This is a genomic window from Vibrio sp. 1727 (genome assembly GCF_033344415.1).
GTDB classification, from domain to species: domain Bacteria; phylum Pseudomonadota; class Gammaproteobacteria; order Enterobacterales; family Vibrionaceae; genus Vibrio; species Vibrio alginolyticus.
On record NZ_JAWPOT010000007.1, the window covers coordinates 115,343 to 173,013 of the forward strand.

The 57,671-nt window shown below is 42.9% G+C and carries 44 protein-coding genes (2 of these 44 running past the window's edge); 20 read left to right on the forward strand and 24 right to left on the reverse strand.

What is annotated here, in order from left to right:
• Positions 1-356 carry the beginning of a cytochrome-c oxidase, cbb3-type subunit I gene (gene ccoN, locus R8O10_RS09295; protein ID WP_005396488.1) on the reverse strand. Its footprint begins 1,072 nt before the window's first position, so the window shows 356 of its 1,428 coding nt (coding positions 1-356); its start codon is at positions 354-356; its stop codon lies off the left edge, out of view.
• A gap of 257 nt (positions 357-613) precedes the next feature.
• On the opposite strand from ccoN, the gene R8O10_RS09300 reads away from it, so the two are divergent.
• From R8O10_RS09300 to R8O10_RS09310, 3 genes are all read left to right on the forward strand, one after another.
• Positions 614-970: a hypothetical protein gene (locus R8O10_RS09300; RefSeq protein WP_104975322.1), complete on the forward strand. Its 357-nt coding sequence runs from the start codon at positions 614-616 to the stop codon at positions 968-970.
• A 113-nt stretch (positions 971-1,083) separates the two neighbouring features.
• A complete protein-coding gene (locus R8O10_RS09305) occupies positions 1,084-2,265 on the forward strand; it encodes an FIST signal transduction protein (protein ID WP_104975323.1) in 1,182 nt (393 codons plus the stop codon).
• Positions 2,255-3,976, forward strand: coding sequence for an ATP-binding protein (locus R8O10_RS09310; RefSeq protein ID WP_318191326.1), 1,722 nt, complete (start codon positions 2,255-2,257; stop codon positions 3,974-3,976). The genes R8O10_RS09305 and R8O10_RS09310 overlap by 11 nt, the downstream gene beginning before the upstream one ends.
• Positions 3,977-4,596: 620 nt before the next feature.
• Here the strand turns inward: R8O10_RS09310 and R8O10_RS09315 are convergent.
• The 3 genes from R8O10_RS09315 to matP form a co-directional block, all read right to left on the reverse strand.
• Positions 4,597-4,920 carry a hypothetical protein gene (locus tag R8O10_RS09315; RefSeq protein WP_025766620.1) on the reverse strand — a complete coding sequence of 108 codons (324 nt, stop codon included), beginning with the start codon at positions 4,918-4,920 and terminating at the stop codon, positions 4,597-4,599.
• A 114-nt stretch (positions 4,921-5,034) separates the two neighbouring features.
• A complete protein-coding gene (locus tag R8O10_RS09320; protein ID WP_005377468.1) occupies positions 5,035-5,346 on the reverse strand; it encodes a DUF3634 family protein in 312 nt (103 codons plus the stop codon).
• A 15-nt stretch (positions 5,347-5,361) separates the two neighbouring features.
• Positions 5,362-5,811, reverse strand: a complete 450-nt coding sequence (gene matP, locus R8O10_RS09325; RefSeq protein ID WP_005396497.1) for a macrodomain Ter protein MatP — start codon at positions 5,809-5,811, stop codon at positions 5,362-5,364.
• Between the two features lie 210 nt (positions 5,812-6,021).
• Here matP and R8O10_RS09330 point away from each other — a divergent pair, with 210 nt between their 5' ends.
• Positions 6,022-7,662, forward strand: coding sequence for an AAA family ATPase (locus R8O10_RS09330; protein WP_053303052.1), 1,641 nt, complete (start codon positions 6,022-6,024; stop codon positions 7,660-7,662).
• A 70-nt stretch (positions 7,663-7,732) separates the two neighbouring features.
• Positions 7,733-8,251 carry a bifunctional 3-hydroxydecanoyl-ACP dehydratase/trans-2-decenoyl-ACP isomerase gene (fabA, locus tag R8O10_RS09335; RefSeq protein WP_005390081.1) on the forward strand — a complete coding sequence of 173 codons (519 nt, stop codon included), beginning with the start codon at positions 7,733-7,735 and terminating at the stop codon, positions 8,249-8,251.
• A 140-nt stretch (positions 8,252-8,391) separates the two neighbouring features.
• Here fabA and rmf read toward each other — a convergent pair whose 3' ends face one another.
• The 14 genes from rmf to R8O10_RS09405 form a co-directional block, all read right to left on the reverse strand.
• A complete protein-coding gene (gene rmf / locus R8O10_RS09340) occupies positions 8,392-8,565 on the reverse strand; it encodes a ribosome modulation factor (protein ID WP_005377453.1) in 174 nt (57 codons plus the stop codon).
• 181 nt (positions 8,566-8,746) lie between these two features.
• On the reverse strand, positions 8,747-10,480 hold the full coding sequence (locus R8O10_RS09345) for a DUF3466 family protein (protein ID WP_318191327.1): 1,734 nt from the start codon (positions 10,478-10,480) through the stop codon (positions 8,747-8,749).
• A 7-nt stretch (positions 10,481-10,487) separates the two neighbouring features.
• Positions 10,488-12,407, reverse strand: coding sequence for an ABC transporter ATP-binding protein (locus tag R8O10_RS09350; protein ID WP_005377449.1), 1,920 nt, complete (start codon positions 12,405-12,407; stop codon positions 10,488-10,490).
• Positions 12,385-12,627 carry a glutaredoxin family protein gene (locus R8O10_RS09355; protein ID WP_017821808.1) on the reverse strand — a complete coding sequence of 81 codons (243 nt, stop codon included), beginning with the start codon at positions 12,625-12,627 and terminating at the stop codon, positions 12,385-12,387. Before R8O10_RS09355 ends, R8O10_RS09350 begins: the two co-directional genes overlap by 23 nt.
• A gap of 21 nt (positions 12,628-12,648) precedes the next feature.
• Positions 12,649-14,769 (reverse strand): bifunctional 23S rRNA (guanine(2069)-N(7))-methyltransferase RlmK/23S rRNA (guanine(2445)-N(2))-methyltransferase RlmL, encoded by a 2,121-nt coding sequence (gene rlmKL / locus R8O10_RS09360; protein WP_151514802.1) that lies wholly within the window; start codon positions 14,767-14,769, stop codon positions 12,649-12,651.
• A 486-nt stretch (positions 14,770-15,255) separates the two neighbouring features.
• Positions 15,256-15,798 (reverse strand): cell division protein ZapC, encoded by a 543-nt coding sequence (locus R8O10_RS09365; RefSeq protein WP_017634282.1) that lies wholly within the window; start codon positions 15,796-15,798, stop codon positions 15,256-15,258.
• Positions 15,799-15,966: 168 nt separating this feature from the next.
• Positions 15,967-16,977: a quinone-dependent dihydroorotate dehydrogenase gene (gene pyrD / locus R8O10_RS09370; RefSeq protein WP_262583457.1), complete on the reverse strand. Its 1,011-nt coding sequence runs from the start codon at positions 16,975-16,977 to the stop codon at positions 15,967-15,969.
• Positions 16,978-17,288: 311 nt separating this feature from the next.
• Entirely contained in the window at positions 17,289-22,130 is a 4,842-nt protein-coding gene (locus tag R8O10_RS09375; protein WP_318191328.1) for an NAD-glutamate dehydrogenase, read from the reverse strand.
• A 201-nt stretch (positions 22,131-22,331) separates the two neighbouring features.
• Positions 22,332-22,550 carry a DUF2835 domain-containing protein gene (locus tag R8O10_RS09380; protein WP_005377440.1) on the reverse strand — a complete coding sequence of 73 codons (219 nt, stop codon included), beginning with the start codon at positions 22,548-22,550 and terminating at the stop codon, positions 22,332-22,334.
• Between the two features lie 65 nt (positions 22,551-22,615).
• Positions 22,616-25,222, reverse strand: coding sequence for an aminopeptidase N (pepN, locus tag R8O10_RS09385; RefSeq protein WP_025766613.1), 2,607 nt, complete (start codon positions 25,220-25,222; stop codon positions 22,616-22,618).
• A gap of 226 nt (positions 25,223-25,448) precedes the next feature.
• Positions 25,449-26,114: a hypothetical protein gene (locus R8O10_RS09390; protein WP_005377438.1), complete on the reverse strand. Its 666-nt coding sequence runs from the start codon at positions 26,112-26,114 to the stop codon at positions 25,449-25,451.
• 194 nt (positions 26,115-26,308) lie between these two features.
• Positions 26,309-28,315, reverse strand: coding sequence for a carboxy terminal-processing peptidase (prc, locus tag R8O10_RS09395; RefSeq protein ID WP_318191329.1), 2,007 nt, complete (start codon positions 28,313-28,315; stop codon positions 26,309-26,311).
• Positions 28,316-28,332: 17 nt separating this feature from the next.
• Positions 28,333-28,959, reverse strand: a complete 627-nt coding sequence (gene proQ / locus R8O10_RS09400) for an RNA chaperone ProQ (protein ID WP_005377435.1) — start codon at positions 28,957-28,959, stop codon at positions 28,333-28,335.
• Between the two features lie 97 nt (positions 28,960-29,056).
• Positions 29,057-29,530: a GAF domain-containing protein gene (locus R8O10_RS09405; protein WP_017634278.1), complete on the reverse strand. Its 474-nt coding sequence runs from the start codon at positions 29,528-29,530 to the stop codon at positions 29,057-29,059.
• Between the two features lie 92 nt (positions 29,531-29,622).
• Between R8O10_RS09405 and R8O10_RS09410 the strand changes: the two genes are divergently transcribed.
• The 4 genes from R8O10_RS09410 (at position 29,623) to rsmF (ending at position 36,922) form a co-directional block, all read left to right on the forward strand.
• On the forward strand, positions 29,623-31,419 hold the full coding sequence (locus R8O10_RS09410; RefSeq protein ID WP_033905326.1) for an ABC transporter ATP-binding protein: 1,797 nt from the start codon (positions 29,623-29,625) through the stop codon (positions 31,417-31,419).
• A 24-nt stretch (positions 31,420-31,443) separates the two neighbouring features.
• Positions 31,444-32,694, forward strand: coding sequence for a paraquat-inducible protein A (locus R8O10_RS09415; RefSeq protein ID WP_318191330.1), 1,251 nt, complete (start codon positions 31,444-31,446; stop codon positions 32,692-32,694).
• On the forward strand, positions 32,687-35,335 hold the full coding sequence (locus R8O10_RS09420; protein WP_318191331.1) for an MlaD family protein: 2,649 nt from the start codon (positions 32,687-32,689) through the stop codon (positions 35,333-35,335). Before R8O10_RS09415 ends, R8O10_RS09420 begins: the two co-directional genes overlap by 8 nt.
• Positions 35,336-35,485: 150 nt before the next feature.
• Positions 35,486-36,922: a 16S rRNA (cytosine(1407)-C(5))-methyltransferase RsmF gene (gene rsmF / locus R8O10_RS09425; RefSeq protein WP_238967060.1), complete on the forward strand. Its 1,437-nt coding sequence runs from the start codon at positions 35,486-35,488 to the stop codon at positions 36,920-36,922.
• A 285-nt stretch (positions 36,923-37,207) separates the two neighbouring features.
• Here rsmF and R8O10_RS09430 read toward each other — a convergent pair whose 3' ends face one another.
• Positions 37,208-38,041, reverse strand: coding sequence for a S1 RNA-binding domain-containing protein (locus tag R8O10_RS09430; protein WP_054576876.1), 834 nt, complete (start codon positions 38,039-38,041; stop codon positions 37,208-37,210).
• 192 nt (positions 38,042-38,233) lie between these two features.
• On the opposite strand from R8O10_RS09430, the gene R8O10_RS09435 reads away from it, so the two are divergent.
• Positions 38,234-39,586 (forward strand): hypothetical protein, encoded by a 1,353-nt coding sequence (locus R8O10_RS09435; protein WP_005377421.1) that lies wholly within the window; start codon positions 38,234-38,236, stop codon positions 39,584-39,586.
• Positions 39,587-39,619: 33 nt separating this feature from the next.
• Here the strand turns inward: R8O10_RS09435 and R8O10_RS09440 are convergent, their stop codons facing one another.
• Positions 39,620-40,117, reverse strand: a complete 498-nt coding sequence (locus R8O10_RS09440; protein ID WP_005377418.1) for a DUF4442 domain-containing protein — start codon at positions 40,115-40,117, stop codon at positions 39,620-39,622.
• Between the two features lie 372 nt (positions 40,118-40,489).
• Between R8O10_RS09440 and R8O10_RS09445 the strand changes: the two genes are divergently transcribed.
• Both R8O10_RS09445 and R8O10_RS09450 read left to right on the forward strand, forming a co-directional pair.
• A complete protein-coding gene (locus R8O10_RS09445; protein ID WP_005390197.1) occupies positions 40,490-41,548 on the forward strand; it encodes a 3-deoxy-7-phosphoheptulonate synthase in 1,059 nt (352 codons plus the stop codon).
• 21 nt (positions 41,549-41,569) lie between these two features.
• Complete coding sequence (locus R8O10_RS09450) at positions 41,570-42,052, forward strand: YajQ family cyclic di-GMP-binding protein (RefSeq protein WP_005377415.1); 483 nt, start codon at positions 41,570-41,572, stop codon at positions 42,050-42,052.
• A 102-nt stretch (positions 42,053-42,154) separates the two neighbouring features.
• Here R8O10_RS09450 and R8O10_RS09455 read toward each other — a convergent pair whose 3' ends face one another.
• Positions 42,155-43,075: a bifunctional precorrin-2 dehydrogenase/sirohydrochlorin ferrochelatase gene (locus R8O10_RS09455; RefSeq protein ID WP_033905330.1), complete on the reverse strand. Its 921-nt coding sequence runs from the start codon at positions 43,073-43,075 to the stop codon at positions 42,155-42,157.
• A gap of 460 nt (positions 43,076-43,535) precedes the next feature.
• Here R8O10_RS09455 and R8O10_RS09460 point away from each other — a divergent pair, with 460 nt between their 5' ends.
• The 5 genes from R8O10_RS09460 (at position 43,536) to R8O10_RS09480 (ending at position 48,772) form a co-directional block, all read left to right on the forward strand.
• Positions 43,536-44,564 (forward strand): amino acid ABC transporter substrate-binding protein, encoded by a 1,029-nt coding sequence (locus R8O10_RS09460; RefSeq protein WP_005377403.1) that lies wholly within the window; start codon positions 43,536-43,538, stop codon positions 44,562-44,564.
• Positions 44,565-44,782: 218 nt separating this feature from the next.
• Positions 44,783-45,988: an amino acid ABC transporter permease gene (locus R8O10_RS09465; protein WP_170890643.1), complete on the forward strand. Its 1,206-nt coding sequence runs from the start codon at positions 44,783-44,785 to the stop codon at positions 45,986-45,988.
• A gap of 1 nt (position 45,989) precedes the next feature.
• Positions 45,990-47,087, forward strand: coding sequence for an amino acid ABC transporter permease (locus tag R8O10_RS09470; protein WP_005389988.1), 1,098 nt, complete (start codon positions 45,990-45,992; stop codon positions 47,085-47,087).
• A gap of 23 nt (positions 47,088-47,110) precedes the next feature.
• A complete protein-coding gene (locus tag R8O10_RS09475) occupies positions 47,111-47,860 on the forward strand; it encodes an amino acid ABC transporter ATP-binding protein (RefSeq protein ID WP_005377400.1) in 750 nt (249 codons plus the stop codon).
• Positions 47,861-48,109: 249 nt separating this feature from the next.
• Complete coding sequence (locus R8O10_RS09480) at positions 48,110-48,772, forward strand: Bax inhibitor-1/YccA family protein (RefSeq protein ID WP_025766607.1); 663 nt, start codon at positions 48,110-48,112, stop codon at positions 48,770-48,772.
• A 76-nt stretch (positions 48,773-48,848) separates the two neighbouring features.
• On the opposite strand, the gene R8O10_RS09485 is transcribed toward R8O10_RS09480, so the two are convergent.
• Entirely contained in the window at positions 48,849-49,223 is a 375-nt protein-coding gene (locus tag R8O10_RS09485) for a chromosome partitioning protein ParB (RefSeq protein ID WP_042523006.1), read from the reverse strand.
• A 408-nt stretch (positions 49,224-49,631) separates the two neighbouring features.
• Here R8O10_RS09485 and R8O10_RS09490 point away from each other — a divergent pair, with 408 nt between their 5' ends.
• Positions 49,632-49,961, forward strand: a complete 330-nt coding sequence (locus R8O10_RS09490) for a TusE/DsrC/DsvC family sulfur relay protein (protein ID WP_005377396.1) — start codon at positions 49,632-49,634, stop codon at positions 49,959-49,961.
• A gap of 2 nt (positions 49,962-49,963) precedes the next feature.
• Here the strand turns inward: R8O10_RS09490 and yccX are convergent, their stop codons facing one another.
• Complete coding sequence (yccX, locus tag R8O10_RS09495) at positions 49,964-50,236, reverse strand: acylphosphatase (protein ID WP_033905335.1); 273 nt, start codon at positions 50,234-50,236, stop codon at positions 49,964-49,966.
• Between the two features lie 90 nt (positions 50,237-50,326).
• On the opposite strand from yccX, the gene R8O10_RS09500 reads away from it, so the two are divergent.
• Complete coding sequence (locus R8O10_RS09500; RefSeq protein WP_053304484.1) at positions 50,327-51,730, forward strand: methyl-accepting chemotaxis protein; 1,404 nt, start codon at positions 50,327-50,329, stop codon at positions 51,728-51,730.
• Between the two features lie 160 nt (positions 51,731-51,890).
• Positions 51,891-53,084, forward strand: a complete 1,194-nt coding sequence (locus tag R8O10_RS09505; RefSeq protein ID WP_017634613.1) for a class I SAM-dependent methyltransferase — start codon at positions 51,891-51,893, stop codon at positions 53,082-53,084.
• A gap of 53 nt (positions 53,085-53,137) precedes the next feature.
• On the opposite strand, the gene R8O10_RS09510 is transcribed toward R8O10_RS09505, so the two are convergent.
• A protein-coding gene (locus R8O10_RS09510) for a Calx-beta domain-containing protein (protein ID WP_318191332.1) crosses the window boundary here: on the reverse strand, positions 53,138-57,671 show its 3' portion. The gene runs 1,838 nt beyond the window's last position; only the last 4,534 of its 6,372 coding nucleotides appear in the window; the start codon falls outside the window, past its right edge; the stop codon is at positions 53,138-53,140.

Consider the following 57,671-nt stretch of genomic DNA (forward strand, 5'->3'; position numbering starts at 1 on the left):
AAACCGAGAGGCAAAGTAATGGCTGCTGCCAGGATGATTGCTTGCCAACCCCAAAAGGTGAAGGCAACGAGTGGGCCACCAAAAAGACGTGTTTGACATGTGCGCTGTACAACATAATAAGACGTTGCGAACAGAGCACTGGTACCAAACGCAAAAATTACCGCATTAGTATGCAGTGGACGTAAGCGACTGTACGTCAACCACGGCGTATCAAAGTTTAGCTGTGGCCAAACTAATTGAGCGGCAATCAAAACACCAACAGCCATACCAACTATGCCCCATAAAATGGTCACAAGGGTAAATTGGCGAACGACTGTATAGTTGTAGTTTTGTTCAAGCTGCTTTACTTGGCTCATTTGCATGCTTCCAATTTCTAATTAACTACACTTTTACTTCCAACACGACTTGCGTCGTAACACCACCCAAGTAAACTCTAGAATTCAAGTGTTATCATCACCTTATTTCCATTGCTGACTTTAATAAAAAGTGGCATTTTCAGCGTGACACTATACTTGAATTAACAATTCAATGACAGGGTAGTAACCTTACTGGACCTCTGGAAATCATTTTTTATTTAAAAAGTTTGAAGTTTGTAACAAGGATATTAGTAATTATGCCTGCACAAAAGTTAACAAAGGCGCGACTTGCACAAATCTTAATCATGCTCAGTGTTTTAATAGGCGCATTTTTCTGGCGTACCTTTACACACGAGAGTGTTAATAGCGTTGACTGTTCACAAAAAGAACGATGCGATGTAACAATTGAAGGAGAAATAATCACGATTAATCGTGACTCAATGGGAATTTCGCTCGAAACGATAGAAAGTAGCACTCTAAAAATTGATCTAAATCAATCTGGTAATTTTATCAATCTCAACGAGAAGCATAAGTCAGTAGAATGGGACATCATTCCTGAATCGAAAAAAATCACCTTTAAAAAAGGTGAAAACATTGTTGTAGTTCAATTATAAATACGATCTATCACGAGATAATCGTAACTTATTAATGAAATTAACACCTTCTTACCTAGAGAAAATTGGTTGGAATGGTATAACAGCAGAGTGATATCCAATTATAAAATCGTATGCATTGCCAATCAGTTTTTACTCATATTAAAGATGAAGACTCAGCGATAAAAACGCTCAGATCCGAATTGACACAACAGAACTTGTCTTACGTGATGTGTTACTACACGGAAGAATACAATTTCGAGTTGATTCGAGAAGCGTTTCTTGCGCATTTTCCTGGTGTGCCTTTTCATGGCGCCAGTTCATGTCAAGCCGTAATGACAGATCAGGGCTTTCATACAGGCCCAGTAATTGCGGCACTTGCTGTTTATGATACAGGTCCTCATGCTTATGGTACTGGTATTTCTAATCACAACTCAGGTGACAGCGTCACCAAGGCTTTGGATATGGCCCTTGAGAGCGCTAACCGTGTAGGAGAGGTACCAAACTTAATTCTACTTCATGCCACACCAGGGCAAGAGGAATCAATTATTGCGTCTATAGATGAAAGATTTGGAACTCTAATTCCAATTATTGGTGGTTCGGCCGCTGATAATAACATCGCTGGGAAATGGTCTGTGATAACCGCCCAAGGCTCTCAAACTTCAGGTTTAAGCTTAACTCTCTTTTACTCCTCTCAACCTGTTGATATCGCTTTTAGCGCTGGACATACACCAACTAATATCAAAGGTGTTGCAACCAAGACCAACGATAGATGCTTACTTGAAATTGATAACGAACCTGCGCTCAATGTTTATAGAAGGTGGACAAATCACCAGGATAACCAAGTAGGTAAAGATAATATGCTGTTTACAAACTCGAGTGCTTATCCATTAGGGCGGATCGCAGGTCATCTCTATGATCGCCCATATTACAAGTTATCCCATCCGATCCGTGAGACACAAGATGGTGGAATCGAGTTGTTTACACGAATAGAAAAGGGTGACGAGCTCACATTAATGAAAGGAAGTCGTGAGCATCTAGTTGCGCGCGCTGCAAAAGTCGTCAATGCCGCTTTTAACCAAAAATTAGAAGAGTCTCGAAAAATTGGAGTGATAAATATCTTTTGCGCAGGTCCCATGTTGCACTTAATGCAAGACATGAATAGCGTTTGTGAACAAATTAACCAAGAGCTAGAACATTTGCCTTTTATTTGCCCTTTTACTTTCGGCGAGCAAGGTAGATTTATTGGTGGTGAGAATGGACATGGAAACCTGATGATTTCATCGGCTATATTCCATAAACCTTATGAAAGATAAATACTTAGACATATATCAACAGGAAGCGCTTCAAGAAGCGTTAGTTGAGCTAAAGCAGGCTAGACAAAGAGAACGACTACTCGCCGATGAAAACAAGGCCATTCTTTCCGCGATATCTGCGATGAGTGAGGCAAAGAATCGGCATGAGATATTTACGGGATTAAACAATGTCCTCAAAAAGTACATCAACTTCGATGATTTTATTGTACTGACTCGTGATGGCGAACGATATCCCTTCAGGACATTGATATCAACTAATAGCGTATTTGATAATGTATCCTGGTTACACGGTAACACCTATCAAAGAGCTCTCAATGGTGAATGCATTCTACTGTTCGAGCCAGATAAACTCGCTGAGTTTGTTAACTTAAACAGCTTTATAAAAAGCCATGTAAACTCGGTCGTTTTAACTGGTATACGTTCAGAAGTAACGCAAACCGTAATCCTACTTATTGGAGCTCAGAAAGGGCACTTTAGCATAGAGAATAAGGAAACCTTGAGGCGGTTTCGTCCCTTAATTGAAAGGGCGGTCATTGATATCGAGACCAAAGAGAAGTTACAACGTATCGTTGAGGTAAGAACAACTCAGCTCGCTAAAGCAAGAGAAGAAGCAGAGCTTGCGAACCGGTCTAAGTCGGAGTTCTTAGCGATGATGAGCCATGAAATAAGAACCCCTTTAAATTCCGTTCTTGGAATGCTAGATATACTGAAGCAATCAACCTTGTCAGAAGAACAAATTGATGCTTTGAGCCAAATGGAGTGCTCTGCAGAGTTACTTCTCGCGATAATCAGTGACATTCTTGATCTTTCTAAAATCGAGTCAGGTCGCTTTCAGCTCAATGAACAATGGATTAACTTAAGAGACACTGTCACTTTTGTTATTTCTCAGCAAAAACAAATAGCTAAGAAGAAGAATCTTAAATTCAAGCTCAACTGTACTGTCACTAATGACAAACAATTTTGGATTGACTCCACGCGGTTATCTCAAATTCTGTTTAATCTAATAGGGAATGCAATAAAGTTTACAGACGAAGGTGAAGTAAAAGTTTCTGTATCTGAGCAAGATGCTGAACTTGTGATCTCAATATCTGACACTGGAATTGGTATATCTAAAGCAAAGCAAGAGCATTTGTTTACGGCATTTCATCAAGGAGACCGTTCCATCACGAGACGCTTCGGTGGTACAGGACTGGGGCTCGCAATAACCAAGCATTTAGTCGAAATGATGCGTGGCAAGATTGCCGTTAAAAGTGATGAGCATGTTGGTTCAACCTTTACGATTTCGATTCCAGTTTTGACTCGTTGCAATCAAAATCGTCCAGTTAGAATCGAAACCAATCAACCGACAAAAGCAATGGAACTTCTCGTCGTAGAAGATACCGAGTCGAATCAGTTCGTAATAAAGCTTATCTTAAATAAGCTTGGCCATAATGTTCATATCGCAAGCCATGGAGCAGAGGCATTAACATTTTTAGAGGAGAATGAGGATTTAATCGATTTGATTCTCATGGATGTCTCGATGCCAGTGATGGATGGAATTACCGCAACAAGACTTATTCGAGATAAAGGCCTCAAGACTCCAATTATAGCGTTAACTGCACATGCGCTAGAAAGCGATAGAGATAAATGCCTGGATGCCGGGATGAACGGATTCATTTCCAAGCCAGTTAGAAGACAAGATATCTTTGAAGCTATACAGTCATTTCAATAACTAAAAAGGCGTTAATATAGATCTTAACAATCGATAGATTATTAAGATCTATATTAAGTATTTTATGGTAAATAACCATTATGTTTAATACTTACAGTAAGGCCCTTAAATTTAAAATCTGCAGGGGAATAGGAGCATACTCAGACAACATTTAGCGTACGGCTATATGTAATTTAACATAACACATATAATGCGCACCAAGGGGTGGGGTCTCAAAGCAATAATGTCCGGTTTTAGCTACTTTAAAATGTCATCCTAAGATTAACAACATTGTTTGCTTTTGAAGCTTTAACCGAGGTTTCTGTGGACTTGCAATCGCTAGTTTGGTTTGTGGTTATGCTTACGAAGCAAATCAAATCTCTTATTGAAAATTGATGCGCGCTTAGTCCCCGGCTTACTGGCGTGTCCTTCCGTAAGCACCTGAATCAATCTATGTATGGTGATGATGGCCAACTCACTGAATTTGCCATTCAATGGCATCACGATTACTAACTTAAGCGCTACCAAACAAAAAAGCCTTTCATACTCGCCTCGTACAACAGCAAAAATCAGCTAAACGCTCTAATCGCTCCGCAACGAAATCTGCCAAAAATCACGAGCTCAGTTGCGTTCTGAAACATTTATAAGCCTGTGGTTATATGGAGGCGAATGTACTTTTCGGGGTATTTGTAACGATAGCGTTTTCCTTTCTTCAAGTTGGACTTAACGTACCTACACACTTTTTGGTCACCACTGCTGGTTACTCTTTTTATTACTGCGTTTTTACTTTTGTGCTCCATTTCTATCATGACGTCACAATAACCTTGATAGCCATCAAACTTATTGTCTACTTTCTTTTGAAGCTTAGTCTTAATCTTTTTAGCCAACAGGTTCGTTTCTGAATCGTCAGCAAAAACTGAATTACTTGCAAAGATCAATACCATTAAAGTTACAACGTATCTCATCGTTTTGGTCCGTTTATGTTGTTGATTGTTCGATGATAAGTAATTTTTCTGTAGATACGAAAATGGGACGCCACATTGCGTCCCATTTAACATGATGAAGTAACTGATATGTAATTAAGCGCGCTTCTTGCCTTTGTTTGCTTTGAAGCCCTGGTGCGGAAAAACGTTACGAATCCTCTGTTGAACTTTTTTGGGAATGCCTTTGGAAAAGCTTAAGCGCATTCCTGTTCGTTGGCTATACACCTTCATTTCACCAGTAAACGGGTTATGCTCACTAATATCCTGTAAGTTGTGTTTGAAAGAAGGAGGTAGATGCCCTTTTACGTTACTAATATGGCCATTATCGAACTTTACTTTTAACACCGGCCTATCGACTGCGATCAACCAAAAGATCACGATGGCTGCAATTAAGATTACATATAACATTTGGCACTCCCTATCCTAGCTAGATAGCAATTTACTCAAATCCTCTTTAATTGAGGTAACTTTTTGACTCGCTTTTTCACTTCTCGACGCTTCGGAAAGCAAATATTCAATTGCGTCAGATAACGTACAACCAAGTTCATTCGCTCTACTAGAAAGCTTTTCCCAAACTCGGTAATCTAAATCAATGGATTTCTTCTTTGTATGGACTTGCTCTGCATTGAAGTGACGTTTCCGTTTCGCTCGGATAGCCTGCTTGAGTTTATTATCTAACTCTTCTGACATGTGGTTTTCTATCCAAGCTAAGACAAGTGTAGGCTCGTGTTCAAGGCGTTTTAGTTCTGCGACCGCTGCATCTGCTTCGCTTGTATCAATATGTCGGGTAATCGCTTCACCATCTTTCCATTTTTTGATGAGATACTTCCATTTCCACCCACATTCTAGATTCTCAAGCTGCTGATATTTCATTTGTTCCGACCCATAAACATAACCTAGTGACAGCGTAACCCAGATGGTTTACTTGGGCAAATAAAACTCTTAGAAGTATCGATGTTGATCACTCATTTGTCTAAGTATTGTTCATTGAGAGATGAATGCCGAGAGCAAACCAAATTGGTGCTAGGGTGTTATAGTCCGTTTCGTTATAATGTCGGCAAGATTGAATTACGATGAATTTTAATGAACCAACTTAATTGGCAAGACGTAACACCTTCACTTGAGCAGTACGAAGCACTTTTAAAGTCTGCACCTTCGTTACCAAAGAAGTCTTTTACTGAGCTCCAACCGAGAATGTCGGCAACGATATCTCGTTTTTCAAAAATTTCTGGATTGACGCGAGTACTACTCATTAACTGCGTAGATAATTCTGTCTATAGAGAGTTCATCAGTAAAGCTCTTCAGAGCCAGTCTAACGCTGCGATTGTTTTGTCGGAATCACTTGATGCCAAACGCTTATTTGACCGTTACAGTGTCGATTTAAGTGGTGATATTGCCTTCCAACCTGGCTTAATTTCACAGGCAGATAGCGGTTACTTAATTGTACCGGCTAATCTAATTTTGGCTAACCCAGGACTTTGGCCAAATATAAAGTCTGCAATTCAACAAAACCTTATCGAGCCACTGAACCTAAGCCCTACTCGTTTACCTACTTCAGTACCGCAAGCTAAAGCTTATGATGTAAAACTGATTGTAACAGGAGAAAGAAGTCAGTTAGCAGAGCTAGAATACATCGATGAAGACTTCTGTTCTGGCTTTGCCATGTATACGGAAGTTGAAGAAGATATTCATCTGTCAGAGCAGAATTTGACAGATTACTTTGGTTTGGTGAACTGGATATGTTCTCAATATCAGCTGCCTCACTTAACCGAATGTGGTTTTAGAAGATTGTTGCTGGCCGGTATGAGATTTACTGAAGATCAACATTATCTGCCTTTAGGAGTAATGTGGCACTCTCAACTTCTAACGCTTGCCAGCCAGTTCAGTGATGGCCGAGCATTAGATTACAAGTCGTTAGATAAAGCGATTGACGACAAGTATTACCGAGAATCTTACCTTCCTCAGCGTGCCGTGTACGATATTTTAGATGGCCAAGTCATCATTGAGACAACTGGGGAACAAGTTGGTCAAATCAATGGCCTAACCGTTATTGATATGGCTGGGCACCCTGTCAGCTATGGTGAGCCTGCACGAATATCTTGTGTAATTCATTTTGGTGATGGCGATGTTTCCGATGTTGAGCGCAAAGCTGAGCTTGGAGGCAATCTACATGCAAAAGGCATGATGATTATGCAAGCTTTCTTGAGCTCTGCTCTGAAACTGGATGAACCACTGCCTTACTCTGCCTCCATCGTATTTGAACAGTCTTATAGTGAAGTTGATGGTGACAGTGCATCTCTTGCAGAACTTTGTTGCTTGGTGAGTGCTTTATCTGAATCTCCAATTAATCAACAAGTTGCTGTTACAGGAGCTGTTGATCAGTTTGGTCGAGTGCAAGCCGTCGGTGGCTTGAACGAAAAAATTGAAGGCTTTTATCAGGTTTGTAAACATCAAGGTTTTACAGGAAATCAAGGTGTTGTGATGCCAAAATCAAACCTTAAACACCTTGCATTACATAAAGATGTAATAGAAAGCATTAAAAATGGTGAGTTCCATATTTGGTCCGTTTCTACCGTAGATGAAGCTATTCCGATTGTAATGAATAAACCTTTTAGAGGTGAAGACGATAGCATTATTGGCAAAATAGCGGAACGTATTGAAAACTTTGAAAGACATGAGCATCCAGAAGGAATTGTGCAGCGCATCAAAAACTGGTTTGTCTAGTACTGATCGGAGTTGTTTAGCGTACACGTGTTCACTAAGATGCAGCTATCAAAAATTGGAGTAATTGATAATGCAAAACAAACGTGATTCTTATAACCGTGACGATCTACTTGCTTCTAGCCAAGGCGAACTGTTTGGGCCTGGTTACCCTCAGCTTCCTGCGCCAAACATGCTAATGATGGATCGTGTTACTAAAATGTCTGAGACTGAAGGCGATTTTGGTAAAGGTTTGATCTTGGCGGAATTGGATATTACTCCAGATTTGTGGTTCTTTGACTGCCACTTCCCTGGCGACCCAGTAATGCCGGGTTGTCTTGGCCTTGATGCGATGTGGCAACTTGTTGGTTTCTTCCTTGGCTGGGTTGGTGGCAAAGGAAAAGGTCGTGCTCTGGGTGTTGGCGAAGTGAAGTTTACAGGTCAGATCCTGCCAACAGCGAAAAAAGTGACGTACGAAATCCACATGAAACGCGTTGTAAACCGTAAACTTGTGATGGGTTTGGCCGACGGTCGTGTATGTGTGGACGGCAAAGAAATCTACGTAGCAAAAGATTTGAAAGTTGGCTTGTTCCAAGACACTTCAAGCTTCTAATCACGATTTTAATCGATTTATTAAGGCTCCTATTTAGGAGCCTTTTTGTTGTCGAGTGTTAACCTACTTCCCTATGTCCCTATAATGTAGAAAAGGCTCCGTAGAGCCCTTTCGAATCCTTCTTTTTGTATGTGGAGAGTTTATTTGTAGAGACCAGATTGTCTTTCATCTCTGGCATCACGCCAACCACCTAACCAATACGACCGAGCATCAACTTGTTGATATGGGCAAGCCTCTTGAGACCTTCCATTCAACCCAGCTTTGTAGCCTTGAGATTGAGCTCGTTCTAGGCGATCACGCTTTTGTCTCTTCATAGTTAATTCCTCATACAGGTCCATTTACTAACGTACAGCTGTTATTGTGAAACTTTGATGGAGTTTTTATGACTCCACTTATAAGAATCGATCAAAGTAGGCAATTTCTCAAGGCATAAAAAAAGCAGAGACTCAAATGTGTGAGCCTCTGCTTGATTTAAAAATTACTGACGATTTTTAACTATTTTCTACGGAACCCAAACAATCCAAGCATGGTCAAAGCTAACCAACCAAGGCCTGCACCTTGACGCTCTGTCGTCGTTGAGTCAATGCTTCGAGATACGATGTCGTCCTTAGTTGCGTCAGCAATAGGTACTAGTTTGACTGCTACAATTTGCTCTTCAGAGCTACATGTCGCATTGTTTGCTGTTGTGCTATAACCACCTGCACATTTCATAGCAGTACCAGAGATCACACCTGCATCATTGATATCAGTTGCGTCGATAATACGGAACTGATTGTTTTGTTCAGAGTAATCACCGCCATTAGTCAAACTGTCTAGGAACCAAGCTTTTCCATTGAATAATGTTGCAGCACGTTCACTAGTCTCGCCACCTACGCTATATGGATAGATAAAACCGCGCTTACGACGTGGCTTGCCATCGTCTTCACGAGTCGTTTCCGCATCAAGTTGCCCGACGATTTCATTGTAAGAGTTGATACCGCCCATCTTACCGCCCGCACCGCTAAAGAAAATGCCAGTAGTTGGGTAAAAAGCGCTAATAGAATCCTTACGAACATCATCTACGATAAAGAGACGATTCGGAGCAGAGCCCGTTGGCATTAAGTATCCGCCCGAACGTTTCGCTTCACCAATAGCAACAAAATTAGAGTTAACGTCGGTTAAGCGTGAGTTTGTATGAACAGTATCATCACCTTCGCGCTGTCTAGCTCCTACAACAACTTTATTTTTCCAAGTTGCGTTTTCAACGCTACCTTCGGCTTCTAGAGTTCCGACAAAAACAGTCGCATTCAGGTAGTTATCATCACTGTAAGTGTTGTAACCTACGCCATAGACCGTTGTTCCATTAGTGACAAGATCACGCATGCTCCCTTGAGCTAACCTTTCTCCATCTTTAGATGTGCCACTAGGCCAAGCCAATTCACTGACGGTTCCGCTTTGATCCCAAATCGCTGCTTTTGATGTGTGGTGAGATCCATTGGTATTGCTTGCTGTTCGAGAAACACTGCCAACAGTAAAAATGCCGTCTGTGCTCCAAGCATGGCTTTGCACAACACTTGCGTCATTATCGCCAGTAAGAATATTTGGCTCTACTGGTGCAACTACGGTATTTCGTGTTTCTAATGTAGAAGTATTTTCTGTGCTAACTTTACTCTGATTACCGACAGCTGCACCACCCTCGGTAAGCTGGTTGATAACATTGTTATATTCATTTTTATAAGCAGCAGAATCTTCTTCTATGAACGCTAACGCATTAGAAGTAAAGTCTTTACTACGTTCTTTATTCCACGGCGTCCAGTTTACTGAAGCCCATGAGTCACAGGTGGAATAGCGAAGCTGGTTGTAACAGTAACGCTCAAAGTCTTTGAGTTCTTGGATGTAATAAAAGCCAGCGTCTAATCCGAATGGGATTTCTTCACGATAGCTGTTCCCATCCACGGCTTGTGTCGCTGAAATCGGTGTAGTGCGAGTTTCCATTGCAAGTTTAAACTGCTCTGGCGCGCAGTTTGCTGCTGCATCAAAGCAGCCTAGAGCGAAAGGTGAACCTGTTGAAGGATCTGTACCTGCATTGCCCTGTTGAATTGCAACCCCGTAAGCCGTTTGGTAGTCACCGTTTGAACCATGATCCTGAGGTGAAACCTCAACAACTTGATACAATGCCGCCTGTGCGTTCATTGTGGTACCAACCATCATTGCAATGGCGGTCAATTTGAATTTATTACTACAATTCATTGAATTCTTAACTATCCTGTTGCATTGCTTCGAGTTCTTCCCATCTCTCGAATGCGATTTCCAACTCCTGCTCTAATGCAGCAAGCTGTTCCAATACCGGCTGAGTTTGCTCTACAGGTTTAGCAAAGAACTCTGGATCGTTCACTTGCTCCTGAAGGCTCTCGATATCCGACTCTAATTGTTCAAGTTTAGCTGGTAGAGCCTCTAATTCTCTTTGCAGCTTATACGATAACTTCTTCGAATTGTTCTTAGGTTGCGTAGTTTTGGGAGTTTCCTCAACCACTTTCTCTTTCTTCGTTGGTTTTTCAACCTGACTGCGCGAAGCAAGAACTTGGTCACGCTGCTGTTTAGCATCATGATAACCACCAACGAACTCTTCGATTATACCGTTACCCTCAAAAATCCAGCTGGTTGTTACTGTGTTGTCTACGAACTCACGGTCGTGACTCACTAACAATAATGTACCCTGATAATTGGCAAGCATTTCTTCTAAAAGTTCCAACGTTTCGATATCCAAATCGTTAGTTGGCTCATCAAGAATAAGTAAGTTGTTTGGTTTCAACAAGATACGGGCTAGCAATAATCGGTTTTTCTCACCACCAGAAAGTGCCTTAACCGGGGTTCTGGCGCGCTTAGGTGCAAATAAGAAGTCTTGAAGATAACTCAGCGCATGACGCTGACGTCCCCCAACCATTACTTCTTGTTTCCCATCCGCTAAGTTATCGATCACTGTCTTTTCTGGATCCAAAATCTCTCGGTACTGATCAAAGTACGCGACTTCTAATTTTGTTCCGCAGTGTAAACGACCAGACTGCGCTTCCAATTGCCCTAGTAGCAATTTAAGTACCGTACTCTTACCGCAGCCATTTGGTCCGATAAGTGCAATACGGTCACCACGCATGATGTTAAAGCTAAAGTCGTCGACAATTGTCTTGCCTTCGTAAGCAAAAGATACATTTTCTGCTTCAAATACAATCTTACCTGAACGAGAAGCATCATCGATGTTTAGGTTAACTTTACCTTGAACTTCACGACGGTCACGACGCTCTTCACGAAGTTTTTTAAGGGCTCGAACACGGCCTTCATTACGAGTACGACGTGCTTTAATGCCTTGACGAATCCACACTTCTTCCTGCGCTAGTTTCTTATCGAACTCAGCATTTTGCATTTCTTCGACGCGAAGCATTTCTTCTTTGTCATTCAAATACTGTTCGTAATTACCAGGGAAAGAAGCTAATTGACCGCGATCTAAGTCAACGATGCGTGTCGCCATCGACTTGATGAATGCACGGTCGTGAGAAATAAAGATGATCGAGCCTTTGAAGTCTTTTAAGAAGTTCTCTAACCATTCGATCGTTGTCACATCGAGATGGTTTGTTGGTTCATCAAGAAGCAATACATCAGGATCACAAACCAGCGCACGAGCTAAAGCAGCTTTACGTTGCCAGCCACCGGATAGATCGGTCAGTTTGGTTTCTGGGCTTAGTTTTAAAGCGCCAAGTACGTTCTTAACACGGTCATCAAAGCGCCAAGCGTTAGAATGATCAAGTTGCTCTTGAACTTTCGCCAAACGGTTAATGTTCTTCTCACTTGGGTCTTGAGCAACAAGATCGAGAAGATCGTGATAGATCTTCAATTGTTCGCCGATTTCAGCCAAACCGCCAGATACGTATTCGTAAACCGTACCCTCTTGATTGCGCGGTGGATCTTGTTCAAGCCGAGAAACTACTACGTCTTGAGTTATTTGAATCTTGCCATCATCCAACAAAATGTCGCCGGCAAGCACTTTCATTAACGTGGACTTACCTGCTCCGTTACGACCAACTAAACAAACGCGTTCGTTTTCTTGAAGAGCGAACTCCGCTTTATCTAGCAATGGGTGGTCACCAAATGCAAGTTGTGCGTTATGAATGGTAAGTAATGCCATTATTATCCAACCAATGTGTGAGTTGTTCTAAGTCAAACGGCCAGTTCAACTCAGAATCTTGATATTTTAAGACGGGTATTGTGACGCCGTAACGAGAAAATAGTACATCATCGAACGCAATATCGATGATATCTGTTTGCTCGGCCAAACCGACTTGGTCTACTAGAGCAAATGCCATCTCACAAAGATGGCATCCCTCCGTGCTATACAATATCAGCACGTATTAATCCTTTTGTTTATACTACGCGTGCGTTACTAGCCAACAGTTATGAATCTGTTTATTACGCGCAAAATCTAATGGTAACGTTTGAGAAGAAATATTCTGAGCCTTCAAACCCAATTCAGCGAGTGATTCTTCATCCATCTTGAAGTGACGTTTGTTATTTGAAAATACGATTGTGCCTTCACTTCTCAGTAAACGTTTGAGGTTCTTCATTAGCTTAATGTGGTCACGTTGTACATCGAATGATGTTTCCATACGCTTAGAGTTAGAGAACGTAGGTGGGTCAATAAAGATCAAGTCGTACTCACCTTTTGCGTTTTCTAGCCATTGCAAACAGTCCGCTTGTTCATATTTATGTTGGCGCCCTACACAGCCATTAAGCTGCATATTGTCTTTCGCCCAGTTCAAGTAGGTGTTTGACATATCGACAGTTGTAGTGGAACGCGCACCACCAACTGCAGCGTGCACTGTTGCACTACCAGTGTAAGCAAACAAGTTAAGGAAATCTTTACCCTGTGCCATTTCGCCAAGACGACGACGAGTGATCTTATGATCCAAGAACAGGCCTGTGTCTAGGTAGTCATGAAGGTTCACGATCAGCTTCACACCGTACTCGTTTACTTCGAGCGTCTCTGATACCTGACCTAATTTTTGGTACTGGCTTCGACCTTTCTGCTTCTCACGAACTTTCAGTACAACTTTGTTCGCTTCGACACCGGTCACCTGAATCGTCGCACGGATAATGTCCGTTAGACGACGCTTGGCTTTTTCTTCAGGGATGTTCTTAGGTGCTGCGTACTCTTGAATCACAATTTGATCGCCGTACACGTCGATCGCTACGTTATATTCTGGAAGGTCTGCATCGTAGATACGGTAGCAGTCTAGTTTCTCTTTACGCGCCCACTTGCCAATCTTGCCAATGTTTTTCTTCAAACGGTTTGAGAAGTCTGGTGCGATTTGAACGTTAGTATCTGCACCTTTAACTTCATCAGCGCTGCGCTCGGCAATGCTGTAGTTCTTTTGGTGACACGGTAACGCACCATTGTTCAATTTAAACTGTTTATCAGCGCGCATACGAAGGCAACTCAAGAGCTCGTCTGAGCTAGAGAAGATAGATGCTTTACATCCGCCAAACTCAGATTTTAGCTGTCCACCGAATGCGGTATAGAGCGCAATCAGCCCCGGCTCAGTTCCTAGACGCTCACCGTAAGGTGGGTTTGAAACGATAACACCGTGTTCAAATCCTGCGGGACGAGTAATAGTTGCAGCATCACCTTGCGCAAACTCAATCAACTCTTCAACACCTGCTCTGCGGGCGTTTTCTTGAGCGACTTTTAACACTTTGGGATCGTTATCGAATCCAAAAAACTTAGCGTCAACTTTCTTGACACCCCGTCTAGCTTGAACATTAGCCTCTGATTTAATCTCAGCCCAGGTCTCCGGTTCAAAGTCTTCCAAAACTTCGAAGCCCCATTGTTTGCGCTTAACGCCAGGTGCCATGTTGGCTGCCATCATTGCCGCTTCAATAAGCAAAGTACCAGAACCACACATTGGATCGAGTAATGGTTGATGCCCATCCCAGCCACAACGCATGATAATCGCAGAAGCAAGCGTTTCACGTAATGGCGCACGACCCGATTCTGGTCGATAACCACGCTGATGAAGACCACTACCTACCATGTCTATCCCAAGCAACGCTTTATCTTTATGCAAACGAACGTGAATACGAATATCTGGGCGTTCTTTGCTGATATTAGGACGTGGCAAGCCTTTATTCTCAAAGCAATCTACGATGCCATCTTTGACCTTCATAGCTCCGTATTGGCTATTTCTAATCTCACGGTTTGTGCCGTTAAAGTCCACAACAAAGCGTTTAGAGCTATGAAATTGGTTAACCCAGTTAATAGTGGAAGTGGATAGATACAAGTCCATGTCGTTGTTACACGTGAACTCAGATAAAACACGTACAAATCGAGACGCTAAACGGCTCCACAAACAACAGCGATAAACCTGTTCGTTTGTCGCTTTAAATTTTACGCCTGCCTGTACTGGTTTCGCATTTTCAATGCCTAGTTTAGTCAGTTCTTCAACAAGCAAATTTTCCATGCCATTTGAAGTTACCGCGAGATATTGATTCATAGTGTTCTTTCGCTGATAAAAAATGGCTTCAATTATACCTGACTTTACGATCAATGCCTCGTTTTTAAAGGTATTTTCCCACCCGTTAGTTCAAATCATCACCACTCAAATGATCTAAAACTTTCAACATCTTTAGTTTGAATGTTTTTCATTCATGAACGTATTTTGTTTCCTTTAGAAGAAGTGAATACTTATTTACATGCATTTTGGTATATACCAGTCGGGATTGGTTGATGTAAGTTACTTACAAATACCCTTTATAGGGGAATAAATAGGGTTGTTTTAGGCGCTAGGTTGCCTAATTAAAGGAGTAATCAAATTGAAATAAGTAAAATAAAAGTGACCAGCTTCATGTTTGCATGCATAGAAAACAAACAGTTTCATGGTCTTTCGGATTGGAGTGTCTGAGGAAAGGACAAAAAAAATCGACCCAATAAGGTCGATTAAGGCAAACAAAGGAACGAAATAAAGAAAAATTAAACCGCTTTAACCCACCATTGCCATAGGGGTCATTGCAAAGAGGTGGTTTGCACAAGCCATGCGATCATGCATTACTTTAATCGGCTGCCCAAATTGAAGCGCCTTATTGCCATCAAGAACAAAGGCTTCTTGGTTAACATAAGCACATAAGCTCGATGTTTCGCCTGGTTCTAGAACGATGAACATACCATCAGAATATTGATTTGTGAGAAAGACCATGTCCCCTTCTTGAGGTTCATAATCAGAGGTCTGTGCATCGAAGAACCAGCTCTTAGGCTGTACAGGTTTATGAAAACGCTTTGCAGCAACACAATACAGTGTTAATTCAGCTTGGCGATATTCACTGATATCGAGACAGCGAATGCGCTCATTAAACGTTTGAAATGCGCTGGCGTCATCAACGGTAAATTCACTGTTTGAGAAGGCACAGTTAACCAACAATTTTCGGGATAGATTGGTTTGGAAAATCATTTCCTCCCCCAGATCCAGCATTAAGCAAGCTTTTTGCTCGTCAAAATACCAATTCCATTTGTCGCTGGGTTTAAGCATTATTCCGTTCTCTCTTGACTAGTTAAATCAGTGGTAAAGAGGTAAGACGCTTAATTACCTACTCGTGATTTTTAAATTCTACAAACGAACGGATAAAAAAAAAGAGGAAACAAAGTCCTCTTTTTTATGTAACAGGTACTGATTTTTCAGTAGTTTTTGATGTATATGTTAAAGATTTTTAACAATATCACGTACGAGACCTGGGCCGTGGTAAATAAAGCCAGTGTAGACTTGAACAAGTTTAGCGCCTGCCATGATCTTTTCTTTGGCTGCAACATAGGAATCTACACCACCAACACCGATAATTGGAAGTTTGTCTTCAAGCTCTTCATGAAGCTTACGTACGACCTCCGTAGAGCGTGATTGCACAGGGCGACCACTCAAGCCACCTGCCTCATTGGCGTGTTTCATCCCTTCTACGATCGTGCGATCCAAAGTTGTGTTAGTCGCGATCACACCATCTATATTGTTTTTCAATAAAGAATCGCAGATTTGGCAGATTTCATCGTCACTTAAATCTGGCGCAATCTTTAATGCTAACGGGACGTACTTGTTGTACTTCTCTGATAACTCCGCTTGTTTCGCCTTTAATTCGGAAAGCAGTTCATCAAGCGCTTCACCATATTGAAGTGAACGAAGGCCTGGAGTGTTTGGCGATGAGATGTTTACTGCAATATAGCCAGCATACTCATACACTTTTTCCATACAAATCAGGTAGTCCTCTGCCCCTTTCTCAATTGGCGTATCTTTATTTTTACCGATATTAATTCCGAGAACACAATTGAATTTTGCTCGTTTAACATTCTCGATCAAATTATCAACGCCTAGGTTATTAAAGCCCATGCGGTTGATGATCCCTTCTGCTTCCACTAAACGGAATAGGCGTGGTTTATCATTACCTGGTTGTGGTCGTGGCGTTACAGTGCCGACTTCGACAAAGCCAAAGCCCATGGCATCAAATGCTTCAATACATTCGCCGTTTTTATCTAAACCAGCCGCAAGACCAACAGGGTTACGGAATGTTAGACCCATACACTCAACTGGACGAGTTGGTAACTGTTGGCGGTAAAAGAGATCAAGTGGTGTGCCGTTAAAGCGTTGGAAGTTCTTGATTGCAAGATCATGTGCCTTCTCGGCATCGAGTTGGAAAAAGCCAGTTCTGGCTAGACGGTAAAGCATTGTGCCTCCGAAAGAAAAAAGCCCCGTATAAACGGGACAATATTATTTACCGTTTTTCATCGTAATTCAATGAAAATGAACGTAATAAGTAAAAACCTATATCTTTATAAGATTTTTAAATATAAAACAAACAATTACAATCAAGTTTCTGCGATAAAAATCGTAACTAACCGCTTAAAAGCAATCGATTTCACTCTGTTTTAATTTCAACTCAATGTGACAATGTAACTATTTTCGTTCCAAATGTGAATAATAGATAATAAAAAGCCCCGTTAAATAACGAGGCTTTTACTTATGACTTGATTATTCCACTACTCTTTCGATGAGCAGTTGAGGTTTAAAAGTACTAGCTCTCGAAGTGCTACAGAGAACTTAGCAAATTCGTGTACTGAGCCAACTTTGAACTCGTTTAAGATACTCTCCCAGCGGTGCAACGATTGCTCGTTAGTTTCAATCCAATCTTCTAACGCAGCCATCACGTCAAGCTCTTCGGTTGAGCAGCCACAAGTCAGTACCTGAGCGGTAAGTTGACGTTGTTGCCAGTCCAGATCTTCACGGAATGCCGCTCTAGCAAGTGCTTGCCAGTTGTTATCAACGGCTTGGCTATTAATTTGCTTCAAGAACCAATGCAACGATAAACGGTCACCCAAGTTAAAGTAGAGTTTCGATGCTTGCTCAACCGTTTTACCTGTTTCACTTGCTACTGATGAAATATCCAGTGCAGATTGTAAGCTTGATAAGCGGGCAACTTGGTGAGCGAGTTTCTCTTCAACCCCTTTCTCTATCCAACCTTGAGCCAAGTCATTGTGTTCTTCAACTTCAGACTCAACTAACATAGTGTCTAGGGTTTCAGTGATAACATTGACATCTTGCTTGTAGATAGCAATCAACTCACCGACCGTGCATTTGCCGCTACGGTTACGAAGCAACCAGCGTGCAATTCGACGCAGTGCTCGGCGCACGTAAAACATAATTTCGTATTGAGCTTGCGCTGTCGCAACGTTATCAAGTTTGCGAGTTTGCTTGAGGATTGCTTCTAAATCAAAGATTTCTCTAGCCGCACTGTAAGCATTGGCAATATCGACAACACTTGCACCAGTTTCTTCTTGCAAACGAGTAACGAAGTTACAGCCCATTTCATTAACCATCTGGTTAGCCAATGCTGTAGCTATAATTTCAGCTCGCAGTGGGTGATTAACCATTTGATCTTTATAGTTACGTCGTAACGCACTTGGGAAATATTCAACAAGTTGTTTTGCATGGAATTCATCATTTGCGATTTCATCCGTAACAAGTTGCTGTTTAAGTACCATTTTACCGTAGGCAACTAACACTGATAGCTCAGGGCGAGTCAGACCTAGTCCCTGTTTTTCACGCTCGATTAGCGTTTCATCATCAGGGATGTATTCGAGAGCACGATCCAAGTACCCTGCTTTCTCCATAGTGTGGATGAATCGAATTTGCTCCTTAACAATGCCAACACCTTGCTGTTCAGTAACAGAGATCGACTCCGACTGACGGTAAGCATCATCCAAGACAATTTCACCCACTTCGTCTTCCATAGACTCTAGAATTTGGTTACGTTGCTTAACCGTAAGATCGCCATTTGAAACCAGTCCATTGAGGAAGATCTTGATGTTGACTTCATTATCCGAACAGTCAACGCCACCTACGTTATCAACGAAGTCCGTGTTCACTCGACCGCCAGTTAGTGCGTATTCGATACGACCAAGCTGAGTCATACCCAAGTTACCACCTTCGCCAACCACTTTGGCTCTTAAGTCACGGCCGTCAATGCGCAGCATGTCGTTAGCACGGTCGCCAACATCTGTATGAGTTTCTGTCGATGATTTAACGTAAGTGCCGATACCACCATTCCAAAGCAGATCGACTTTCATTTTCAAGGTCATCTTTATCAGATCGTTAGGCGCTAAAGATGCTTTCTTAGTACCTAACATTTTCTGAATTTCTGGCGTCAACTGGATCGATTTTGATCGACGAGAGAAGATGCCACCACCTTGAGAGATCAAGTCTTTGTTGTAATCTTCCCAGCTTGATCTTGGTAAATTAAACAATCGGTTACGCTCTTCCCAGCTGCTGGCTGAATCTGGATTTGGATCAATAAAGATATGCATGTGGTTAAACGCAGCTTGCAATCGAATATGCTTCGATAACAGCATACCGTTACCGAACACGTCACCTGCCATATCACCTACACCGATTGCAGTAAAATCAGTGGTCTGACAGTTGATGCCCATTTCACGGAAGTGACGTTTAACAGATTCCCAACCACCTTTTGCGGTGATACCCATTGCTTTGTGATCGTAACCGTTTGAACCACCTGAAGCGAATGCGTCACCTAGCCAGAAGTTGTATTCTGCAGAAACAGAGTTTGCCAAATCTGAGAAGGTTGCTGTGCCTTTATCGGCAGCCACTACTAGATATGGGTCATCTTCATCGTGACGAACAACGTTTTGTGGTGGTACCACCTCTCCTTCAATGATGTTATCTGACACATCTAGCAGTGCACGGATAAAGCGTTTGTAACAACGCTGACCTTCTGCAAAAATTTCATCACGAGTGGTGAGAGATGGCTGGCGTTTACAAACGAAGCCGCCTTTTGCACCCACTGGTACAATTACAGTGTTCTTAACCTGTTGCGCTTTTACTAAGCCAAGAATCTCCGTACGGAAGTCTTCTTGACGATCTGACCAACGCAAACCACCACGAGCCACTTTTCCACCACGAAGATGAACACCTTCAATATCTGGTGCGTAAACAAAGATCTCGAATGCAGGTACAGGCTGCGGAATCTCAGGAATATCACTTGGCTTCATTTTCAAAGATAACCAAAGCTTAGGCTGCTTATTCTCGTCTACTTGGTAGTAGTTGGTACGAAGCGTCGCCATGATCATTTCAATATAACGACGAATAATACGATCATCATCCAAGCTCTCTACACGATCCAACTGCTCTGTTAGCTTTTTAATTAGATCGTTTTGGCCTTTCTCGCTGCCTTTGTGTTTCGGATCAAATCGCTTGGTGAACAGCTTGACTAGACCTGTCGCTAAGTCTGGGTAGTGGCTTAGCGTGTCTTCGATGTACTGCTGACTGAATGGGAAGCCTACTTGGCGCATGTATCGTGCGTAAGCACGAAGAATGGAAATCTCACGGCCAGATAACGACGCACCTAATAACAATCGGTTGAAACCATCACTTTCAAGATTACCCGCCCAAATGGCAGCAAATGCTTGTTGGAAACGATCACGAGCTTCACGAAGGTCAACGGTTTTCTCGCTCTTATGCAGCATAGAGAAGTCAAGGATCCAGAAAGTCTGCCCGTTGTTTTTCTCGATCTCATATGGCGATTCGCCAATCACACGCAAACCAAGGTTTTCCAACATCGGCATTACGTCAGAAAGGTGAATTGGTTCATCGCGATGGTATAACTTTAAGCGGACAGCTTTGGAATCTGCACCCTCTTCTTGAGGTCGGTAGAACAACATGCCAAGTTTATTATCATCACTTAACGCTTCTAAGCGCTCGATATCTGCAACCGCAGAACCTGGCATCATGTCCTCTTTGTATGAGCGAGGGAACGCACTCATATATTCTTTTGAAAGAGGAAGGCCTTTGCTTTCACCAAAGTTAGCAATGATGGATTCTTTTAGTCTGTCATCCCAAGAGGTAGAAACTTCCATTAGATTTTGCTCGATCTTTTTCACGTCTACGTCAATGTTGTTATTGTCTACACGAACAATGTAATGTGTTCTCGCTAGTGGGCTTTCTGAGAAGTACGTTGTAAATTCAACCTCTTGCTCGCAACCAAAGTACTGCTTAAGAATGCGTTGAGTTTGACGACGCAATTCTGTGTTGTAACGATCTTTAGTGACATAAACCATGCAACTGAAGAAACGACCAAATGGGTCTTTACGAACAAACAAACGCAGCAAGTCACGATCTTGCATTTGTACAACACCCATTCCCACCTCAAGCAGCTCTTCTTCATTAGCTTGAAGCAACTCGTCGCGTGGGTAGTTTTCTAAGATATTGTGCAATGCTTTGTATGAGTATGATCCGTGGCGGTATCCACTTGCTTCAAGGATACGGTCAACTTTTTCACGGATCAGAGGAATACTTTGTACCGCTTGGTTGTAAACGGCGGAGGTATATAAACCAGTAAAGCGATGCTCACCTATTACTTTACCGTTTTCATCAAACTTTTTAATACCGATGTAATCAGTATAAGCCGGACGGTGGATACGAGATGCTTTGTTACCTTTGGTGATGATCAGAGCGTATGGTTTTTTCGCTTCTAATCGCGCTGAATCTGATAATTCAGAGAGCTTGACGCTACGCACGCGCTTGTCATCAGCAAACAGACCTAGTCCTTTTTCTTTAGCAGGAACAAGTTCGGTATCACCATTGACCTCTTTTAAGTCATAATCTTTATAACCCATAAAGGTAAAGTTATGATCTTCTAGCCAACGAAGAAATGCGATCGTTTCATCCATACGATCAGTTTGGATAGAAACACGATCTTTATTTTTCTCAAGTTCATCAGTAACAAACTTAAGCTTATCAACCATCTGCTTCCAGTCATCAACGACTAAGCGAGTATCAGATAGAATTCTTAACAGCTCTTCTTTAAGCGCTTGCATCTCGTCTTTACTAGTAAGGCGGTCTACCTCTATGTGGAAAAGTGATTGAAGAACACCACCCTCACCGTTTACGTCTGTAACTTGGCCTTTTTTATCACGCTGAATCTGTGTTGGGTTATTCAACATTAGGTGACAAACAAGATCCAAACGTGCTAAAGCCATTTTGACTGAGTCCACTAAGAATGGACTATCTGGAACAACAATTTCTACGATTGTGTGTGTGGATTGCCAGCCTTGACGACTTACGGTCGGGTTAAATACTCGAACCGAAATCTCTTCTGGTTTTTTTTCATTGATATGGTGCCAAAGGCTAACGACAGCACCATAAAGGTCGGATTCGTTTCGCTGAATTAGATCATCATCAGCAATGTTACTGAATAAGTGTTGAGCAAGTTTAGTTACAAGCGTTTGGTGAGAAAGCTCGAGTTTGTCTTGAATCAGTTGGTAAACCTTTTCAAGCAGAACCGGCACTACATTTTCACGCGCGGTCATATTCACACTCCACATTAGAATTGTTGTTTTGTAGGGGGACTTAGTAGCTAGGTTGTTACCTTAGAAACTAAGCATAGGTAATGCATGTGCCCATTGTAAAAGCATAATTACAAATGTTTAACAACTAATCGTAGTGGTAAGAGGTGAAATGTCCGATTCTGTGACTAAGATTCCTATTTAACTCTCTGCAAATACAATACATCACAGAGTTTCTAACTTAAGAAACTTATTATTTTGGTCAGTTGTTAGTCTAAACTGGCCTCTAACGCCCAATTGACTAAGAAATGGTCTAAATCTCGCGGCGGGTAACTGCAAACGCAAACCGTTGTGTGTGACAACTTGAACAACACTTGCCGCACCAGAATAATGAGATAAAAACGTTTGATATGAAATGTTGAGATTGAAGTAGTAATAGTTCATGAAGTGAAAACTAAGTGACATAAACAAATAAGGTGGTCTTAATGACCACCCTATTGTGTTGTTTACTATTCGTCTAGTGCTTTAGTCACTTTTTCGAATAGATCTTTAGCAAGATTATCCATTGCTTTGAGCTTTTCAAGTTCTGCACGAATCATTGCTTGGCGAGCTTCATCGTATTTACGGAACTTAAGCAAAGGATCAATCATTCGAGAAGCTACTTGTGGGTTCGAATCATTTAGTTGGCGAAGAATTTCACCGGCAAATTGGTAACCTACACCGGATTTATCATGGAAACGTACAGGGTTCGCACTTAAGAACGAGCCAATTAAGCTGCGCGTACGGTTCGGATTTTTCAAACTAAATGCTTCGTGGTTCATGGTTGCTTTTACTTTTTCAAGAGCATCCTCTGCAGGATTGCTACCTTGCAGTGCAAACCACTTATCCATAACCAAACCATCGTGCTTCCATTTATCGCTATAATCAGCCATAAGTGCTTCACGACACTCGAGCTGAGCGTTATTTGCGGCACTCATCGCAGCAATCGTATCTGTCATGTTATTTGCAGATGCGTACTGCGCGTTGACTAAATCATTACCTTTTTCCGTATATGCTAGGTACTGAAGGCAACGGTTACGTAAAGCACGCTTGCCAATAGCAGCATGGTCGATCGTATACTCTGTTTGCTTAAGCGTGTGATAAGTCGCACTTAGCTCATCTTCTAATTCCTTAGAAAGTGACACTGTAATGCTGTTTAGCACTTTGTCTACGGCATCGATATCAATTTGCTGGTACCAACCAGTAATCTCATTGATTGAAGGCATAGAGAAAACTTGAGCAATGAAAGCAGGCTCAAGCGTTTCATCCAACAGCACACCGCGGAAAGCATCTATCACACCTTCAGAAAGCGATACTTCTTGTCCCGCTTGAACGTTTTTCACATTCTGACGAATGTATTTAGCCAATAGCATTTGGCTAGCGTCCCATCGAGCAAAATCGTTCGTTGCGTGCTTCATCAAGAAGACTAACTCGTCATCGCTGTAATCGTATTCTAATTTGACTGGTGCCGAGAATTCACGCAACAAAGATGGCACTGGCTGTTCTTCGACATTTTCAAATACGAACGTTTGCTTATCTTGTTTAATATCCAGCACGTTATTAACTGATTCACCGTTAATCACCAGTGGGATAACTCGACCTTTCGAATCATACAACTCGATATCGAACGGAATATGCAGCGCTTGTTTTTCTGCTTGGTCTTGCGTCGGCTCCGTAAATTGCTCTACCGTTAGTGCGTAAGTTTTTGCATCAGCGTTGTATTCGCTATTTACGCGCAGCGTTGGTGTACCCGATTGGCTGTACCACAGACGGAACTGTTTTAAATCAACACCGGTGGCATCTTCCATTGCAGAAACAAAGTCTTCACACGTCGCGGCGGTACCATCGTGACGTTCAAAGTAAAGTTTCATTCCTTTTTGGAAGCCCTCTTCGCCAAGGAGTGTATGGTACATACGAATAACTTCGCTGCCCTTTTCATACACCGTTAGCGTGTAGAAGTTATTCATCTCAATGACTTTGTCAGGACGAATCGGGTGAGACATTGGGCTTGCATCTTCCGCAAATTGAGGACCACGAATAATACGTACGTTATCAATACGGTTATCAGCACGAGAGCCTAAGTCAGAAGAGAATTCTTGGTCTCGGAATACGGTTAAGCCTTCTTTTAGACTTAGTTGGAACCAGTCACGACAAGTGACACGGTTGCCAGTCCAGTTGTGGAAGTACTCATGACCGATCACAGCTTCGATGCCTAAATAATCACGATCTGTCGCAGTTTGATCGTTCGCCAGCACATATTTTGAGTTAAAAATGTTCAAGCCTTTGTTTTCCATTGCACCCATGTTGAAGAAATCAACAGCAACGATCATGTAAATATCCAGATCGTATTCTAGGCCAAAGCGTTCCTCATCCCACTTCATCGAGTTGATCAGCGATGTCATCGCATGGCCTGCACGATCTAAGTTACCTTTATCAACAAAGATTTCTAAATCAACACTGCGACCTGACATCGTTGTATATTTGTCACGCAATACATCAAAGTCGCCTGCAACAAGGGCGAACAAGTAAGCTGGTTTTGGATGCGGATCCTGCCATTGAACCCAGTGACGACCGTTCTCTGCATCGCCTTCTGCAATTCGGTTACCATTGCTCAGCAAATATGGATAAACCGCTTTATCTGCGATCACTTTTGTTGTGTATTTTGCTAGAACATCCGGACGGTCTAGATAGTACGTGATACGGCGGAAGCCCTCAGCCTCACACTGAGTACAAAATGCGCCGCCTGATTTGTACAAACCTTCGAGTGCTGTATTCGCTTCAGGATCAATTTTGGTGACGATTTCAAGTTCAAACTCGGATGGAAGATCGGTCAGTACCAGCGATGACTCCTTCACCTCGTGATGAGCCCAATCCTCACCATTTACTTTTACAGCGCGTAGCTCAAGCCCTTCGCCATCGAGTTCTAGCGTTGTTGTATCGCCTTTTTGAGCAACTTTTGATACCGCCGTAACGATTGTGTCATTGTCATATAGATCAAAAGTAAGATCGATATCAGTAATCGCATGAGATGGCTCTTTATAATCTTTACGATATTTGGCCAGGGGAGCTTGAGACATGAGCATAAATCCTTGTATGTCGAACAACAAAAATACCAGACTGCATGATCAAAAATGCAGTTCTGGTATCACTATATAAGCTATTTGTAGGGGTTGTGGTATCAGAATACAAGTCTTTCCATCAAAAAACGGAGCTTTTAGTGCTCTAGCTCCGTTTTTTGATTAACATTTAAACAACATTAATGACTTACCGTACGCACGCGTAATTTGGCGCATGTTAAAGGCATCATGGCGTAACTCTATTGAGTACGGCGTACATATCACCATTGGAATCTTCGATCGTTAGCTCATTCTTGTTGAGCTTATACGTGGTTCCATGCTCGCCATTTTCATACAACAGAACCAAAAACTCATCTTCTGTGTAAAACACACCTTGTTTGATGGACTCATCCCCTTCTTCGTTCGAAACCCTAAACATGAACACGAAATCAGGTTGAAGTATCAAATCCATCTGATTAATGTTGTTGGCCACAAGACCGTCGCCAGATACGTGAGAGCTAGACCAAATACCTGCAAGTGAATTGGATAATCCCTTAGTGAAGGTTACACCATTAAGATCAAGCGTATTATGGTTGTTGCGATAGGCATAAATTTGAGGCTCGTCGGTGTTTAAACCAAGAACGATGGTGTCTTCATTTGCGTTATACAGCCCTTCCCAATGGTCAACGGAATAGTCTTTCTTTTGAATATCAATAGAAAAGCTGTAGTCAGAACCTAATGAGAGTTTGATCGCACGAAAGTTTTCAGCCGACTCTTCGGGGTTTGGGTTCATCAAATACCAGTCTCCGATGAGAAACGGCGTGTCAAAGTGACTTAATTCATCTTCTCTGGTGTTTTCTCCACCAAACACACTAAAGCAGCAAAAGCTAAGTAAAATAAAGAACCACTTCATATCGGCATCCTTATCGTTTTCTTTTAGCTTAGCCAGTAGTCCTCACTTTCGCGAAATTTTAGATGTAGATCACGTAAATTATTGGGGGAAAATAAGCGAATATCTTGCTCGATATCGAGACAGCGGAAGGCAAAAAGGCATAAAAAAAGAGTGAATCTGAAAGACTCACTCTTTTTATTCTAAATTGCCAGTTATTATGACTGATTTTCCTGCTTAAGTAGATCGACCATAATCGCGACAGACTCATCTAAATAAACATCAGGAGCCTCGTAGTCTTTTGGTATGTCATCCAATGTTTTGAATGCTTTTTTACCCAAAGCAACTTGACGTTCATTTATGCGTTGTAATCGAAGGGCTTCCGCTTTATCCGATTCAGCTTTACGAACTTTTTCGTTCAAAGACAAAGTATTATCGTCTTTTTCTTTACGATATTTCTCGATGTCTTCATTGATAAAGCGGAACTCCATCTCATCAGAAATACGCTTGTTATGAAGAGCAGTAAGTTTTTCAACTAAGGCGTCGTTACTTGGAAACGTTTGATATTGTGCTTTATCAATCTGATCCCAAGGTAAAGCATTGTCTTCAACACTTTCACCTGTTTCAGAAGCCTCAATTGGCGTTGGGTACGAAATATCTGGTGCAACACCACGATTTTGCGTACTTCCACCGTCAATACGATAAAATTTCTGAATCGTGTACTGAACATAACCTAGCTCTTTATCGAACAGATCATAAATATGATTCAGTGAACGATGTTGCTGAACTGTACCTTTACCGAAAGAGTTTTCACCTAAGATGATTGCACGATTATAATCTTGCATTGCCGCTGCAAAAATTTCAGATGCTGAAGCACTGTAGCGGTTAATCAATACCGTCAATGGGCCATCATAACTCACTTTTCCATCGGTATCGGCATTCACTTTGATGCGGCCATAGCTGTCACGGACTTGAACTACAGGGCCTTCTTTAATGAATAGACCTGTCAATGCCGTTGCTTCTGTTAGCGCACCACCGCCATTGTTGCGTAGATCAACGATTACGCCGTCAACGTTTTTGGTTTTCAACTCAGCTAGTAATTTATCGGTGTCTTTCGATAAGCCGACGTAGAAACTTGGTACTTCTAAAATACCAATCTTCTTACCGTCTTTTTCGATGATTTCTGACTTAACCGCACGATCTTCTAAGCGAACTTTGTCACGAACAATTGTGACAATGTAACTCTTCGCATCGTTACCTTCTGGCAAGATCTGTAGATTAACCTTTGTGCCTTTAGGGCCTTTGATTAACTGAACAACATCATCCAGACGCCAACCGATCACGTCGACAATTTCTTCACCGTCTTGTCCAACACCAGTGATTCGGTCCCCTTCACCAAGTTGCTTACTCTTTGATGCCGGACCGCCAACAACAAGTGAACGAATTACTGTGTAATCGTCTGTCATTTGCAAAACGGCGCCGATGCCTTCTAGAGAAAGGTTCATTTCCGATTGGAATTGCTCGGCATTACGTGGAGAAAGGTAGCTTGCATGAGGGTCAACCTGTCGCGCGAAGGCATTCATATACAACTGAAATGCGTCTTCATTGTTGGTCTGTGTGATGCGCTTCATCGCGTTGTTATAACGCTTCTCTAAAACTTCTTTAATCTCTGGCCACTCTTTGCCAGTCAGTTTCAGATTTAACGCGTCATATTTCACACGCTTGCGCCACAACTCGTTGAGCTCTGCTTCGTCTTTTGGCCATGCGGCCTCAGAGCGGTCTAACTCTATCTCGTCATCGGTATCAAACTTGATCTCTTCATCGAGTAGAGTTAACGCATAAGCAAAACGATCGAAACGCTTCTGCATTGAGAGGTTGTAAACATCAAAAGCAATTTGGTTGTTGCCCGATTTAAGCTGATCATCAAGCTCGACTGACCAATTTTTAAATGAATCGATGTCTGCTTGAGTGAAAATATTTCTATTGTAATCAAGCAACTCTACATAGCGTTCAAATATCGCTTTAGAGAAATCATCATTGAGGCTGAAGTGCTTATAATGAGAGCGGGTAAATCGCGAGGTGACTCGTTTGCTAGCTGTTTCATGCTGAACTTCAGGAGAAAGAACCGGCAGGTCATCTTTATGTAGTTTGGCTTCAAGAGCCTGAGCTGATGCTGCTAGCCATAAGCTAGCAGCAATCAGGGTCACTTTTGAACGGCAATTCATGCGTAGGAGTATCTCCTTTATGCGCGCAAGTGCTCCGCTTTCACAACCATTTGTAGGCCGTTAGCAAGTTGAACACGTACATCATCCTTATTGATTTCAACAATGGTCGCTGCCATGTTTCCTTTGCCCATGTTCACGTTAACTGCGTTACCTACTGTGATTTCATCAGCATTTAGAGCGCGCGTTTCTACAGGCTTAGTTGGTTTTTGTACTTTTGGTTTATTAGTACGACGAGGCTGTTGAGGCTTTTTAGCCGCAGGTTTCGCTTTCGCCTTACCCTCTTCACGAGCTTTTTGTGCTTGTTCTTTACGACGAGCCTGAACTTTCGCCTTGCTTTCTGCAAGTGTCGCTTTCGCGTGTTCAACGTGCTCTTCTTCTAGCTCACCACAAGGGTTGCCATCTAGGTCTACACGTACTGCACCTGGTTTTACACCGTGTAGGTAACGCCATGATGAAGTGTACTGTCTTAACGCTGCACGAAGCTGTGTTTTGCTTACTTTTTCGTCTTCATTTAGACGTTCCGCAAGATCTTGAAAAATACCAATTTTCAGAGGTTTTGCTTCACCTTCTAAAGTAAAGCACTTAGGGAAACATTCAGCAATATATGCAATAACTTCTTTGCTGTTTTTTAACTTTTCAGTCATGAGGGGTCCTGATTTGAGCGGATTTCCGCGAGCATTAAGAAAAAATATTCTCGTATTATAGTGACATGCCAAGGAAAAACCACACTCGAAGGCTAATTTATGCGTCGTTCGCGTGTGAATTAAGCAGCTTTTCTACTTCAACCATGAAATGAGTGAGACCTTCTTCGTCTGTTTCATTAAATCGGCCAATACTTGGACTATCAATATCAAGTACACCAACCACCTTTCCATTAATAGAAAATGGAATCACAATTTCTGAATTGCTCGCTGCATCGCACGCAATATGCCCCTCAAATTCGTGAACGTCGTATACTCTTTGTATAGTATTAGTTTGTGCAGCAGTACCGCAGACGCCTCGACCCATTGGGATACGAACACAAGCTGGTTTTCCTTGGAACGGACCAAGAATAAGCTCTTCACCTTTTGTTAGGTAAAAGCCTGCCCAGTTAAGATCGTCAAGTTCCATGAAAAGCAATGAGCTCAAGTTTGCTAGGTTCGCAATAAAGTCTGGTTCAGACTCAATTAGAGCAACAGCTTGTTTGGTTAGTCTTTGGTATTGTTCTAAGTTCATATTAACTTCCTACTTACTATAAAAGCTTCCATTCTCAATGTATGGCGCTAAAATGCAGCCCTACTTTATAATAGGACTTATTCTCAATTACAATGCTTCTGAAAAATGACACTATTAGCCGTTCTTGGTTGATAACACAAGTAAAAAAGCACAAGTCCAAGCTGATCATAGCGAACTTGATAGCGGTGCTTGCAACCTTGATTAGTGTTCCAATTCCCCTCCTCATGCCTTTGATGGTTGATGAGGTCTTATTGGACCAACCTGCAAAAGGTTTAGATGCCATGAATGCCATTCTCCCTGAAGCGTGGCACACTCCGACAGGCTATATTTTCTTCACCCTGTTCTTGGTTGTTCTTATGCGAGCTGCGAGCCAAGGATTAAATATCCTTCAAAGCCGACAATTTACGCTTGTTTCAAAAACCATCACGTTTGAGATGCGCAGTAAAATGATCGACAAACTCGGCCGTATCAGCATCCGACAATACGAAACCAAAGGTAGCGGAGGAATCAACGCACACCTTATCACTGACATTGAGACCATTGATAAATTTATTGGTTCTACGTTAGCAAAATTCGTTATCAGTTTTCTGACTGTTATTGGTACTGCTATCGTTCTACTTTGGCTCGATTGGCGACTTGGTCTGTTTATCCTGTTAGTTAACCCTATTGTCATTTACTTCTCACGTAAACTAGGCAGTATGGTTAAACATCTGAAACGGAAGGAAAATCATTCTTTTGAAATTTTCCAAAACCGTTTAGTTGAAACATTAGATGGAATCTACCAACTACGCGCGGCCAATAAAGAACGAGAATTTCTCCAGCAACTCAAAGACAGTGCGAACCAAGTTCGCGTTGATGCAGACAAGTATGCTTGGCAATCTGAAGCTGCTGGTCGCGTATCTTTCCTTCTCTTTTTGATCGGCTTTGAATTATTCAGAGCTGTAGCAATGTTAATGGTCATGTTCAGTGACCTTACTATTGGCCAAATATTTGCCGTTTTTGGTTACCTATGGTTCATGCTGTCTCCTGTTCAAGAGTTGCTTGGGATTCAGTTTTCTTGGTATAGCGCTAAAGCGGCATTAAAACGCATCAACGACTTATTAGAGTTAGAAGAAGAGCAGAGACCGGTTTCTAAGGTAAATCCTTTCAAAGAAGGTAGAGAAGTTGATGTTAAAGTAGAAAACATTAATTTCTCTTACAATAATGAAAACAAAGTCCTAGATAATCTTTCTTTACATATGCCGGCAGGAAAGAAAGTGGCGTTAGTTGGTGCAAGCGGCGGTGGTAAGTCAACCTTGATACAATTACTTATTGGGGTTTACCGTCAAAACTCCGGTAGCATTCGCTTTAATGATGAATTAACAGAAGATATTGGTTTTGAAGTAATTCGCGACAAAATTGCCGTGGTATTACAGCAACCTATACTATTTAACGACACCTTGAGGCATAATCTAACGCTTGGTGGGGATTTTGACGAAATGTCACTTTGGCGTGCGCTTGAAGTGGCTCAGCTGCAAGATGTTATTTCTCAACTGAACCACGGCTTGGATACTCAAGTTGGTCGTAATGGCATTCGTTTGTCAGGAGGTCAACGACAACGGCTGGCCATTGCTAGAATGGTGCTGAGTAATCCTCAATTTGTTATTTTAGACGAAGCCACGTCTGCGCTAGATACCGCTACTGAAGCGGCTTTACACAAAGCACTGACCGAGTTCTTACGTGGTAGAACAACATTAATCGTTGCGCACCGACTGTCCGCTGTTAAACAAGCCGATTTGATCTACGTGCTTGAAGATGGGAAAGTGACGCAAACAGGTACTCATGGTGAGTTAGTTGAGCAAGAAGGCTTATATCAAACCTTATATGGGGGCATACAGTCCCACGCTTAAATCGTTCAAGCTAGAGAGGTCGTTATGACCTCTCTGTCTAAGCACGCCATGCAACCCAATAACGTACGTTTGTGCCAAGGTTGTGAATTGCCTGTCGACATCGTCGACTTACCCCATGGCAAAAATGCACACTGCCCTCGTTGTGGTACACAATTATATCGCGGAGGTAGCCCTAGCCTCTCTGGTAATCTAGCCGTCGCGATAACCTGCATCCTACTATTTATTCCATCGCACTTTTTTAACTTTATTAGCATCCGACTCTTTGGTGTGATGATTCCGGCAACCCTACCTTCAGGGATGATCACATTGATGGAAGAAGGATTTGTTCTTCTTTCATTGCTCATTCTATTTTGTGGCTCTCTTGCGCCACTGACGGTTTGTGTTTCAGTGGTAACGGCACATATTTCTTTACATCAACGATGGTTCCGTGGGCTTCGTATCTCACTGTGGCTAATTCAACATTTGAAGCATTGGGTTATGTTGGATGTGTTCTTAGTTAGCATCGCCATTTCCTGTTTTAAACTCCAAGATTATTCCGACATTTTCGTCGGTCCAGGGTTAATTGGTCTGGTTCTTTTGCAGATATTTACCGTTTTGTTAGTTTCAAGAATCAGCGTCCGTCGTTATTGGGAAGCTTGGAAGCCAGAAAGTTTATATGCTTTTGAGCATAAAGATGTGCATTGCCATGAATGCCACTTGTCCCAACCTGAAGGTGACCATTGCCAGCGTTGTCATCACGAGTTATATCATCGCAAGCCAAACTCCATTCAGAAAACATGGGCTTACCTCATCGCAGCAACGGTCGCCATCTTCCCTGCTAACCTGATCCCTATTTCCATCTTGCTTACCAATGGTAAGCGTTTGGAGGACACTATTTTTTCAGGCGTGGCTGGTTTGGTAAAAAGCGGCATGTATGGAATCGCTGCGATCATTTTTGTTGCCAGTATCGTTGTCCCGGTGATTAAAATACTTGGGCTCGCCTACATCATGCTTTGCATCCAATTCAAACGTTCGGTGTTTAAGAGACAACGAATGATGGTTTACTTTGTTGTTAAATGGATCGGTAAATGGTCTGTGATGGATTTGTTTGTTATTTCTATCATGATGACTTTAGTCGATCGTGGTCAGATACTGGATTTCACACCAGGATATGGCGCGGTAGCATTTGGTGTTGTCGTTGTATTGACCATGCTTGCAGCAGAAAGTATTGATCCAAGGCTAATCTGGGACCAAACAAGCCCAAAACAATCAGAAAAAGAGTCAATGAATGAGTGATCAGAACAGTTCTCAAACGTCATACGTACCAGATGTAAAGCGGAGTAAAGGCATATCTCCTCTTTGGCTGTTGCCAATTTTGACCATGGTCTTAGCTGGCTGGCTTGTTGTGAAGTCGATACACGATGCAGGACAACGAGTGCAAATCTATTTTTCTGATGCCGCTGGTCTTGTCGCCGGCCGAACCACTATCCGTTACCAAGGATTAGAAGTCGGCATGGTAAGAGACATTAACCTCACCGAAGATCTCGGCAGTATTTATGTCGATGCTGATATCTATCCTGAAGCTGCAAAGTTACTGAACGATAAAACACGCTTTTGGTTAGTAAAACCAACAGCTAGCCTAACGGGAGTTTCCGGACTGGATGCGCTCGTCTCAGGTAACTACATCTCGATTCAACCCGGAGATGGTCAAGAGTTTGAGACAACATTCCATGCGTTAGACTCTGCCCCAACAGATTTACGCGTTTCTCAAGGTTTGAATATTAAGCTCAAAAGCCGTGATTTAGGTGGTGTATCGGTTGGCTCTCAAATTGTTTATAAGAAAATCCCAATCGGTGAAGTGTACAGTTACCAGCTAGATGAAGATGCAAAATCTATCACTATTCAAGCCAACATTCAGGATCAATACCGACATATCATTAACAACCGCAGTCGATTCTGGAACGTCAGTGGAATTGGTGCCAGCATCGGTTTTGAAGGTGTCGATGTAAGACTAGAAAGCATGAGTGCCTTACTAGGTGGCGCCATCGCCGTCGACTCTCCGGATGATGGTGAGCCTGTAGAAGAGAACACCGAGTTCCGTTTGTATAAAGATTTGAAAACTGCTGGTCGAGGCATCGCGGTTAAAATCGTCCTACCTGATGACAGCAAGATCAGCGGAGAAGGCGCTCCAATTATGTATCGCGGAATCGAAATTGGCCAAGTTACGGACTTGAGCCTTTCCGAAGGCCGAGAAGTGATATTGGCGTCAGCGGCAATTCAACCCGCTTTTAGTGACATGCTGACGACAGGTACTCGATTTGTCTTAGAAGAAGCAAAAGTGTCCCTTTCTGGTGTTGAAAACATTGCTAATTTAGTGCGAGGAAACTTCTTAACGATCGTGCCGGGCGCGGGTGAACGCTCTCGCCGCTTTACTGCCATTCGTAAAAACGTGTTTAACCAACAGCAAGAAAAGTCCATCGCGATTCGGTTGGTGTCCGACAATTCGTTTGGCCTAGATAGCGGTGCCAATGTACTTTATAAAGGCATCGTTGTTGGTTCAATCATCAAAGTGGGCCTAGTTAAGGAAGATAAAAAATCACAACACGAAGTATTTATGGATGTATTGATTGACCATGAATACAAACATCTGATCAAATCAAACAATCGTTTTTATCTAACCGGCAGTGCATCAGCAGAGTTAACTGAATCCGGGCTCAGCGTTACCGTTCCTCCAGCAAAGCAGTTGTTAACCGGGTCAATTAGTTTTGTGAGCGAAGGCAAGCAGGATATTCAAAAAGAGTATCAACTGTTCCAAAATGAATCATTGGCTGAATTGGCGCAGTACAATCAAAGTGGCTCTAGGGCGCTAACACTATTTGCTTCTGAATTGCCGCCGATTTCCAAAGGCAGCCCTCTACTCTATCGTAATCTTCCAGTTGGTAACGTCTCCGATTTCCAACTAGTTGATGGCGGAGTACTAATTAAGGCTACTATCGAAAACCGCTTCGCTTATCTTGTAACGCCACAAACCGTTTTTTGGAATCGTTCAGGGATTGAGATAGATGCATCATTAGCTGGCGTCAGTGTGAAAGCACACCCTTTGAAGTCGTTAATCGAAGGTGGCATTGCTTTTGACTCCGTGCCAGGCGTTGAAAACAAAATCGGAGAAAACTGGAAGCTGTATTCTGATCAAAAAACCGCTCGCAAGTTTGGGCGCGTCATTGCTTTAGAAACCGACGGTTCGCAAGAGATTGCTAAAGGAATGCCGATTGAATATCAAGGTGTTAAAGTTGGTGAAATCACTCTGGTTGTACCGAATTTTCGTCGTAACATGGTTGAAGTCACTGCAAGGATCCTACCTGAATACGTAGAAAACATTGCGGTTGAAGGCTCACATTTTTGGCTAACTGAACCAGAAATTGGTTTAGGTGGCGTTAAAAACCTCGGAGCGTTGGTGTCGAAATCCATCAGTGTTGAACCAGGTAAAGGTAAAGCCAAATTTGATTTTCAGTTAGAAAATAGTTCAGAACGCGTGCATGGAATCATGTTTACGTTACAAAGTGAACAAAGAGGCTCAGTACAAGTCGGTACACCTATTCTTTACCGCCAGATGGAAGTTGGCCAAGTGACCGACGTAAGCCTAGGAGAATTTGCTGATCGCATCGTCACGACTATCAAAATACAGCCTGAATATGCTTACCTCGTTCGTCAAAACAGTGTGTTCTGGAATGTTTCAGGAGTAGATGTTTCCATCGGGCTTACTGGCGCTAACATCAAAGCGGGAACCTTTGATAGTTTAGTTCGCGGAGGAATTGCGTTTTCAACGCCAGAGCAATCGACTATTCCACCAGCGGCAAAGAGTGGGCAATCTTTCTTTTTGTATCCACAAGCTGAAGAAGGTTGGACTCAATGGCGTACAGCGATTCCTAAGCCGTAGAATAAAGCTCAATTCACGTACAATTGAAGTTTGATCACTTTAAAAGAGCAGCAATCGCTGCTCTTTTTTATTGCTCGGCCCTTGTCACTATTCGTTTCTGCTTCGCTTTCGTATATTATTTGCCACAAATTCTGCAAACGAGATCCCACATTGCATCCTAATGTTTACATCCCAGACGCGTTTCTGGAAAAAATCCAAACGATCCTTCCTGCTCACCTCAATATGGAAGACTTTATCGCGTCTTGCCAAAAGCCACTGCGCAAAAGTATTCGAGTTAATACGTTGAAGATCAGCGTTGAAGCGTTTTTAGAACGAGCAGAAACAAAAGGCTGGAAGCTTTCTCCTGTGCCTTGGTGTGACACGGGGTTTTGGATTGAAGCGGACGAGTCAGTTGTACCATTAGGCAACACAGCAGAACACATGTCTGGCTTATTCTACATTCAAGAAGCCAGTTCAATGATGCCGGTATCTGCTCTGTTTATGAATGATGAATCTTACGATGCCGTGTTAGATACTGCAGCCGCTCCAGGCTCAAAAACCACTCAAATTGCAGCTTTAATGAACAACGAAGGTGTGCTTGTGGCCAATGAATACGCCGCAAGTCGTGTAAAAGTACTGCACGCTAATGTGGAACGTTGTGGAGTACGTAACGCCGCACTAAGTAACTTCGATGGGCGCGTTTTTGGCGGTTGGCTACCAGAACAATTTGATGCGGTTTTGCTCGACGCGCCTTGCTCTGGAGAAGGCACCGTTCGCAAAGACGAAGATGCGATGAAAAACTGGACGCAAGCTTCCGTACTCGACATCGCTGACACACAGAAAGATCTTATTGAAAGCGCCTTCCATGCATTAAAGCCCGGTGGTGTGATGGTTTACTCAACATGTACGCTCAGTACAGAAGAAAACCAACAAGTTTGTCAACACTTGAAAGAAACCTTTGGGGATGCTGTAGAGTTTGAAAGCCTTGAGAACTTGTTTGAAAACGCAGAGGCAGCTCTAACTGAAGAAGGCTTTTTGCATATTTTCCCGCAGGTCTACGACTGTGAAGGGTTCTTTGTTGCAAGAATTCGCAAACAGGCTGCTGTTGAGGCGCCAGAAGTCAAAAAGCGCATGGGGAAATTCCCCTTTGCTAAAACTTCAAAAAAAGAATCGACAGAAATTGCTCAACAACTCCAAAGCGCGTTAGGTATTAAACTTCCAAATGACAGTTCTGTATGGCTTCGCGATAAAGATGTCTGGTTATTCCCTAATGCTTTAGAAGCGATGATCGGCGAATTACGCTTCTCCCGTATGGGTATAAAGATCGCGGAAGCACATAAAAATGGCTACCGTTGGCAACACCAAGTCGCGACTGCCCTGGCGACAGGTTCTGAAAGCAACGCCATTGAACTCAGTATTGAAGAAGCGCGCGAATGGTACATGGGGCGTGATGTTCGCCCACAAACCATTCCTGAGGGAATGAAAACAGGTAAAGGCGAAGTGCTTGTCACCTATCAAGGCGCAGTTATTGGCCTTGGCAAGTGGGTAAGCAACCGAATAAAGAATGGTCTCCCTCGCGAATTAGTACGAGATAAGAACTTATTTTAAAAGACGTAAAACGAACCATAAATAAATGAAAAGCCATCGTATTTGCGATGGCTTTTTAATTCGTAAGTATGAAAGCAAGTGGGCTCGCTAGCGATCCGGACACGCTGTACTAAACTAGTTGTATCAAAGTAATGCTTTGATGTGGCATTTCTCTCTATGTTCACCAACAAAATTATTGTTGGACAAGTTTAGCGCAGGCTCTGCGGAGCCGTTTCCCCTAGGCCCAAAAAAAGGAAAAGTTTGGGCCGTTTTTTTGGCTGTAGATCCGCTATACGTGAGTTTGGACTACGCTAGACGAATACCGTCTTTCTCAATGACAATTTTACCCTGCTTGTATAAGCCACCGATGGTCTTTTTATAAGTCCCTTTACTTGTGCGGAAAGCATCAAAAATCGCTTCAGGAGACGACTTGTCATTCAAAGGCAAAAATCCGCCTTTCTTCTCTAGCAGGTCAAGGATCTTACTAGAAAGATCGTCCATTTTCGCCACACCTACTTTTTGTAGAGCAAGGTCGATTTTACCATCTTCACGAATGTGCTTAATAAAGCCTTTCAGCTTTTTACCGATGTAAAGCTTACCAAAAACATCCGATGGGAAAATCATGCCCCAATGCTTACCGTTAACGATAGCTTTATAACCAAGTTGACTACGCTCTGCGATGATCAAATCAACTTGTTCGTTAACTTCATAATTCGCTGGAGTTTTATCTAACCATTTATTGAACTTAGTCGTACCAACAATGCGACCTGACGCTTTGTCGGTATAAACATACACTAAAATGGTTTGTCCGGCAGAGAAGCGAGTGCGTTGCTCACTAAAAGGAATCAGTAAGTCCTTTTCTTTGATGCCCCAATTTACAAAAGCACCTGTCGCATTCACACCCTCAATCTTCATTAAACCCCACTCACCCACTTGGGCAATTGGTCTTTCAATGGTCGCAGCAAGTTGGCTTTCTGAATCGAAGTACAGAAATACGTCTACATACTCACCAATTTCAGTACCCTCTGGTACATACTTACTAGGTAGTAGAACAGAACCGTAATCATCGCCATCCAGAAATACGCCAAAATCAGCCTTTTTAATGACTTCTAAGCTGTTAATTTGACCAATTTTAATCATTGATTTTGTCTCTTTTTAAATTTACGTGGAATTATACCTAAACTAACAAGAAAATCAGAGAGAAAAGCATAGTGCTCTGTTATGCTGTTGTCGTTCAGCTATATGCCCCAGTCACTCTTTTAGCACTCTTATACTTACCTGCTCAACGGAACGCATAAGTTAAGAATGCTTTAGCAAAGTCAGGAGCTTTCTTTGGTCACCGTCGATAAACAAGACTCAATAACATTAAAAATCAGTCATGCACTCGCAAAGAGCAAAAGTGTCGACCTAGATATTTACTTTTTTATACCTGGTGAGCTTGGTTTAAACGCCGATATCATCAGTGAATCCGAATTTTATTACACCTCAATCACACAGCAACGATCTTATTACAGTACTGAAATCCTTCTTCCGCTAGTACACAGTCGACTTGCCAAACGTGGACGCCTGTCGAATCAGCAATACCGAGTAAGTTTGAGTTTGTTCGCTTACCAATACGTTATCGCGCTAGACAAAGCGGTAGCAAGTTTAAACAAGCATGAGAACAACTCCGTAACGGAAGATGAAGTGGACGAAGTTATCGAGCTCACGCTTGAGATCTTAAAGCGCTTGCGGCGTTCTATTCCTTATGAAGAGAACTTAAAACGCTACTACGTTAACATCGATAACTATCTGTCTTGGTATACCGAGCAAAAGTTCCTGTCACTGGTGGCCCATCTACCACGTGAAGGCGACTATGGCACGATCAAAAAGCGTCTGATCACGCTATGTGAGAAAGAGCAAGCCCATCGTAAACTCAACAAATACAACTCATCAAGAGTCGTTGAAGACGTTACTCGCCTATCTAACAAAATGCGCTTGCTAAGGCGATTGATTGAACACCCTATCGTGCTTCGTGAAGAAACCATATCGATGGGTAACAACATTAAGCGCGCTATCAAAGGTATTGCAACCGGTTTAGTGATGGTTGTCGTGACCTCGACAGTGATTCTCGCTCGCGATTATCTGGGGGAAATTTCTGCCTCATTCATTATCGCGATGTCTTTTATTTACGCTTTACGAGAAATCTTTAAAGATGATTTACGCGATGCCATGTGGCGATGGATCCGTAAAGGCAAGCCAAAATGGCGTAAGAAGTATGTTGATCCAACGACGAAAAAAGTGGTTGGCAAAAAATTGGAGTGGCTCGATTATCGTACCTTAAGTAGCTTGCCGGATAAGATTCAAAGAATACGTAAAAAACGCGTCGTGCAACGTGAAGAGCAGATTCTTCATTATCACGAGAAAACCGAAATGGCGACCTCTCTTTTCTTGAGTGGTTACGAACAAACGAGAGAAACATTGAACATCAGTTTGCGCCCTATCATCCGCTTGATGGATAAAAGCTCAAACCGAGTTTACCGTTTAAATGAAGGTCAAGTAACCAAAGAGTCAGTAGAGAAACGTCATTTGCTCAATGTGATTGTCAAAGAGGACAACCACACCGATGAGCCTGTTTATTACCGCTGGAAAGTGGTCTTAAATCGCTCCAAAATCGTCTCTATCGAGAAGATTGAACTCAATTAAGCCACCACCTTTAAACAAGCGAGCCACAAACCACTAGGCAGCCTCTTTTCTTTGTTGGGCTGCTTTTTTTATCGAAAGAGTAAGCGAGAATTCAGCCATTGGCTCGTCACCATGTAAGTTAGGACACAGCGCGACAATTTTTACGTCACGATTTACTCGTTCACCCGTTGCCAAGGTGTGCTCGAGCATCTCATCAATGACATGACCATCGTTACAAACAAAGTGCACATCGGCTTCCGGGCGCTTTAAAAACTCGGCTTTCACACCTTTAAATGCCAGCGAGATCGCTTCTCCCTTTTCTTGCGCTTTACTCATAGCAAGAAAACCACCAGCAACATCAGCGCCAACGGCTAAAGCACCGAAATACATGCTATTCAGGTGGTTCTTCGTCCTTCTGCGCAATGGGATACGAACCTCAACATGCTTGCTATCTATCGCAATGATTTTAGGGTGGCAAAGCCAAATCAGCGGCACTTTAGAAAAGCCAAACAGATTTAGATACAAATTCGCACGACGTAGAGCTGATAACATTTTGGTCTCCTTACCAATCTAGTCAGACCAGTTAATCAACGAAAGAAATAGATGTCAAAGAAATGTTAACAAAAGCTCGATCTCACGAGTTATTTAACCTTCAGGAAGTGACGGCGTCACCCGTGAGGTATGAAGTTTATCGCAGTTACTTAGATTACCTTACAGCGAGATAGATAAAATGGTTATAAATTCAAATGTATATATATTGATTTAATGATCAAGTTTTGTCATTTATACATAAGTCATTTAAATGAATACCTACACCTTTGTATACAATTCGGTATTTCCTGGCGAAGATTCCCGTGAAACGGTTTATTCCTGCCTGTAATTCCGTTATCTTTACCCCTTCGCAATAGAGAATAAAGCTATAACATGCCTATAAAAACAGATGAATTGAGAACCCAACCTTTGGGTCCAATGCCTACCCCAGCAGAGCTAGGTAGTGTACATCCTATTACGGATGACGTTGCAGACCGTATCGCTCAATCTCGTCGTCAGATTGAAAACATTTTATCGGGTGAAGACGATCGCCTTCTTGCGATTGTAGGTCCGTGTTCTGTTCACGACACTGAAGCTGCCATTGATTACGCCACTCGCCTGAGTGAAATCCAAGACAAGTACAAAGACGAACTGTTTATCGTGATGCGTACTTACTTTGAAAAGCCTCGTACAGTAGTTGGTTGGAAAGGTTTGATTACGGACCCTAACCTAGATGGTTCTTACGCACTTGAAGCTGGTCTTCATAAAGCTCGTAAACTACTACTGGATATCAACAAGCTTGGTCTTGCGACTGCTACTGAGTTTCTTGATATGATCACTGGCCAATACATCGCGGATTTGATCACTTGGGGCGCGATTGGTGCTCGCACAACGGAATCACAAATTCACCGTGAAATGGCGTCGGCACTATCTTGCCCAGTTGGTTTCAAAAATGGCACAAATGGCAACGTAAAAATTGCAATTGATGCAATTCGCGCATCGAAAGCATCGCATTACTTCTACTCGCCAGATAAGAACGGTCGAATGACGGTTTACCGCACAAGTGGCAACCCTTACGGTCATATTATTCTGCGCGGTGGAGAAAAAGGCCCTAACTTTGATGAAGCATCAGTCAAACAAGCATGTGATGCTTTAGCTGAGTTTGGATTGCCACAACGTTTGGTTGTGGATTTCAGCCATGCAAACTGTCAGAAGCAACACAGAAAACAAATCGACGTAGCTCAAGACATTTGTAACCAAATTAAGTCAGGCAGCACTCGTATTGCGGGTATCATGGCTGAAAGCTTTATTCTTGAAGGCAATCAGCCAATGACTGACATCAATAACCTAACGTATGGTCAGTCTATTACAGATCCATGCCTAGGTTGGGAAGACACTGCTACAATGCTAGATATGCTGGCAAGCGCTGTTAAGTCCCGAAAGTCCCTATAACAAAATAATCAAGGAATCTTCATGCCATCGTTTGATATTGTTTCTGAAATCGATACGGTTGAACTACGTAACGCCGTTGATAACGCTAACCGTGAATTGTCTACTCGTTTCGATTTCCGCAACGTAAATGCGAGCTTTGAGCTAGTAGAAGAAAACGTAAAAATGTCTGCGGAAGGTGACTTCCAACTTAAGCAAATGCGCGACATTTTACGCGGCCACTTAGCGAAGCGTAACATTGACGCGAACGCAATGGATGCACAAGACCCAGACGTTACTGGTAAAAACTGGCACCAAACTCTGCTTTTCCGTCAAGGTATTGATACTCCAACGGCGAAAAAAGTAGTGAAACTTATCAAAGACGCAAAGTTAAAAGTACAAGCTTCTATTCAAGGCGACAAAGTACGTGTTACTGGTAAGAAACGCGACGACCTGCAAGCGACAATGGCAGCGATTCGTGAAGCAGAGATGGGTATCCCATTCCAGTTTAACAACTTCCGTGATTAATCAATCTGAGAAGTAAGTAAAAACGCCAGCGCATAATCCGCTGGCGTTTTTTATTGGCTTTTGTGTAACGAACTACGTATCCACTTTTAGCATTTGGCATTGCTAGATAACCAAGTCCTGCCCTTGCAGCAATACGAATTCGCTCGTTCCTTGTGGTATGAACACGCAAATTCGAAGCTTTTCAGCTTTAGCCTTGGCCAGCATATCCGAAAGCTCAGCAGCGCTCGAGAAAGCTTCTCTTTCTGCATCTCTGCGTATTAGTTCTAACACATTCGCTTCACATCGAGTTGAGTACAGAGCCAGCTCCGCTTGTTGCATATAGCGTACGGCTTTTATTGGCAACATCTCAACATCTTTCCCAACATGTATCCAAGTACAACTTCCCTTTTCATCTAAAGGTGTTGCCATGGTCGCTTGGTAAATTGCTTCTAACTCACGATTATCTCGCGCGTTTTCCACCTCGGGATTCGAGAAAAATTGCTCCCAAAACTTGCGGCGTAAATCGACGCTAGGCAGTGCCTCTTTAATTGAGTTTCGCTTTGAGTTAGCAAAATCCGCCATCAACCCCATGTTTTGTGGCAGTATCGATTCAAGCTTTTCACGGATGTTTCGAATTAAAACTGGCGAAGCTCCACCACTAGAGATAGCGATTTGGATGCGGCCACGATTAATCATTGACGGCGTGATGAAATCACAATAAGGCTTATCATCCACAACGTTAACCAAGATGCCTAGCTCTTTGGCATCTTTGTACACTTGGTGATTTAGCTCAGGATTGTCTGTCGTCGCCCACACTTGAACAAAGTTTTTAGTGACAATGTCACTCGAATAGAAACGTTGTACCCAGCGCAGTTGATGCTCAGAAGCAAGCTTAGACAGAAAATCAACCAACGTCGGAGAAACGATAGTCACATCCGCCCCAGCCTTTAGCAACGCTTCCACCTTTCGGCTTGCCACCTCACCGCCACCCACGACGAGAACGGGTTTATTAATTAAATCTAAGAACAGAGGAAAATATCGCATTTCAATCCATGATTACTCTAATTAGCTGTTGTAGACCATGCTACCAAAAATGGGGCAAGCTCATCACCCTGTTTCGGTATCACAAATAATTTTTGTTTGAATTTTTACTGAACTTCACCTTGCTCAGCTAATGACAGTTTTAATAACAACTTTTTATTCTTTTGTATTGTTCACTCTTCTATTGATTGTTCTGATGCACCAAATTGTCCATGAATTGCACTATTTACAAACAATTAACATTTCGTCATTCTAAATCTCAAGGCACTTTGTAAGTTCTCTCAAAACTTCATTTAAATTATATATTTGAGAATTAACAGATCCTTTCCTACGCTTATAACTGGTTGATCTATCGAATGCCGTTTCTTCGAAAATCAATCACGTAGGACGATAACTCTAACGAATTGGACACGTTATTTCAGGTCACTCCTGATTAAACATGGATCATACAGGAAGGATACAAATGGCAAATAAACTCACAGTTCTTGCTTCCGTCGTAGCGGCTTCTACTGCGATGATGGCAACATCAGCTCAAGCAGCAGACACTACTCTGGACAAAGTCACAAAACAAGGTTTTCTTACTTGTGGTGTAAGTACCGGTCTACCTGGTTTCTCTAACCCTAACTCAAAAGGCGAATGGGAAGGTATCGACGTAGAATATTGCCAAGCACTGGCTGCAGCCGTTCTTGGGGATAAAACGAAAGTTAAATATGTACCCCTAACCGCAAAAGAACGTTTCACTGCGCTTCAATCTGGTGAGATTGATGTGCTTTCCCGTAACACGACCTGGACTCTCCACCGTGACACTGCACTGGGCCTAAACTTCGTAGGTGTGAACTACTACGACGGTCAAGGTTTTATGGTGAAGAAGGAACTTGGTATATCAAGTGCTAAAGAGCTTGATGGTGCGTCGGTATGTGTTCAATCAGGTACAACAACCGAGCTAAACCTTGCAGATTATTTCCGCAACCAAGGCATGGCGTACAAACCTGTGGTATTCGACACAGCGGCGCAAACTTCGAAAGGTTTTGATGCGGGACGCTGTGACGTATTAACAACTGACCAATCTGGCCTTTATGCACTGCGTTTGAATTTGAAAGATCCGTCCTCTGCGGCCGTTCTTCCAGAAATCATCTCTAAAGAGCCACTAGGTCCAGTCGTTCGTCAAGGCGATGATCAATGGTTTAACATCGCTAAGTGGACATTGTCTGCGATGATTAACGCTGAAGAATACGGTATTAGTTCGAAGAATGCGGATGAAATGCTGAAGTCAACAGATCCAAACATCAAACGTATCCTTGGTGTTGATGGCCCTAAAGGCAAAGGGTTGGGTATCCGCGACGATTGGGGCTACCAGGTTATCAAACAAGTTGGTAACTATGGTGAAAGCTTCGAACGTACAGTCGGTACTGGTTCGCCGTTAGAAATCTCTCGTGGCGTTAATGCGCTATGGAATGCAGGCGGCTTTATGTACGCGCCACCAATCCGATAGAAAGAGTTAATCAGGGCGGTTCATGCCGCCCTTTTTCTTGATTATATCTCACTGTATGAGTAAGGATCGCTCATTGGATGGCGAAAAGCGCTCGCTTTGTGGAACGGCTTTAAAGGTTCGTAAGCCGCTAGACATGAGAGCGTTATTCTTTAGCCAGCAAGGACGAAACTTCGTTATACAGGCCGATATCTATAACTAAGGTTTGAGGTTATCGCTGTATGAAACCGACACAAGATGCATCGCCAAGTACGATGTCCAAACCAAGCGGAAGCAAGAGCCTGATTTATAATCCTGCCTTTCGTTCTGCTATTTTCCAGATCATTGCCATTGCTGCACTGGTATTTTTCTTTTACACGATTGTAAACAACGCTCTCAATAACTTAGATGCTCGTGGTATTGCAACGGGCTTCGGTTTTCTGAATCAAGAAGCCGGGTTTGGTATTGGGTTAACATTAATTGAATACGATGAAACGTACTCTTACGGTAGAACATTTATCATCGGCCTTCTTAATACGGCGTTAGTCTCTGTATTAGGTATTATTCTGGCTACTGTGATTGGCTTTACCATGGGGGTTGCCCGCCTTTCTTCTAACTGGTTAGTTAGTCGTTTAGCGGCAGTTTATATCGAAACTTTCCGAAATATCCCCCTTCTTCTGCAAATATTCTTCTGGTATTTCGCTGTTCTTCAAGCATTACCCTCACCACGCCAAAGCTTAAGTCTTGGTGAAGCTATTTTCCTGAACGTTCGTGGCTTATATTTCCCTGCACCGACTATGGAACCTGGCAGTAGCTACGTTATTGCGGCGTTAATCTTCGGGGTAATCGCAAGCTTATTAATTAATATATGGGCGAATAATAAGCAACGTCTCACTGGGCAACAAACCCCAATGGGAAGAATAGTTTTGGGTTTAGTTGTTGGCCTTCCATTGGTTGTGTACTTCCTTGCTGGTATGCCAATTTCACTGAATTATCCTGAACTAAAAGGGTTTAACTTCCGAGGTGGTATTAGCATTATTCCTGAATTGGCTGCGCTACTTTTGGCATTGAGTGTTTATACAGCTTCTTTCATTGCTGAGATTGTTCGCTCTGGTATTAATGCGGTTAGTCATGGTCAAACCGAAGCAGCGATGTCGCTAGGCTTACCACGCTCGAAAACTTTAAAGCTTGTTGTCATTCCTCAAGCGTTACGAATTATTATTCCACCTTTAACCAGTCAATATCTCAACCTCACCAAAAACTCATCGTTAGCGATGGCGATTGGTTACCCAGATCTTGTCTCTGTGTTTGCTGGTACTACCCTGAACCAAACGGGACAAGCGATTGAGATCATTGCGATGACGATGGGCGTGTACTTGACATTAAGTCTGATTACGTCTGCATTAATGAACTTGTATAACCGTAAAGTCGCGCTGGTGGAGAGATAATATGAGTACTCATCAATTTCAACCGGATCTCCCACCACCCGCCAATACTGTAGGCTTCGTTGGTTGGATGCGGAAAAATCTATTTAATGGCCCTATCAATTCCATTGTTACTGTCATTCTTGCGTATATTGTCGTAACTGCAATATGGTATATCGTGGATTGGGCGTTTATTAACGCAGACTGGATTGGCTCAACGCGTGACGACTGTAGCCGAGATGGTGCTTGCTGGGTATTTATCAGCGTGCGCTGGGAGCAGTTCATGTATGGTTTTTATCCAGAGTCCGAACTATGGCGCCCTCGCCTGTTCTATATCACATTAGCCATATTTACTGTTTTACTCGCGTATGAGAAGACACCGAAACGGATGTGGATTTGGCTTTTCTTCGTAAACATCTACCCATTCATCATCGCTGGACTTTTATACGGTGGTGTCTTTGGACTAGAAGTGGTCGATACACACAAATGGGGTGGACTACTCGTTACGCTCATTATTGCGTTAGTTGGTATCGTAGTTTCACTGCCAATAGGTGTGGTGCTTGCGCTTGGTAGACGTTCAGAGATGCCGATCATTCGCAGCATTTGTACCGTCTACATTGAAGTTTGGCGTGGCGTTCCGCTGATTACGGTTTTGTTCATGGCTTCGGTTATGCTTCCATTATTTATGTCTGAAGGTTCAGAGACAGATAAACTGATTCGCGCCCTTATCGGTGTGGTTATGTTTGCCTCAGCTTACATGGCAGAAGTGGTACGCGGTGGTCTACAAGCCATTCCGAAAGGTCAATATGAAGCCGCTGATGCGCTTGGGTTAAGTTACTGGAAAAAGACTGGGCTGATTATCTTGCCACAGGCGCTAAAGATTACTATTCCTTCTATCGTGAACACTTTCATCGGTTTGTTTAAAGACACCAGTTTGGTACTCATCATTGGTATGTTTGACGTACTCGGTATAGGGCAAGCAGCAAACACCGACCCTGAATGGTTAGGTTTTGCTACAGAAAGTTATGTATTTGTCGCGTTAGTGTTTTGGGTATTTTGTTTTGGCATGTCGCGCTATTCGATATGGCTTGAAAACAAACTTCATACCGGTCACAAACGATAACTCATCAAGATCAAGGACGTATTATGACGCAACAACAAGATTACATGATCCAATTGAAGGACATGAATAAATGGTATGGTGAGTTTCACGTACTAAAAAATATTAACCTCGACGTTAAGCGCGGCGAGAAAATCGTTATCTGTGGTCCATCAGGGTCGGGAAAATCAACGATGATTCGCTGTATTAACCGTCTTGAAGAGCACCAAGCAGGCAGCATTTACGTCTCTGGTACGGAATTAACTGAAGACTTAAAGAACATTGAAGCAGTGCGCCGAGAAGTGGGCATGTGCTTTCAACACTTTAATCTCTTCCCTCATTTAACCGTACTGGAAAACTGTACGCTCGCGCCTATCTGGGTGAAGAAGATGCCAAAAGATGAGGCAGAAGCAGTTGCGATGAAATATCTGGAACGTGTAAAAATTCCAGACCAAGCGGAGAAGTATCCCGGTCAGTTGTCTGGTGGTCAGCAACAACGTGTGGCGATTGCTCGCTCTTTGTGTATGAACCCTAAAGTCATGCTTTTTGATGAGCCAACATCTGCACTCGACCCGGAAATGGTTCGCGAAGTACTGGATGTAATGGTCGAACTCGCCGAGGAAGGCATGACTATGCTATGTGTGACACATGAAATGGGCTTTGCTAAAGAGGTTGCCGATCGCGTGATATTCATGGACGCAGGAGAGATCATCGAAGAAAACAACCCGGTCGACTTCTTTGAGAATCCTCAATCGGATAGGACCCAAAACTTCCTAGCGCAAATCTTACACCACTAAGATTTAGCCGAATCGACATAAAAAAGCACTGGTTTCTATGAAGCCAGTGCTTTTTGTTACTAAATTCAAAAATCTGTGTAAGAATCAACATAGCTATGCTAGGCAGTAATATTGTGTTACAAGTTGCCAAATACATAACATCTTATTTCTATTATTATTTTATCTAAGTTACGTATGGTTAGGGCTTGATTTTTTGAACTTTCAATCCCATAAATGTACTTAAAAGAAAGTCTCTTATCGAGGAAGATTATGAACAGTCCAATGTTTACCCGCACTTCAACTCAAGAAAGTGCTCTACAAACGAACAAAGTATTGCGTAATACTTACGCTCTACTTTCAATGACACTTTTATGGTCGGCAGTCGTTGCTGGCGTTGCAATGGCATTTAACCTTCCACATCCAGGTATCATCCTAATGCTGGTTGGTTTCTACGGCCTACTATTCTTAACAGAAAAAAACCGTAACAACAGTCTTGGCCTTGTGTTTACGTTCCTATTTACTGGCTTCTTAGGTTACACCGTTGGCCCTATTCTAAACATGTACATAGGTGCAGGCATGGGCGATATCGTATTAACCGCACTCGGTGGTACGGCACTATCTTTCATGGCAGCATCGGCATACGCACTAACAACGAAACGTGACCTATCGATGATGGGTGGCTTAATGCTATCACTATTTGTTGTGCTGGTTGTGGGCATGATTGCAAGCTTCTTTATTCAATCAACCCTTTTACACTTGGCGTTGAGCAGCTTGTTTATCATTTTCTCTACTATGGCGATCCTGATGACAACACAAAGCATTATTCGTGGCGGTGAAACAAACTACATCTCTGCGACAGTAACTTTGTATGTGTCAATCTACAACATCTTCATCAGCCTACTAAGCATTCTAGGCATCATGAACGACGATTAATCGTTTCTCGTTAAGTAGAATCAAAAAGCCCGAAGGTAATTCCTTCGGGCTTTTTCTTTGCAAGTAATTCAGTTTGTTACGCTTGGTCTACCGCCAACTCGATAACTTCGTCAGCTTCTGGGTTTTCTCTAAAGCGTCTCACTTTAATCGTTTCCTCTCCTAACATGATTTGCTTGGCGATTCGGTGCATACCGTCAAAAACACGATAGTCACTGGTTAAGATTACCGGATACGACAAATCAGCATTGTTGATTCGTTGGCAATGTTTTGCAATTTCACGGCAGGTTGGCTGTGGCCCTTCATGACTAAACCAAGTCACTTCATTTGGGCCTTTTATATCAGCAATCGCAATTTCTTCTACAGGTAAGGATTCTGCAAGTTGCCAAATTCGCTCGATGGACCAAGTGGATTTTACATTGTCATTAATCTCAATGTAACGTTGTTTCGACATGACTAACTCCTTGTCATCATTGTTGTTTCTAACCTGAATACAGGCTTTCATTAATCCAATGAGAATATCGGTCTATGAAAACAAACACAACGTTGTCAGCTATTCATTCACCCATAAAATCCCATAATCAGACAAGTAGCCAAGAAAAAACCAAAACAAAAATGAATAAGCCTGGATATCCATGCAATTTCGTTGGTACTCATCCCGTAAAATTTCTAACAAACTGAATAGTTTCCTATTTATTTGAATAAAAGAGCATTTCTATCAAAGTGCCTAGCTCAGTCAAAAACACTCACCATTTTGTACGCTTTTGATTCGCTCGATACGACTTCGAGATTCTTTTGTTGAGAACATTCTCGGCTGTCGCTAATCTATAAACATCCATGTTTACTTAACGGATAAAACGTTATGTTCGTTTACAACGGCAAAGAAATTGAAACGGATGCTCAAGGCTACTTATTGGATCATACTCAATGGGAAGAAGGTATGATTGAGCTTTTAGCAAAAGAAGAAGACATCGAGCTTACGGATGCTCATTTGGAAGTTGTGCATTTTGTGCGAGACTTTTATGAAGAGTTTAATACCTCCCCTGCAGTGCGTATGCTTGTGAAAGCGATGGAAAAAGCGCACGGCCCAGAAAAAGGTAATAGTAAGTATCTATTCAAGCTGTTTAAAAAGGGGCCAGCCAAACAAGCAACCAAATTAGCCGGCCTACCAAAGCCAGCTAAATGCTTGTAGATTCATAAAATTTTAAAACCGCGTAACGGCTTATACGACGCAGGCTCCTGCATCACATGCTCTACTGTTGCCGTTCGCGGTCCTTCTTGTAACCATTTCGAAAACGCAACTATTTGCGCGTCTGTTCCACACGCCATCACTTCAACATCACCATTGTTTAGGTTCTTCGCATAACCTGTTAACCCTAGCTTCAATCCTTGATGGGAAGTATGGTAACGAAAGCCCACGCCTTGAACATGACCTTTTACTATAAATCTCTCACACTTTACGTTCATCTTTGTACCGCTTCTTTTTACTGAGTGATATATTCTTTTCGTCTATTCACCCCACTAAGGATAGTGGGTTTTTGCACGGTTATTATAATTATGAAAGAAATTCCATTCCGCTGGATTGATAAGTATCTCATTCACTTAAAGATTCAAGAAAAGTTCTATTTGCTCTTCGTTCTCCCTCTTCTTGCTTTAGTCATTCTCACTCTCGTCCTTAATAGCGCGGCTAATACACTGATCTCAAGTATGTACCAAGAAGAGCTCATGCTTATGAAAGGTCTGATAGAGGCAGGCAATCTTTCTCAATCTCAAGTAGCAAGCCTCATAGCGGGTTCAGAAACCGTTTCTATTGGCTCAGGGCCGCAATCCGTGTCAGTTTTAAATGGTGCGTACAGCTTGGTTGCAAACCATGAACTTTCTTTATGGACTGCCCTATCAACGACTCAAGTGAGCATCATCTGTGTGAGCTTGTTTATTCTCGCTCTTGGCGTTTACTACATCATGACGTTTATTGGCGGCGCGATGTTCACGATGAACAAAGCATTAAACACCCTTGCTGGTGGCGACTTAACTGCGAGAATGAACTTCTTCCCTGTTCGCGACGAGTTTAGTGAAATTGCTATTACGATAGACAAAGTTGCAGAGCGAGAGCAACAAATGGTGCTGTCGATTCAAGAGTCTGTGGCGTTAATGCAACAAATTAGCTCAGACCTGAATCAATCGATTCATCACAGTTCAGATATTTCAGCGACTCAGCAGGAACACCTCAACTCTCTTGCGAGTGCAACTGAACAGATGGCATCAACGATTCGAGAAGTCGCGACACTAGCTCACGATTCAAGCACGCAAACCGATGATGCGCGAAACGTGGCTCAGTCTGGACAAGTGAAAGTTGAGAATACGCTTCACTCGATTTCGAACCTTTCTAATGAGATTCAATCTGCGTCTCAAGCCGTTGCCGAGTTAGATGCCAATGCAGCACAAATTGATGAAGTCGTGACAACCATCAATGGGATCTCCGAGCAAACCAACCTACTTGCTCTGAACGCGGCTATTGAAGCTGCACGTGCTGGAGAACAAGGTCGTGGATTTGCGGTCGTTGCGGATGAGGTTCGCGCTCTTGCGGGACGCACTCAGCAAGCGACAGTGGAAATCCAAACGATGATTGAATCGTTACAGCGTAACAGTCAGTCACTTACTAAGCTGATGGAAGTGACAGTTAATAACGCAAATGAGGGACAAAACCTCATGACGGAAGTGAATCACGAAATCGGCTCTTTGGCAGATAAAAATCAAACTATCTCCGACAGTAGCATTCAAATTGCAACAGCAGCTGAAGAGCAAGGTGTAGTCGCGGACAATATCGCCTCAAGCGTTGAAGAAATTCGAGTTCAAGCAGATAACGTGTGCAATATGATAAGCACGACTTCACAAAACGTTGATCAACTGCGTAAGCAAAGCGACACAATGGAAGCACTACTTACTGGACTTAAAGCATAGCAACGGAATCTATTACAGCAAATTCAATAAAAGGGTCACTTTAGTGACCTTTTTTGTATTTAAAAGTCACTACAATGTACTGGATTGCCGAGGGATATTGCTTTTACCATTTACATCCCGGACAATACGCCCCTTTCAAAATTCAACAAGAGCTAATGAAATGACAGCTGCTATCTATTTGGTTAAAGGTCGTGAGAAATCGGTCAAGCGCAAGCACCCTTGGATCTTCTCTCGAGGCATCAACAAAGTTGAGGGCGAACCTGCTCTTGGCGAAACGGTTGATGTATTTACTCACGACGGTAAATGGCTAGCTAAGGCGGCATATTCGCCAGCTTCACAAATTCGTGCTCGTATTTGGAGTTTTGATAAAGAAGAAATCGACACCGCGTTTTTCGTTAAACGACTTAAAGACGCACAACTTCTTCGTGAAGACATTATCAAACGTGATGGCCTTACGGGTTATCGCCTTATCGCAGCAGAGTCTGACGGCTTACCTGGCGTTACGATCGACCGTTACCAAAATTTCTTTGTGTGCCAACTTCTCAGTGCTGGCGCAGAACACAATAAGCAGGCTATTGTTGACGCTCTGGTTGAGTGCTTCCCTGATTGTAATGTGTACGAGCGCTCTGACGTGGCCGTTCGTAAAAAAGAAGGTTTAAAAGAGAGCACGGGCGTTTTGCACGGCGAAGAGCCACCTAAATCGGTCGTCATCGAAGAAAATGGCGTAAAGATTAGTGTAGATATCGTTGGCGGACACAAAACAGGTTTCTACCTAGATCAACGTGATAGTCGCCAGCAAGCGATGAAATATATGAAAGGCAAAGAAGTTCTTAACTGCTTCTCTTACACAGGTGGCTTCGGACTTTACGCTCTAAAAGGTGATGCAAAGCGTGTGATTAACGCTGACGTGTCGCAACCTGCTTTAGATACCGCAAAATTCAACGCAGAGCTAAACGAGTTTGATATTTCGAAGAAGCGTGCCGTGTTCCTAAATGCAGACGTGTTTAAGCTACTTCGTGAGTATCGTGATCAAGGAACTCAGTTCGATGTGGTTATTATGGACCCACCGAAGTTCGCAGAGAGCAAAGCACAACTAAACGGCGCATGTCGTGGTTACAAAGACATCAACATGCTTGCAATGCAAATTCTAAAACCGGGCGGCACGCTACTGACCTACTCGTGCTCTGGCTTGATGGATCAAGTTCTGTTCCAGAAAATCATCGCTGATGCAGCCGTAGACGCTAACCGCCAAGTAAAGTTTGTGGAGCGTTTTGAACAAGCCGCTGACCACCCAACCGATACAGCATATCCAGAAGGTTTCTACTTAAAAGGTTTTGCATGTAAAGTGCTTTAGGCTACGAATAAGTAAGACAAAGCAGAAGAAAAGGGCCTACTGGCCCTTTTTCATTATGGCTCTAAGTTAACCTTAGTTAGTGCGGATAACACATCTCTCTCAAAGTCCGCATTTCCCACGATTAAATCACTAAACTCTGTCGCCCCGTTTTCTATTACGATAGTTTGAATTGAGTTTCCATCGTTATGGGTTATTTCTAGAGATAAGTCATCGCCATCAATGTTCAAGTCAATACTATTGAGAAGTTCTTCTATCGTATTGTGCCCTGCATCTTCAACGACTTCACTCAGATCTAAGGTGTCCAAATCTCTCTCAAAACCTCTAATTAGATCTGTTCCTGTATCCAAGGAGTCGTTGACCCATTTAAAGACATCTGCCTCGTTATCATTACCGATCAAGATGTCATGACTTACGTCTACTTCAGCTTCAATAATATTTGCAGAGCCATTACTTGAAGCATTTACTCCTCCGTTTTCATCAATAACGAATTGCAGGGTATTCTCACTTTGATCGCCATCGTTATCCGTCAATACATAATCGAAGTCTAACGTTTCAACTGTATCACCCACTGCACCATAAAATGCATACGCACCATCGTTTAGGTCGATTTCCAGAGTATGTTTGCTGTCGATATAGATAGTAAGCTGCATCGTTGTGTCGTCAAATGCATGCGAAATACCATCGTTATTGTCAGTTACTATTAGGTCTGTACCATCAAACGAATAAGTGACACCGTCATGTTCTATTTCGCTAATATAACCACCATCTGCACCAATACCTGTATCTGGAGAAGTGGTATACATCAAGTTCCCCCCAACAGGTTGAATCACTGACTGCAACATAACCGGAGGTAATTGAGTTACGTCAGGAACCACAACACCATCAAGGTCTTGATTCAAAAAGCCATCATATGCTACGCGATCTAATTGCTCCGGCATAAGATTAACGCCCATACCATACGCTAGGGCTGTTATCTGATTATCAGGATCGGTTAGGTGATCAATCCAACTCTGCTCGCGAGCGTCGTTTATAAATGATGACGCAGGGTTTGGCTGACCATCTGACAAGAAGTAACTAACATTCGACGCACTGGTTAACTTACCTACATCATCCCATGACTGTTTTGCTTCATTTAGCGCGTTGTTATAGTTAGTCGCGCCACCCGCAGTTAGCGTCTCAATATACGCTTTGGCCTCCTCGACCGTCAGCCACGTCGCAGCACCTATAGCGTAAGTGGATGCTGTACTGCTATAAGTAATAATTTGAACTCGCGTTTGACCGATAGACTCATATTGATTCAATAACTGAGTTGCCGAATCTTTCATTATCTGCAAGCGATTATCCGTTCGCATAGAACCCGAGACATCCATTATGAGCTGAACGTTGGCACTTTCTTTAGTTTCTGCAACTACATCGTGAATAATAGATGCAGAATCTGGTGAGTCATCTTCCACAATAACGTTGACCGTTGTGGAGTTAGTAAGGCCACGAGCATTCGAGACAAGCACAGGCACCTCAATATTTAAGGTGTCTTCTCCAGATGGGTTGGAGTGATCAATCGGACCAAGAAGCTCCGTAGATACCACTCCAGTATCATTGACTGATATTTTGATAACCTCTTCACCGTTCGCTGAACCGATAAGCATTTGGTCGTTATTTGATAACGTCCACGTTACAGAGATCCCGTTACTAGTAAGAGCTGTAGATGGTTCACTGAGCGTAACAGAATCAACGGTTTGACCCAGCGTCAATTGTTCTACATCAGAACTCGAGTCAGTTGTGTCATCAAAGCCGTTTAGAGCAGAGTCATCAGCAATGGCGTTGCTTAAGCCTTCCTCAGAAACGTTTAGTGTTACACCTTCTACGATTGGTGGGGCGTAAGGGTTGACAGAAAAGTACCCCGTTTTACTGTCGCCATCATTATCAGTAATAGTGTAGTTAAAATCGATATCCCCATCGCCATAAGGTGAGGTCAAAGGCAAGTATTGGAAGAACTCCCATTTTCCAGTGCTAGGTGTAAGTTGAACTTCGAATGCAAGCTCTCCATCAGCCTCTGCAATCAGTCTATTAGAGTTTTGTGGATCGACGTATATCAACACGTCTTTACCATCTAGAGTCTCTAAACCAGCCTCACCTCCATTTAAGACTATAGAACCAGGGCCATCAGCTCCATATACAGCACCGAGGTTCCCATCCGCACTAGCAATTGGCACGCCAGAGTACGCACCTGTAAAGGTTATTGATTTAACGGTAAAGTCACTGTTGTCTTCAGTATCCGGGCCATTGCCATTACTGGTCGCCTCGAGGATGATTTTATCAAAGCCTCCCTGTTGAACATTGAAATTTGCCGCGTAATCACCACTGCTTGCGTCAGAGCTGAACGATTGCTGAGCAATTAATACACCATCTCTATAAAAAGATGCGATTCCTTTCTCAAGTTCACCACCAAACATTTTCTCAAATTCTATTTCTGCTCCGTAAGCAACTTTATTGCCTAAGTCTATGATTAACTGCTCTGATACACCCTCATTACCCGCGAATCGATAATCGACTTCGTTTTCTAATTGGAAGCCGTTGTTACCAGAACTTTTAACGCCAATCCCTTCTGATGATTGATTGATTTCAGCTGTTCCCAGCATCACAGATTCGTCAGACACAAAACCGTTTGCAGTCACAACAACGTCCCCAAATGTTCGACTGGTTGCATCTGCCTCACTTCCTGCAAAATCTATGCGCCCTGTCAGAACGTTAGGTGCACCAGTAAGCGACACATCGACGGGTTGAACAACAACAGGCACGTATGGGCAATCATCTTCAACGGCCACATTTAAGCTTTGAGATGTTGTTGTTTGTCCATCACTTACAGAAATCTGTAAATCAAAGTTGATGATGTCTTCCACATCATTAACAGGATGATCAAGTGGCTCAAACAGAGTAATAGTATAGTCCCAAGAGCCTTGACCTGAAGCTGAAGGCTCGCTCAGCACAACAGTAGCAACAACGCTCAGGTGAGCAGTTTTCGCAGTCAGCGTTTGAGTACTGTTGTCCCACGTCCACGATATAGGCTCCCCTCCTGATGTTAGGTTGTTAGGACCTGCCAATACCACTGAAACATTCGCCGTGTCTGGATCGGCAACTGTGAATGTTCCTGAGAAACTTGCGGAGTTAGTAGTGTCTGAAGGTGATCCTGTATTATCAGGGATACCATTAGCTAAACCTTCTTCCGAAACAACTGCATTCACAACATTTGAAATAGAAGGAGGAGCATCATTATCAATAATCGTTGCCGTACCGGTATCGCTGCCTTGCACTGCACCAATGCCGGTTACTGTCACGCTGAAATCTTCAGGGCCTTCATAAACAGCGTCATCAATGGAAGCGATACGCACATCAAACTCAGTTTGCCCTGCTGGCACGGTCACCACACCATCGTTTGGCACTGTCACCCAACCACTTCCGGTGTTGTATTCCAAGGTACCTAAGTCACCGGCTTCGGTGTCACCCAAGTTCAGGCCTAGTTCGACTTGAACTGTAGACTCGGCGGCGTTCGACAACGTTACTTTGAAGTTCGCTGTCTCACCCTCATTAATCGTACCAGCGTCTGAAATAGTCACATTCGGGCGGTCATCATCCGGATCGGGGCCTGGCCCCGTGCCGTCATCCACTATCGTCGCCGTACCGGTATCACTGCCTTGCACTGCGCCAATGCCAGTCACCGTCACACTGAAATCTTCAGGGCCTTCATAAACGGCGTCATCAGTGGAAGCGATGCGCACATCAAACTCAGTTTGCCCCGCCGGCACCGTCACCACGCCATCATTTGGCACTGCAACCCAACCGGAGCCTGTGTTGTATTCTAAGGTGCCTAAGTCTCCAACTTCGGTGTCACCTAAGTGCAGGCCTAGCTCGACTTGAACTGTAGACTCGGAGGCATTCGACAACGTCACTTTGAAATTCGCTGTCTCACCCTCATTAATGGTGCCAGCATCGGTAATAGTCACGCTTGGACGGTCATCATCCGGATCAGGGCCCGGACCACTGCCATCATCCACTATCGTTGCCGTACCCGTATCGCTGCCTTGCACTGCGCCAATGCCAGTCACCGTCACGCTGAAATCTTCTGGGCCTTCGTACACCGCGTCATCAATGGAAGCAATACGCACATCAAACTCGGTTTGCCCCGCCGGCACCGTCACCACGCCATCGTTTGGCACTGCAACCCAACCGCTTCCCGTGTTGTATTCTAAGGTACCTAAGTCACCGGCTTCGGTGTCACCTAAGTTCAGGCCTAGTTCGACTTGTACTGTAGACTCAGAGGCGTTCGATAAGGTCACTTTGAAGTTCGCTGTCTCACCCTCATTGATGGTGCCAGCATCGGTAATAGTCACATTCGGGCGGTCATCATCCGGATCGGGGCCTGGCCCCGTGCCGTCATCCACTATCGTCGCCGTACCGGTATCACTGCCTTGCACTGCGCCAATGCCAGTCACCGTCACACTGAAATCTTCTGGGCCTTCATAAACGGCGTCATCAATGGAAGCAATACGCACATCAAACTCAGTTTGCCCTGCTGGCACCGTTACTACG

Excerpts from the sequence above, each read along its gene's own strand:
- R8O10_RS09455 (WP_033905330.1), bottom strand. The coding sequence starts at position 43,075 with ATGCGATATTTTCCTCTGTTCTTAGATTTAATTAATAAACCCGTTCTC.
- R8O10_RS09330 (WP_053303052.1), top strand. The coding sequence starts at position 6,022 with ATGAACCAACTTAATTGGCAAGACGTAACACCTTCACTTGAGCAGTAC.
- R8O10_RS09460 (WP_005377403.1), top strand. The coding sequence starts at position 43,536 with ATGGCAAATAAACTCACAGTTCTTGCTTCCGTCGTAGCGGCTTCTACT.
- R8O10_RS09310 (WP_318191326.1), top strand. The coding sequence starts at position 2,255 with ATGAAAGATAAATACTTAGACATATATCAACAGGAAGCGCTTCAAGAA.
- R8O10_RS09415 (WP_318191330.1), top strand. The coding sequence starts at position 31,444 with ATGACCTCTCTGTCTAAGCACGCCATGCAACCCAATAACGTACGTTTG.
- R8O10_RS09420 (WP_318191331.1), top strand. The coding sequence starts at position 32,687 with ATGAGTGATCAGAACAGTTCTCAAACGTCATACGTACCAGATGTAAAG.
- R8O10_RS09320 (WP_005377468.1), bottom strand. The coding sequence starts at position 5,346 with ATGTTATATGTAATCTTAATTGCAGCCATCGTGATCTTTTGGTTGATC.
- R8O10_RS09480 (WP_025766607.1), top strand. The coding sequence starts at position 48,110 with ATGAACAGTCCAATGTTTACCCGCACTTCAACTCAAGAAAGTGCTCTA.
- R8O10_RS09485 (WP_042523006.1), bottom strand. The coding sequence starts at position 49,223 with ATGTCGAAACAACGTTACATTGAGATTAATGACAATGTAAAATCCACT.
- R8O10_RS09440 (WP_005377418.1), bottom strand. The coding sequence starts at position 40,117 with ATGTTATCAGCTCTACGTCGTGCGAATTTGTATCTAAATCTGTTTGGC.
- R8O10_RS09470 (WP_005389988.1), top strand. The coding sequence starts at position 45,990 with ATGAGTACTCATCAATTTCAACCGGATCTCCCACCACCCGCCAATACT.
- R8O10_RS09405 (WP_017634278.1), bottom strand. The coding sequence starts at position 29,530 with ATGAACTTAGAACAATACCAAAGACTAACCAAACAAGCTGTTGCTCTA.
- R8O10_RS09350 (WP_005377449.1), bottom strand. The coding sequence starts at position 12,407 with ATGGCATTACTTACCATTCATAACGCACAACTTGCATTTGGTGACCAC.
- R8O10_RS09475 (WP_005377400.1), top strand. The coding sequence starts at position 47,111 with ATGACGCAACAACAAGATTACATGATCCAATTGAAGGACATGAATAAA.
- R8O10_RS09430 (WP_054576876.1), bottom strand. The coding sequence starts at position 38,041 with ATGATTAAAATTGGTCAAATTAACAGCTTAGAAGTCATTAAAAAGGCT.
- yccX (WP_033905335.1), bottom strand. The coding sequence starts at position 50,236 with ATGAACGTAAAGTGTGAGAGATTTATAGTAAAAGGTCATGTTCAAGGC.
- R8O10_RS09505 (WP_017634613.1), top strand. The coding sequence starts at position 51,891 with ATGACAGCTGCTATCTATTTGGTTAAAGGTCGTGAGAAATCGGTCAAG.
- rlmKL (WP_151514802.1), bottom strand. The coding sequence starts at position 14,769 with ATGAATCAATATCTCGCGGTAACTTCAAATGGCATGGAAAATTTGCTT.
- pepN (WP_025766613.1), bottom strand. The coding sequence starts at position 25,222 with ATGTCTCAAGCTCCCCTGGCCAAATATCGTAAAGATTATAAAGAGCCA.
- R8O10_RS09365 (WP_017634282.1), bottom strand. The coding sequence starts at position 15,798 with ATGCTTAAACCCAGCGACAAATGGAATTGGTATTTTGACGAGCAAAAA.
- R8O10_RS09450 (WP_005377415.1), top strand. The coding sequence starts at position 41,570 with ATGCCATCGTTTGATATTGTTTCTGAAATCGATACGGTTGAACTACGT.
- R8O10_RS09390 (WP_005377438.1), bottom strand. The coding sequence starts at position 26,114 with ATGAAGTGGTTCTTTATTTTACTTAGCTTTTGCTGCTTTAGTGTGTTT.
- R8O10_RS09465 (WP_170890643.1), top strand. The coding sequence starts at position 44,783 with ATGAAACCGACACAAGATGCATCGCCAAGTACGATGTCCAAACCAAGC.
- R8O10_RS09315 (WP_025766620.1), bottom strand. The coding sequence starts at position 4,920 with ATGAGATACGTTGTAACTTTAATGGTATTGATCTTTGCAAGTAATTCA.
- R8O10_RS09410 (WP_033905326.1), top strand. The coding sequence starts at position 29,623 with ATGCTTCTGAAAAATGACACTATTAGCCGTTCTTGGTTGATAACACAA.
- R8O10_RS09305 (WP_104975323.1), top strand. The coding sequence starts at position 1,084 with ATGCATTGCCAATCAGTTTTTACTCATATTAAAGATGAAGACTCAGCG.
- rmf (WP_005377453.1), bottom strand. The coding sequence starts at position 8,565 with ATGAAGAGACAAAAGCGTGATCGCCTAGAACGAGCTCAATCTCAAGGC.
- R8O10_RS09375 (WP_318191328.1), bottom strand. The coding sequence starts at position 22,130 with ATGACCGCGCGTGAAAATGTAGTGCCGGTTCTGCTTGAAAAGGTTTAC.
- prc (WP_318191329.1), bottom strand. The coding sequence starts at position 28,315 with ATGAATTGCCGTTCAAAAGTGACCCTGATTGCTGCTAGCTTATGGCTA.
- pyrD (WP_262583457.1), bottom strand. The coding sequence starts at position 16,977 with ATGCTTTACCGTCTAGCCAGAACTGGCTTTTTCCAACTCGATGCCGAG.
- R8O10_RS09380 (WP_005377440.1), bottom strand. The coding sequence starts at position 22,550 with ATGAACTATTACTACTTCAATCTCAACATTTCATATCAAACGTTTTTA.
- R8O10_RS09345 (WP_318191327.1), bottom strand. The coding sequence starts at position 10,480 with ATGAATTGTAGTAATAAATTCAAATTGACCGCCATTGCAATGATGGTT.
- proQ (WP_005377435.1), bottom strand. The coding sequence starts at position 28,959 with ATGACTGAAAAGTTAAAAAACAGCAAAGAAGTTATTGCATATATTGCT.
- R8O10_RS09445 (WP_005390197.1), top strand. The coding sequence starts at position 40,490 with ATGCCTATAAAAACAGATGAATTGAGAACCCAACCTTTGGGTCCAATG.
- R8O10_RS09300 (WP_104975322.1), top strand. The coding sequence starts at position 614 with ATGCCTGCACAAAAGTTAACAAAGGCGCGACTTGCACAAATCTTAATC.
- R8O10_RS09500 (WP_053304484.1), top strand. The coding sequence starts at position 50,327 with ATGAAAGAAATTCCATTCCGCTGGATTGATAAGTATCTCATTCACTTA.
- matP (WP_005396497.1), bottom strand. The coding sequence starts at position 5,811 with ATGAAATATCAGCAGCTTGAGAATCTAGAATGTGGGTGGAAATGGAAG.
- fabA (WP_005390081.1), top strand. The coding sequence starts at position 7,733 with ATGCAAAACAAACGTGATTCTTATAACCGTGACGATCTACTTGCTTCT.
- R8O10_RS09490 (WP_005377396.1), top strand. The coding sequence starts at position 49,632 with ATGTTCGTTTACAACGGCAAAGAAATTGAAACGGATGCTCAAGGCTAC.